The sequence below is a fragment of the Xenophilus azovorans DSM 13620 genome (assembly GCF_000745855.1).
Lineage (GTDB): Bacteria > Pseudomonadota > Gammaproteobacteria > Burkholderiales > Burkholderiaceae_C > Xenophilus > Xenophilus azovorans.
Genome location: NZ_KN050769.1, coordinates 1,264 through 56,377, shown reverse-complemented (window position 1 = coordinate 56,377; position 55,114 = coordinate 1,264). Strand labels below are relative to the sequence as shown.

Genomic DNA, 55,114 nt, shown 5'->3' with positions numbered 1-55,114 from the left:
GTACGACGAGGCCATCATCGGCGAGGCGCGCGAGCACGGGCCGGTGATGCTCTCGTGGCCGCACGTGCAGGAAGGCGGCAATGCCGAGGCGGCCGGCCCGATCCTCAACGTCGTGATCCACGAGTTCGCGCACAAGATCGACATGCGCGACGGCCTGGTGGACGGCTGCCCGCCCCTGCCGGCCGGCTTCGCCGGCACGCGCACGGCGCGTGAGGCGCGCGCCGCCTGGATGGCGGCGATGGCGCCGGCCTACGACGCCTTCCGCGAACAGGCCGTCGTGGCCGAGCGCTTCGGCGGCGAGCCGCCCTGGCTGGACGGCTACGCCGCCTCGTCGATGGCCGAGTTCTTCGCCGTCGCGTGCGAGGCCTACTTCGTGGACCGCGCGCGCTTCGGCCGCGAGATGGGCACGCTGGCGCCGCTGTTCGACGCCTTCTTCAGGCCCGGCCGCTGAAGCGCCCGGGCCGGGCGCGCCGCGCCTCAGCCCTTGCGCAGCAGCGTGCGCAGCGCGCTCTGCAGGCGGCGCGCGCTGGCGGCGTCGTGCGCGCTGGCCAGCACCCTGCCGGCGTCCTGGGCCCAGGTCTCGGCCGGGCCCGGCTCGTTGCGGCGGGTCAGCAACTTCAGTTGCAGCGCCCGGCGCGCCTCCAGTTGCTCGGCAGGCGTCGGCACGTCGGCCGCCATCTCCAGCCGCAGCAGCGCCTCACCCGCATCGCCGCCGCCGGGCGCTGAGGCCAGGGCCTGTGCCCACTGGTTGCGCACGGACGAGGACACGCCCCGCCCCAGGTCCTGCGCGCTGGGCAGGGCCTCGGCGCTGCGCTGCTCCCAGGCGCCGACCAGTTGCGTCAGCACCTCGCCGTGCGCCTGGGCCGCCAGCTTGCGCAGTGCGACCTGTGCATGCTCCATGGCCTCGCGCTGGGCGCGGAAGGCGGCATCGCCCAGGCGCGGGCCGCGCGGCTCGCGCACGGGGCGGTCGCCGAAACGGCCGCCGGCACGGTCACCCGGCCCGGATGCGCCGAATCGCCCGCCGCGGTCGCCGCCGCGTCCCGGCGCTGCGCCGCGTGCGTCGCGGCGGTCGCCGGGCCGGCCTGCGGCGCGGCCCGCCGGCAAGGCCGGCTGACGGGCGCCCGGGCGGTCGTCGCCACGCACGGCCACGACCGGCTTGGGCGCGGCCTTGGGCGCAGGGGCAGGCGCGGCGGCCTCGCTGGAAGCATCTGCCTCGCCGCCGTCGGCGGAAGCCGGCGGCGACGCCTCTTCGCCCTGCTGCGTGGCCGCATCGGCAACCGGCGGCGTGTTCTCGTCCGCGGCTGCAGGCGGCGCGGCTTCCTGGGCCGGCGCCGGCGCAGCCGGCAGTTCGCCGCGCAGCGCGGCCTCCAGTTGCGCCACCGCAGCGCGGATCTTCTGCGCATCGCCGGCGGCGTTGGCGGCCTCCACGGCCTTGGAGGCTTCCAGCACGGCGCGGTCGTGTTCGCTCATGGCCGCGGCGGCGCGCTCGCGTTCGGCGCTCTTGCGCTGGAAGGCCTCGTCGATGGGCTTGCGGAAGGCATCCCACAGCTTCTGTTCCTGCCGGCGCTCCAGCGGCACCGCCTGCGCCTCGGCCTGCCAACGCTGCTGCAGCGTCTTGACGGCGTCGATGCGCAACTGCGGCGAAGCACCCAGTTCGGTGGCTTCGGCGATGAGCTGCTGGCGGCGCTCGACGCTGGCCTTCTGCGCCGCCTCCAGCGGCGCGCGGGCGGCGGCCATCGCCTCGTTCCATTTCGGCTGCAGTTCGGCGAACACCTTCTCGCTGACGTGGCCGGCATCGCGCCAGCGGTCGGCGAACTGGTGCAGGCCGCGGTTGAGCGCCTTGAGGTCGTCGCCGGAGTGGGCGGCGGCCCAGTCGGCCAGTTCCTGGATCAGTTTCTCGCGCTGGCCGCGGTGCTCGGCCGCGTCGGCGCGCACCTTCTCCAGCCAGGCCTCGACCACCTTGTGGGCCTGGTTGCAAGCCTCGTCGAAGCGCTTCCACAGCGCGTGGTTGGGCGCGCCGCCCTGGTCGACCTGCTTCCACTGCTCGCGCAGGGCACGCAACTGCTCCTGCATCTTGCGCCCACCCAGGGCCTGGCCTTCGGGTCGGTTGAGCAGGCTTTCAGCCTTGGCGACCAGGTCTTCGCGCACCTTGTCGGCGCTCCAGCGCTGCCAGCCCTCCAGTTCGCCCGCGGCCACCAGCGCGGCATGCACGCGGGCTTCGAGCGCATTGCCGACCAGCTTGCCGTGGTCCTTGAGCACCGCGCGCAGCGCCGCGGCGGCGCCCTGGCTGGTCTTGCCCTGGCCCTCGGCGGTGGCCTGCTCCAGCTTCGCCAGCGCGGCCTGCACGGCCTCCTCGGCCGCGGCACGGGCGGCCGGATCGACCTTGGGCGCGGCCGGCGCCTTGGCCGGCGCGGCCGCGGTGCCTTCGGGCGGCAGGCCGCGGGCGGCGCGCAGTTCGTCGGCCCAGACGGGCACGGGCGGCAGCGGCGCCTCGGCGTCCGCCGCGGCGGCGATGGTCTGCGCCAGCGCGGCATGGAAGGCGTCGGACACCACCTGCAGCTGCGCGCGCGAACTGTCCAGCTGCGAGGCGTAGCGCGCGTCCAGGCTGCCCCAGTTGGCGTCCTGCGCCATCTCGTCGGCCTGGGCGGTCCAGGCGGCGACATCGGCGCGCAGGGCCTCCTCGGCCGCCTGCGCGTCGTGCCAGGGCTTGGTGGACAGCACCTCGAAGCGCTGCGCCAGCAGCAGCGCCGCCTCGCGGTGCACCTGGGCGCGGTGCTGCAGGTCCTCGATGCCCTTGACGCGCTCGGCCAGGCGCGTGCGCAGGCCGGCCAGCGGCTCGCGCGACAGCGGCGCGCCGGCCTTGGCCGCATCGCGCTGCCAGGCCATCGCGTCGGCGATGTTCAGGCGCGGCTGGGCCAGCAGCGCCTCGGCCTTGGCCGACCACTCGGCGGCGATCGCCTCCTGGCCCTTGGCGCGCTTGATCTCGTCCAGCCGCTCGCGCAGGGCGCGCGCGGCGCCCTTGTCGCGGCCGCTCAATTCCTTGAACGCCTCCTGCATCAGCTCCGGCGCCGGGTCGGTCGCCAGCCAGTCGCGGATGCGCTGGGCCCGCTCGCCGGAAGTGGGCGCGGTGAACGCGCCGCCGGTGAGCTGGTCGAGGGTGGAAAGGTCGTGTTTGCTGGCGTGGGTCACTGCGCGCGGAAGGGAAAAGGTCGTTGGACAGACGCCGAAGGGCCCAAAGGCCCCTCAAGCGCAGGCGCCGGCAAAGCCGGCGCGAGCCGCACATTGTCGCCCAGGAGCATGGCATCGGAAACCCGAAGCGCCCTGCCCCTTGCCCGCGCCGGGGCGCCGGGCTACTTCATATCGAGTTTGAGCTCGGCGCCGGGCTTCCAGTCCTTGCCGCCCGCCTTGGTCTGCACCGCGCCGAGGAACAGGCGCTCCGAGGGGAGCTTGTGCTCGACCAGGTAGTCGCGCACGGCCGCGCCACGTGCCACGGCCAGCTCGCGCACCGCCTGCTCGTCCACCTCGATGCTGGCCAGCAGCAGCTTTTCCATCTCCTCGGTCGGCAGCTTCCTGGCCATGCCGATCATGTTGCGCGGCTTGGTGATGTCGGCGCGCTTGTAGACGGCTTCCAGCAGCTCGGGGTACTCGGCATCGGTCACCGGGCCGATCTTCGCGGGGTCTTCCTTGTTGCGCAGCGCGGCGCGGCGCTTCTCGCCCATCGTCATCTGGCGCAGGCGCTGGCGCTTGGCCGCCTCGCGCTCCTTCTCGAAGTCGGACTGGCCGACCACCGTCAGGCGCAGCGCCGGCCGGTCGGTCAGCGCCTTGGCCACCTTGTCCAGCGCCTGCCTGGCCGCGTCGTCCAGTTCGGCGCTGCCGGGCGCGAAGGCGATCGTGCTGGCATCGCCCCCGCCGCCGCCCAGGCCGCCGGTCAGCAGGCTGAAGGGCGCCGTCACGGCCTTGGTGATCAGGTTGAGTACCGCCTTCCAGATCAGCGGGCCGACGCGGAACTGCGGGTCGTTGATCGAGCCGGACAGCGGCAGGTCCACGTCGATCACGCCGTTGCGATCGGCCAGCAGCGCCACCGCCAGCCGCACCGGCAGGCTGGCCGGCGCGCCCTCGACGGCATCGCCGAACTCCAGCTGGTTGAGCACCAGGTTGTTGGTGGCGGTCAGGCGGCCGTCGGGCGCGACCTTGTAGTTCACGTCCAGGCTGAGCTTGCCGCGCTCGATGCCGTGGCCGGCATAGCGCACCGAGTACGGCGACAGCGGCGGCAGGTCCAGGTCGCGCATCTTGGCCGTGATGTCCAGCTCCAGCGGCTTGGCCAGCGGGTTGAGCTTGCCCATGATCTCCAGTTCGGCCGTCTGCTGCGCCTTGCCGCGCAGCTCCAGGTCGGCCAGCTGGGTCTGCCCGTCCTTGGGCTGCGACGCGAAGGCGCTGAGCTTGCCGGTGAGCTGGCTCAGGTCGGCCGAATAGTTGGGCTTGATGAACAGGTCGGTGAAGTCCACCGTGCCGTTGACGACGCTCACCGGGCCGAAGTGGATGACCGGCGCCATCGGATCGGGCGCCGTCGGCGCGGCTGCGGCCTGCGGCGCGGCCGCCGCGGCCGGCTCGCTGCCCACGGCCTCCTCCGCGGAGACGGTGCGTCCGCCGGCATCCGCGGGCGCCGGCTCGTTGGTGGTGACGGTCGCCCCGCCGGCGGCGCGGCGCGCAGTCGGGTCGGGCCTGGCGGCATCGGCGGCCGCACTCTCTTCGGCGCCCTTCTTCGTCAGGCTCTGCAGGTTCAGGCGGCCGCTCTCCTCCACGATGATGCGGGCGAAGACGTCGGTAAGCGTGGTCTCGCGCACGTCCACCTTGAGCGGCACGCCCGGCTCCATCGCCACCTGCAGGCCGCGCAGGTCGAGCGCCTTCCAGCTCAGCAGGCGCCGGTTGCCGTCGCCGAAGCTGCCCTTGCGCGTGAGCGCGGCGCTGTCGGCGCGGAAGTCGTCGATCGCCGTGTCGCCCGCCACCCTGAGGCGGATGCCGTCCTTGGCCTGGGCGAAGCGCAGCGTGCCCCGGTAGTTGGCGTACGAGCGGCGGATGTCCACGTTCAGCGCATCGCCGAAGTAGGCCTTGAAGGCGTGCGCCGGGATCGACGCCGCTTCCAGCCGGCCCTCGACCGCGATCGGCTCCAGCACCAGCTTGCCCTTGAAGTCGAAGCGCCCCGGCTCGATGCGGCGGGTAGCGCCGATGCGCCCGGACAGTTCCACCGGCGACGCGGTGGCGGTGCCCGGCGCGATCTGCCCTGCCTTCAGCCGCAGGGCGCTGATCTCCACCGCCACCGGCGCCTCGGCATCGGCCTTGTCGGCATAGGTGACGTCGCCGCCGTCCACCGCCAGCGTCGCGATGCTGAGCTTCCAGGGCGAGGCCTGCGCAGCCTCCTGGGCGGCGGGCGTCTTCGGCGCCGCCACCTGGGCCGGCGCGCCGCTGCCCGGCGCCTTCATCCAGCGCTCGAACATCCAGCGCTTCTGTTCGTCGCGCTCGACGCGGATCTTGGGCTTGGCCGCCGTGAGGCTGCCGATGGCGACGGTGCGTCCGGCCAGGTCCACCTGCGCATCGGCCACCTCGAAGCGCCCCACGCTGGCCAGCGCCGTCTTGCCCTGCGTCATCGCCAGCCCGTCGAGCGCGAGGCGCCGCGCGTTCACCTTCAGGTTCGGGGCGGCCCAGTCCACGTCGATCTGGCCGCTGAGCTTGCCGTCCACCGACGGCTCCAGCGCCTGCGCCAGGTAGGGTGCGGCCACCGTCAGCGGCAGGGACTCCAGCTCGGTCTTCACCTGCGCCGCCTTGTCCGTGCCCTCGCCCTGGAACCTGAACGGCGCCTCCCCCACATTCAGCGAGCCGTGCCAGCGCGCCGGCTTGTCCATCGGCCAGACGATGCCCTCGGCCTCGACCTGCAACTGCGTCAGGTCGACGGCGGCCGCCGGCGCCGTCGTCTCGTCGCGCCAGCCGATGCGCCCGTCCTGCAGCGTGACCTTGTCCACCTGCACCTTCCACGCCGGCGCGGCATCGGCGGCCGGCGCCTTGTCGGCGGGCGGTGCCGGTTCGGCAGGCACCGTGGCGACCTTGCGCTCCTCGCCCGTGCGGGCGTCGGTCGCCAGGAGGTTGAGCTGCCCCTGCGCGTCGCGCGCCACCGTGAGCTGCGGGCCGGCGAAGGCCACGCTGTCCAGGTGCACGACGCCCTCCAGCGGCCGCACGTCGGCCAGGCCCAGCTTGAACGAGGCGAGGTCCAGCAGATCGCGGCCGGCGCGGTCGGCCAGCTTGATCCCCTGCGCCTCGATGCCGCCGCTGATGCGCAGCGACGAGGCCTCGGTCCGCTCGAAATCGAACTTCAGGTCGGCGCCCAGCTTGCCCGCCAGCAGCTTCACCGGCAGGCCGCCCGGCACGTAGCCCAGGTAGGGCGCCAGGTCCAGATCGGTGAAGTGCAGTTGCGCGTCCGTCTTGCGGTTGTCGGCGAAAGGGGTCGAGTGGGCCGACGAATCGAAGCGGCTGCCGTTGAGCGCGAAGGCCAGCCTCGGCTCGACCTTCACCTCGCGCTTGGACGGCAGGCTGCTGACGAAGGGCACCATCAGCTCGAAGTCGCGCAACTCGTGCTTGCGCTGCACCGGCTGGTCGTCGAAGTCCACCGATCCGCCGGTGATGGCGATGTTGTAGACCGCGAAGCGCGCCGGCTCGCCCGGCGGCTTCGGCGGGCCGGCCGTCAGCCGCGCCAGCACGTCGTCGAAGTCGTACTTGCCGTCCGCCAGGCGCGCCGCCCGGATCGTCGGCCCCTCGACGCTGACCGCGTCGATCACCGGCGCCAGGCGCAGCAGCGACTGCAGCTCCGCGTCGGCATAGAGGCGCCGCACCTCGACCTGGGCCGGCCCCTCGCCCGCGCCGGCGATGCGCAGGTCCTCGATGGCGACCTCCAGCGACCAGGGCTTGAAGTCCACCTTGCCGATCGTGACCTGCCGGCCGAGCTGCTCGCTGGCGATCTTCTGGATCTGGCTCTTGGCGATCGGCGGGACGGCCAGCCACAGCAGCAGCCACAGCAACAGGAGGCCGGCCAACGCGACGACTCCACGCCGCACCCATTTGTTCTGCTTCAGTGACGCTGCATTCATGGCGCCCCGAGTGTGCATCAAGCCTCGCAGGCGCCCGGCGCAAAAAGAGAAAGCCCGGTGACCGATTGCTCGATCACCGGGCTTGACGGCCGGCCCAAGGCCTATGCCATCTTGCGCTCGGGCGGAAGTTGATCGTTCCACCCGCGCGGTGGCAAGGGATTGCCACCAAGAGGCCGCGGCACCGGGTCGCTGGACGGGAGGAAAGGCTCCCGCAGACCGCGATGCCTTGGCAGGCGCCTGACTCTTCAGGCGGCCTCAGATTAGGCGCGAGCGCGAGCGACCGCAAGTCCTTTTCTCAATCGGGCGGCGCGCCGCGATTGGCGGCCTTTCAACAACCCATTTAGCATATTGAATCAAATCCTCATAATTGACCGTGTATTTAGCCACTTTTAAAATCCCGCCTGCTCCTCCGTCGAGGACGCCCTGACGCCGCCGGATTTCTCGCCGGCGAGACCGGAGGACCACACACTTTTACCGCGCATCGTGTGGCACCGGAAGCTGCCAATCCACGCGATTCGATGTCGCACGACGCGCCGGCCCCACGCCCGCACGACGATCGCTCGAAGCCTCGCACAGAAAGGAAGAGCGAATGAACAACGTATTGCGCAGCGGTGCGCAATCACTGCAGACCTTCGTGAGCGACATCGCCGAAGGTTTCTTCGAGGTGGTGCACAACGGCTTTGCCCTGATCGGCCTGGCCATCGTGTTCGTGATGGTCGCGCTCATGGCCCGGCCCGACCTGCAACTGGCCGGCGAACAGCGCCTGATGGCCTGGCTGGAATCGCGCAAGCCGGCGCCAGAAGCGACCGACCTGCAGCCCAACGCGATCGAGCGCACCACCGCGGCCCACCCCGACGAACTGCCCCGCCAGCAGGCGGCCGTGGCCTACTGGCTCAGCCGCAAGTACCGGGTGGCCGTCGAGCCGCTGAGCGTGCTGGTGGCCGAGGCCTACGAGATCGGTCGCAAGACCAAGCTCGACCCGAACCTCATCCTGGCCATCATGGCCGTCGAGTCCAGTTTCAACCCGTTCGCGCAAAGCCACGTCGGCGCCCAGGGCCTGATGCAGGTGATGACGCGCGTGCACGGCGACAAGTACGAGAGCGCAGGCGGCGTGCTCACGGCCTTCGACCCGATCACCAACATGCGGGTGGGCGTCAAGGTGCTGCAGGAATGCATCGCGCGCGCCGGCTCGGTCGAGGCCGGGCTGCGCTACTACGTGGGCGCCGCCAACCTGCCGGACGACGGCGGCTACGCCGCCAAGGTGCTGGCCGAGCACAGTCGACTGGCCCAGGTGGCAGCGGGCCGCGCCGTTCCCACGCTGCCGCCGGCACCCCGCGCGCAGCCGGTGCCGGTGGTGGCGCCTGTCGTCAAGCCCGAGGCGGACGACCAGAAAGTGGCCCTGCTGGCCGGCTCCTGAGCGGCACCGCTCAGTTACACTTCCACGCGTGCGCGACTGGCGATAGGCGAGGCGCAGCCGCCCTCCGGGTGGCCGCCCGCTGACGTGGATGACCACTGGGAAGCGCACCGCCCGCCATGCGGGCGATCAGCCGTTCGCCTGGGCAGTCCTTGCCCGGTTCGTGCAAGGACCCTCCTCACCGAAGGACTGCCATGTATCAACGCAACATCCTGGTCGAACAGACCGATCCTGAGCTGTGGGCCGCCATCCAGGCCGAGAACAAGCGCCAGGAAGAGCACATCGAGCTGATTGCCAGCGAAAACTACGCCTCGCCCGCCGTCATGGCCGCGCAGGGTTCGCAGCTCACCAACAAGTACGCCGAGGGCTATCCCGGCAAGCGCTACTACGGCGGCTGCGAGTTCGTCGACGTGGCCGAGCAACTGGCCATCGACCGCGTCAAGCAACTCTTCGGCGCCGAGGCGGCGAACGTGCAGGCCCATTGCGGCGCCTCGGCCAACGAGGCCGTCATGCTCGCCTTCCTCAAGCCCGGCGACACCATCATGGGCATGAGCCTGGCCGAAGGCGGCCACCTGACCCACGGCATGCCGCTGAACATGAGCGGCAAGTGGTTCAACGTGGTGAGCTACGGCCTGGACGCCAACGAAGTGCTCGACTACGAAGAGATGGAGCGCAAGGCCCACGAGCACCGTCCCAAGCTCATCATCGCGGGCGCCTCGGCCTACTCGCTGCACATCGACTTCGAGCGCTTCGCCAAGGTGGCGCGCGACGTCGGCGCCATCTTCATGGTCGACATGGCGCACTACGCCGGCTTGATCGCCGCAGGCGTGTACCCCAACCCCGTGCCGCATGCCGACGTGGTCACCTCCACCACCCACAAGAGCCTGCGCGGCCCGCGCGGCGGCATCATCCTCATGAAGTCGCAGCACGAGAAGGCGATCAACAGCGCCATCTTCCCCGGCCTGCAGGGCGGCCCGCTGATGCACGTGATCGCCGCCAAGGCGGTGGCCTTCAAGGAGGCGCTGACGCCCGAGTTCAAGACCTACCAGCAGCAGGTGGCGAAGAACGCGCAGATCGTCGCCGAGACGCTGACGGCCCGCGGCCTGCGCATCGTCAGCGGCGGCACGCAGAGCCACGTGATGCTGGTCGACCTGCGCGCCAAGGGCATCACCGGCAAGGAAGCCGAGGCGGTGCTGGGCAGCGCGCACATGACCATCAACAAGAACGCGATCCCCAAGGACCCGGAAAAGCCGATGGTCACCAGCGGCGTGCGTGTCGGCACCCCGGCGATGACCACGCGCGGCTTCAAGGACGAAGAGGCGCGAGCCACCGCCCACCTGATCGCCGACGTGCTGGACAACCCGCGCGACGCGGCCAACATCGAGGCGGTGCGCGCCAAGGTCCACGCCCTGACCAGCCGCTTCCCGGTCTACCGCTGACCGACGCCCGAGGCCGTCCGTGAAGTGCCCCTTCTGCGGCCACCCGGAGTCGCAGGTCGTCGAGACCCGCGTCTCCGAGGACGGGGACTTCGTGCGCCGGCGCCGCCAGTGCGGCAGCTGCGACAAGCGATTCACCACCTACGAGCGCCCGGACGTCGCGTTCCCGGTGGTGGTCAAGCGCGACGGCAGCCGGGAGGAATTCGACACCCGGAAGGTGCGCGCCTCGATGCGGCTGGCGCTGCGCAAGCGGCCGGTGGGCGTCGCCCGGATCGACGAGGCCCTACTGCGGATCGAGCAGAAGCTGCTGTCCAGCGGCCTGCGCGAGATCGATTCGCACAAGGTGGGCGAATTGGTGATGCAGGAACTCAAGGGCCTGGATGCCGTCGCCTACGTGCGCTTCGCCTCCGTCTACAAGAGCTTCGAGGACGTGGACGCCTTCCGCAAGCTGTTGAGAGACATTTGATCGCTTCAGCATTCAAAAATGTCAATCCCAACGGCACAATTGTCGAATATCGGTTAACTCGCACAGAGTCAAACCATTCGTCGGCCAGATGAAGCCGCCGATCGAATAACACTTTATTGCTCTTTTTTCAGTTCATAGCATGCCGCCTGGCATGAATGAACATCTGCGCCGCTCTCCGGCGAATCCCCCCGGCTCACCTTCCCGCTCCCACGGCTTCACGCTCGTCGAAGCCATGGTGGTGATCGCCATCCTGGCCGTCCTCGCAGCCATCGCGGCGCCGAGCTTCCAACGGGTCGTCCAGCGCTACCAGGTGCGCCACGCCATGGGCGACTTCACGGCAGCGCTGTATCTCGCCCGCTCCGAGGCCATCAAGCGCGGCGGCCGCGTGACGATGGCGAAGGCGGCCGCCGCCGGATGCACCGCAGCCGGCGCCAAGGAATGGCACTGCGGCTGGAACGTCTTCGTCGACGCCAACGAAAACGGCGCCCTCGATGACGGCGAAGAGCTTCTGCAGGCGTCCGGCCTGCCCCGAGGCGCCTTCGTCTGCGTGAACACCGGCGTCAGCCTCAAGTTCAGCGGCTGGGGCGACCTCGTCGGCCCGACCAGCACCACTGTCCGCATGCGCCCCTTCGACGACTCGGACGACGTCCTCGGCCTGGGTCTGGCGACGGCCATGTCTGCGGCCGGGCGCCTCAAGACCGACACGGCGGGTCCGGGAGAGGTCAAGGAATGCACGTGAACACCATCCGCCACACCCGCGCCCGCCGCCAGCAAGGCCTGACCCTCCTCGAATCCTTGGTCGCCATCGTCGTCCTCGCTCTGGGCGTGCTCGGCATGCTCGGCGTACAGATGCGCACGCTGGCCGAAACGCAGACCGGCGTGCGCCGCGCGCAGGCCGTGCGCCTGATCGAAGACCTGTCCGAGCGCATCAAGTCCAACCCGCGGGGCCTGGATCAGTTGGACGACTACGTCGCGGACTGGGACGCCAGCGTCGCCGCCGCGACCGACTGCTCGAGCGCCGCATGCACGCCTGCCCAACTCGCGGCCTGGGACCTCAAGGCCTGGCGCGACAGCGTGGCCGAGACGCTGCCGCTCGGCCAGGCGGCCACCTTCGCCTCCTCCGACACCGACGAGGACGGCGCCCGCCGCCTGCTGGGCGTGATGGTCGGCTGGCGCATCAACGAGCGCGAGACGGAGGCCGGCAGCACTGACTACACGAAGCACTTCTCCGTCGACACCGCCACGCAGGCCTGCCCCGAGGGCCTGATCTGCCATCTCGTCTACATCCAGCCATGAGCCGCCCATCCTCCCGACGCCAGGCCGGCGTCTCGCTCGTCGAACTGCTGGTGGGCATCGCCATCGGCCTGCTGGTGGTCCTCGCCGCCGTGGGCACGCTGATCGTCTCGCGCGGCGCCACGCGCACCACCGCCGATGTCAGCGCGCTGCAGCAGCAGGCCTCGTACGCCCTGCGGATCATTGGCCTGCAGCTGCGTCAGGCCGGCTCGCTGGAACTCAATCCGACCGCCGACAAGACGGCCATGACCTTCACCGACTTCACCGGCACCGTCGTCAGCGGATCCGACGGAGCGGGCACCGGGCCGGACGTCCTTGCCGTCGGCAGCCAGCCCTCGCTGACGCTGGAGGCGGGCCAGCGCGACTGCATCGGCGACACCAGCACCACCGCCGTCAGCAGCAGGTTCACGCTCAACGACAAAGGCGAACTGACCTGCAAGGGGACCTCCAGCCCGATTGCGCAGCCCGTCATCGCCAACGTGGCCGACTTCCAGGTCGCCTACCGCGTCAACACCGGCACCACCGACGCCCCCGAAATCCGCACCTACACCGCGACCGACATGAACGCGGTCCCGGCCCGCTGGGCGCGGGTGTCGGCCATCGAGATCTGCCTCGACCTGATCGGCGAAGAAGCCGTGCCCGACACGGGCGCCACCTACGCCGACTGCCAGGGAGCGACCCCGGCACGCGGCACGCGCACCCACCTGGTGTTCCGCAACGTCTTCGCCGTGCGCCGCCAACCCTTCTTCGAGGTCGCGCTGTGAACATGGCCCGTCTGCCCTCCCCCTCCTCCCGCCAGCGCGGCGTCTCTCTGTTCGTCGTGCTCGTGATGGTGCTGCTGACCACCCTGCTGGTGCTGTGGGGCTCGCGCACGGCACTGTTCAACGAAATGATCACCGGCAACGACAGCGACTACCAGCGCGCGCTGGAAGCGGCACAGGCCATGGTGCGCGACGCCGAGTTCGACATCATGGGCACGAGCCCCGACGGCACGCCGTGCGCATCCGTCCACGACGGCTGCCGTCCGTCCAGCGACATGCGTGCCAACCTGAACGTGGCCGCCGGAGAGATTTATTTCCCGCCACCGAACGATGCAGGCGAGCTCGAATTCCTTCAGAGCGCCTTCCCCGGCACGGTTCCCAACTGCGTGGCGGGCATCTGCGTCCAGCCCGTCGGCGGCGACAGCCCCACCGCCAGCGCCTTCTGGCTGGACGGGGACGACTTCGACGCGATGAAGGCGGTGGCCGCCACCTACGGCCTGTACACGGGCGCCAAGTCCGGCGACGCCGGCGGCGAATACAACCCGCTGCTCGCCACCGGCGACGCCGACAGCATCAAGGCCTGGTACTGGATCGAACCCATCCGCTACCAGAAAGACCCACTGTCCATCACCTCCGGCGAACTCGCGCCCACAGGTGGCGAGGTCGATGCCAACCCCGTCGGCGTCGTCTACCGCATCACCGCCGTGGCCGATGGCCTCAAGCGCGGAACGCGCGCCGTGATCCAGACCGTCTTCGTACGAAAGGAACTCGCGGGCTGACTGCAAGCGCTCATGCACGTCCCAGGGAGAAAAGAATGAAGAAACAACGACGCATCCATCCTGCATCCACGCTGCGCCGGCGCCCCGCCGCGCTCGCCGCAGCCGCCGCATTGGGCCTGCCCGCCGCGGCGCTGGCCGCGCCGCTGGCACTGAGCACGGCGCCGGCGGGGACGGCCTACAAACCTCCGGCGCCCAACGTCATCGTCGCCGTGGACGATTCGGGGAGCATGGGCTCAACGGGCATGGCTGCGTTGACGAACGCGCTCACAACCACTTTCTCCGGCGACAACGTCCCCGATGGGTCGATCCGGCTTTCCTGGCTGTCGATGAACACCTGCCGGCAGATCGCAACCAGCGCAACCGTCCCTGCGGGATGCGGTGCCTTCAATGGCATGCTGCCGCTACAGGCCACGCACCGGGCCAACTTCCTCAACTGGGTCAGCAACACGTTGCCAGGGTCTCCACCCGGCACAAACCTCACGCCATCCCACTGGATGCTCCAGCAAGCCGGCGAATACCTCAGGACAACAGGACCATTCAGTCCCTGGCGCAGCCTCCCGGGCTCGTCGGAAAACACGACCGAGCTGTCCTGCCGCAAGGCCTACACCATTTTCATGACCGACGGCGGCTGGAACGCGCTTCAGGATGGCGTCCTCGACGACGGCAGCCACATCTCCGTGGATGGAGGCAATGCGGACGGCACGAGCAGAACGCTTCCGGATGGCGTGTTATACGACACGTCAGCAGCCAACAACCAGACCAGGATCTATCGCGACCCCTGGGGATCGTCCATCGTCAGCACCCTGTCGGACCTGGCGTTCCACTACTGGGCGACGGACCTCCAGCCCGGCCTGGCCAACGAAGTTCCTGCCCGCATGGATGCACCCGATGCAGAGAGCGTCGGCAGCGTCGTGCTGCAACCCTACTGGAATCCGAAGAACGATCCGGCGACATGGCAGCACATGACAACCTACACCATCGGATTCAATCTGGCGACTCCTCCCTGGAACAACACGACGGCAAATTTCGGCCCCTACCGGCCGCAATGGTCAGGAAACATGTATGGAGGCGCCGACTACGTCGCGTTGGCCGAAGGAAGCATCGACTGGGTAAGTCCCTTCTGCAATTGGAATTCGGCCAGTTTGGCCTCGGGAGAATTTGCGGCGCCCGGCAACGACCCTTGCGATTACTTCACCCCCGACCCGGTCTACAACGGCGCCCTCTGGAACAGAAGGGAGAACGCGCGGCGCTCCGAGGTTTGGCACATGGCCCTCAATGGGCGCGGCAAGTTCGTACCCGCACAAAGTTCGCAGGATCTCGTCAATGCATTCCGGGACATCGTGAGCCAGATCGTTCGCGACCAGTCCGCGCCCGTGACCTCCCTCGCCGTCAGCTCACGCAGCACGCGCGTGGGCGGCGCTGCCTTCGCGGCGGGTTACGACGCCAGCAACTGGACCGGGGGCGTCACCGCTTATGCCGTCTCCGCAGGCACCGGCCAGGTCGGCAGTACCGGCGCCTGGGGCACCGTGCCGGCCAGCGGCTCACAACCCGCCAAGCCGAAGTCGACGGCAACGATCATGGACGAGGCCTCCTTCTCGCCCGCCGACCGCGTGGTGCTTTCAGCCAGCACCACGACTGCGACCGGAGGCACGACCGCAACCACCCAGGGCATCTCCTGGACATGGAGCCAGTTGAGCGCGGCGCGGAAGGCCGAACTCAACCTTGCCACACCCGGCGCCACGCCCGACACGCTGGGCGAGCAGCGCGTGGCCTACATCCGCGGCGACCACAGCCAGGAACAGAACCAGACGCCTGCCGGGCCCTTCCGCACGCGCGCCTCGCGGCACGGCGACATCGTCAACTCCGACGTGTGGTTCACGGCCGGCAAGCCCGATGCGGGCTACACGACCGACGAATACGCCACCTTCGCCGCCAACAACGCCAGCCGCCGGCCGATGATCTACGTCGGCGCCAACGACGGCATGCTGCACGGCTTCGATGCCCGGCTGGACACCACCAACGGCGGCAAGGAACTGATCGCCTACATCCCGGAGGGGCTGAACGCCGCCCTGCCGGCCCTGACGCGGCCGGACTACGCGCACCGCTACTACGTCGACGGCTCGCCCTTCACCGCCGACGCCTACATCGGCGGCGCATGGAAGACTTACCTGGCGGGCTTTCCCGGCCTGGGCGGCCGCGGCTACTTCGTGCTGGACGTGACCGATCCGGGGAACTTCTCGGCCGCCAACGCGGCCAGCCTGGTGGTGCTCGACAAGACGGCCGCCGCCACGCTGGACGAGGACGTGGGCCACATCACCGGCAAGCCGGTGACGAACCAGGTGACGCCCTCGCGCGCCACGCAGATCACGCGCATGAACAACGGGCGCTGGGCGCTGGTGATGGGCAACGGCTACAACAGCGCGAGCGAGAAGGCGGTGCTGCTGATCCAGTACCTGGACGGCGGCAAGGAACTGCTCAAGCTCACCGCCGACAGCACGGCCGGCGGCGGCAACGGCCTGGCGCCGCCGCAGCTCGTCGACCTCAACGGCGACCGCATTCCGGACGTGGCCTACGCAGGCGACCTCAAGGGCCGGTTGTGGAAGTTCGACCTGAGCCATGCCAGCGCGGCGAACTGGTCCGTGGCCTTCAGCGGCAACCCGTTGTTCGCCGCGAAGGATGCCAGCGGCGCGGCGCAGCCGATCACCACGGCGCCCGCCTGGCTGCTCCACCCCAATGGAGGCCTGATGCTGACCTTTGGCACGGGCCGCGAGCTGACCAGCGGCGACCGCACCAACACGCAGAGGCAGACGCTGTATGGCGTGTGGGACAGCACCAAGTACACCTTCGGCAGCACCACCAACGAGGCGACGAACTCGACCACCATTTCGTTCGCGGAAGGGAACAACGCCGTCGCCGGCCGCTCGGTGCTGGTGCAGCAAACCATCAGCGACGGCTCCACAGCCACCACGGCGGGCAACGAAACCAAGCTGTGGACCGTGTCCTCCAATCCGGTGCCCTACAGCGGCACGGATGCGAAGAAGGGGTGGTACCTCGACCTGCCCGCATCGGCAGAGCGGTCGCTCGACACGGCCAACTGGCTGTCCGGCCGCCTGTTCACCTTCCCGACGAAGGTCCCGGCCACGGGGAACCAGAACCCCGACGAAGAGACCTGCACCCCGCCCGTGAGCAATGGGAAGAACTTCCTGACCACGATCAACGTCCTGAACGGCGCTGCGCCCAGCTATGCGGTGTATGCGTATGCCAGCCCTCCGTCCGAGGGCAACCCGTCGCGGGCGGAGGATCCCAGCGGAGGGGCATCGACGGCGATCAAGAAGGGCGGCGAGGATGGCGGGAGCAAGTGCATCGCCGGCCCCGGTGTCCGCTGCGACGACCTCAAGGCCGGCGCCTTCACCAGCCTGCGGGCCACCTGGAGGCAGGCGCGATGAACCCGCACCGCCTCCGCGCCGGGGCCCGCGGCTTCACCCTGATCGAAGTGATGATCGTGGTCGCGGTGGTCGCCATCCTGGCTGCCATCGCCCTGCCGAGCTACCAGGAATACGTGCGCCGCGGCCACCGGGCCGAGGCGCGCGCCGGGCTGATGCAGGCCGCGCAGTGGCTGGAGCGGGTGGCCACCGCCACCGGCCTGTACCTGACGGACGCCACGAAATTTCCCGGCGAACTGAAGAATGTGAACGGCCAGCGCTACACCATCAGCTACGCCGTCGGTGACGACGGCGCGAGCTACAAGCTGACCGCCACGCCCACCGGCGCCCAGGCTGGCGACAAGTGCGGCAGCTACACGCTGACGCAGGCCGGCGCACGTGAAGTGGAGGGTGCCACCGCCAGCCAACAGGAGTGCTGGAGCCGTTGACGCCGGCACCATGCCCTACCGCATGATCGAACGCGCGTCGCACCTGGTCCGGCTGGTCCTGCCTGATTCCACTCGTCGTTCTGCTTGCGCCTTATGGCGCCCATCAGTCGCGCAATCTCACCGGCTGGCGTTGACCCAGTTTTCCACTCCAAGGGCAGGTATGCGCGCGAATTCCGACACGTTGTTGGTCACCAGTACCAAGCCTTCGCTGCGTGCATGGCCGGCGATGTGCAGATCATTCACACCGATAGGCCGGCCCTGTTTCTCCAGGGCTGCGCGAATGGCGCCGTAGTGCTGGGCAGCCTTGGGTCCGTAGGGCAGCACATCGAGACGGCTGCAGAAGTCCTCGATGGCGGACAGGTTCTCGCTGACACGGCTGCTTTTCTCCGCGCCATGCAGAAGCTCGGCCAGGGTAATGGACGAGATCGCCATGCGGCCCGCATTGGCATTGAAGACGGGCAGAACCTCGATGGGGCGCCGCTTCAGGACGTAGATGACGATGTTGGTGTCCAGCAGGTAGCGCAGCATCAGAGCGCGTCCCGCTCTGACTGGTGCTGGCTGGCGCGGTCGGCCATGAAGTCGTCGCTGACGGCAGGACCTTCCAGGAAAAAGCTGTCCCAGGACTGACCGAGCGGCGCGATGATGCGTTCATTGCCTCTGGCGCGCACTGCCACCTTGCGAACGCCTTCGGGCAAGCGCACATCCACAGGGAGCCGCACGGCCTGGGTGCGGTTGTTGATGAAAACAGTGCCAATGGACATGCGACGCTCCCTGGGAAAATGTATATCGCAATGGTATATGGCACGACGCGCGGCGTCAAATTCGCAGAAGTTCGGTGCGGCCCACGGGTCGGCCGGCCCGAGCGAGCGGCTGCGTGGAGCCGCATGCGAGGGCGTTCCGCGCCGGCGCTATGCTGCGCCGCATGATCGAACGCGCGCTGCACCTGGCCCGGCTGGCCCTGCCCGACACCCCGCCGAACCCCGCCGTCGGCTGCGTCCTCGTCGGCACGGACGGCGGCGTGATCGGCGAGGGGCGGACCCAGGCCGTGGGCGGGCCGCACGCGGAGATCATGGCCCTGCGCGACGCCCAGGCGCGCGGCCATTCGACCGCCGGGGCCACCGCGTACGTCACCCTGGAACCCTGCGCCCATCACGGCCGCACCGGCCCCTGCTGCGAGGCGCTGGCCGCCGCCGGCATCGCCAGGGTGGTCGCCTCGCTGGAAGATCCGAACCCCCAGGTCGCCGGACAGGGCTTCGCCCGGCTGCGCGCGGCGGGGATCGAGGTGACCGTCGGCCCCGGCGCCGCCGAGGCGCGGGAGATCACCATCGGCTTCCTCAGCCGCATGGCGCGCGGCCTGCCCTGGGTGCGCATGAAGGCGGCCGCCTCGCTGGACGGCCGCACGGCCCTGCCCGACGGCACCAGCCAGTGGATCACCGGCGAGGCGGCGCGCGCCGACGGCCATGCCTGGCGCGCCCGCGCCGGCGCGCTGCTCACCGGCGTGGGCACGGTGCTGGAGGACGATCCGCGCCTGGACGTGCGCCACCCGGGCGCCACCCGCCAGCCGCCCCTGGTGGTGGTGGACAGCCGGCTGCAGACGCCGCCCGGCGCCCGCATCTTCGAGGCGCAGCGTCCGGTCTGGATCTATGCGGCCGCCGATGACGCCGCCCGCGCCGCACCGCTGCAGGCGCGCGGCGCCACGGTCAGCGTGCTGCCCAATGCCCGCGGCAAGGTCGACCTGGCCGCGCTGATGGCGGACCTGGCGCGCCGCGAGGTCAACGAACTGCACGTCGAGGCCGGCCACAAGCTCAACGGCTCGCTGCTGCGCGAGGGGCTGGTGGACGAGCTGCTGCTGTACCTGGCCCCCAAGCTGCTCGGCGAGGGGATGGGCGTGGCGGAACGGCCCTTCGCCGGCGCCGCGCTGGCGGGGCTGGACGCCGCGCCGGCGTTCGAATTCCACGGCGTGGAACGGATCGGGCCCGACCTGCGCCTGGTGGCACGCATCCCGGGCCGCGACGCGTTCTGATACGGAAGCGCGTTCGACAATATCAACCGTTCACGCTGAGCTTTGTCGAAGCGCGGCGCGGGGCTTCGACAAGCTCAGCCTGAACGGTTCTTGTCGATTGACGCAAATGCTTGTGAGCCCCAGAGCCGGCGGTCCGCCGTTGCCTCGTGAAACCGTCTCCGGGTTCTCCCGGACGCTTCTCTGCGAAAATCGCCGGCTTATGTTCACCGGCATCATCACCGGCGTGGGGCGCATCGCCGCCGTCCACGACCTCGGCTCCTCCTCCGCCCACGGCAAGCGCCTGGCCATTTCCGCACCGGCGGGCTACCTGGACGATGTCGGCCTGGGCGACAGCCTCGCCCTCAACGGCGCCTGCATGACGGTCACCGGCCTCGACACCGCCGCCGGCGAGTTCACCATCGACATCTCCGCCGAATCGCTCGACAAGACGGCCGGGCTCGACCGGGCCGGCACCGCGCTCAACCTGGAGAAGGCCCTGCGCCCGCAGGACCGCCTGGGCGGCCACATCGTCTCGGGCCATGTGGACGGCATCGGCAGCGTCAGCCGCTTCGAGCCGCACGGCGAGAGCTGGGAGCTGCGCATCCTCGCCCCCGCCGCGCTGGCCCGCTTCCTCGCCTACAAGGGCTCGATCACGGTCAACGGCGTGAGCCTCACCGTCAACACCGTGGCCGACCAGGCGGACGGCTGCGAGATCAGCATCAACCTCATCCCCCACACCGTCGAGCACACTGCGCTGGGCCAGCTCGAGGCCGGCAGCCGCGTCAACCTCGAGGTGGACACCGTCGCCCGCTACGTGGAGCGCATGCTCCTGGCGGGCGTCGTGCCCGGCCGGGCGGCCTGAATCGCACACACACCGACCACATGAACGCATCCGTCACCGCCCTGGGCGCCGCAAGGTCCCTCGAACCGGCGCCCATCTCCAGCGTCGAAGAGATCGTCGAGGAGCTGCGCGCCGGCCGCATGGTCATCCTCGTGGACGAGGAAGACCGCGAGAACGAGGGCGACATCGTCATCGCCGCCGACCACATCACGCCGCAGGCGATCAACTTCATGGCCCGCCATGCGCGCGGCCTGATCTGCCTGACGCTCTCGCGCGAGATGTGCGAGCGCCTGAACCTGCCGCCGATGGTGGCGCGCAACGGCGCCAAGCATTCGACCGCCTTCACCGTCTCGATCGAGGCGGCCGAGGGTGTGACCACCGGCATCTCGGCCGCCGACCGCGCACGCACGGTGCAGGCCGCCGTGGCGCCTGACGCCCAGGCCAGCGACCTGGTGCAGCCCGGCCATATCTTCCCGCTGCAGGCGGTGGACGGCGGCGTGCTGGTGCGCGCCGGCCACACCGAGGCCGGCTGCGACCTGGCCGCCATGGCCGGCTGCTCGCCGTCTGCCGTGATCTGCGAGGTGATGAACGAGGATGGCACCATGGCCCGGCTGCCCGACCTGCAGCGCTTCGCCGCCGAGCACGGGCTGAAGATCGGCACCATCGCCGCCCTGATCGAGCACCGCAGCCACACCGAGACGCTGGTGCAGCGCGTGGGCAGGCGCGAGATCCGCACCGCGCACGGCGAGTTCACCCTGCACGCGTTCAAGGACGCGCCCAGCGGCGGCGTGCACCTGGCGCTGGTGCGCGGCACCTGGGGTGCCGACGAGGTGGTGCCCGTGCGCGTGCACGAGCCGCTGTCGGTGCTGGACGCGCTGGAGCTGGAGCGCCCCATGCACTCCTGGAGCCTGGACGCTGCCCTGGCCCACATCGCCGCCGAGGGCCGCGGCGTGGCCGTGCTGCTCAATTGCGGCGAGAGCGCCGCCGAGCTGCTGGCGCAGTTCGAGGGCACCGCCCGTCCCGCCCAGGCGCCCGAGCGCGGCCGCATGGACCTGCGCAGCTACGGCGTGGGCGCCCAGATCCTGCGCGAATGCGGCGCGCACCGGATGAAACTCATGGGCACGCCGCGGCGCATGCCCAGCATGGCGGCGGGCTTCGGCCTGGAGATCGCCGGCTACATCGAGAAGAAGGACTAGAAGAGCATGCTTCACGCCAACAAGGGCGCGGCCGGGCCGCTGGACGGGCGCGGCCTGCGCATCGGCATCGTGCAGGCCCGCTTCAACGAGGACATCACCAACGCGCTGGCCGAGGCCTGCCTGGCCGAGCTGCACCGGCTCGGCGTGGCCGACGACGCCATCGACCACCGCACCGTGCCCGGCGCGCTGGAAGTGCCGGTCGCCCTGCAGGCCCTGGCCGCGCGCGGCGGCTACGACGCGCTGATCGCGCTGGGCTGCATCATCCGCGGCGAGACCTACCACTTCGAGCTGGTGGCCAACGAGTCCGGCGCCGGCGTCAGCCGCGTGGCGCTCGACCACCGCCTGCCCGTTGCCAACGCCATCCTCACCACCGAGAACGTGGAACAGGCCGTGGCCCGGCAGACCGACAAGGGCCGCGACGCGGCGCAGGTGGCTGTGGAGATGGCGGCGCTGCTCGCCTCGGTGCGGAGCGCGGCCCGATGAGCGCCGCCCGGCCGCTCCGAAGGCGCTCGCGTCCGCAGTCCGAAGGACGGAGGGCTGTCGAATGACCGACGCCGCCTCCTCCCACGCGCCGCGCAAGGCAGCGAGCAAGTCCGGCCGCACCCGCGCGCGCGAGTTCGCGCTGCAGGCGCTCTACCAGCACCTGGTCGGGCGCAATCCGGCCACCGACATCGACGTCTTCACGCGCGACCTGTCGGGCTTCCACAAGGCCGATTCGGCGCACTACGACGCGCTGCTGCACGGCTCGATCGCGGAAGGCGCCGAGCTGGATGCGCTGATCGTCCCGCTGCTGGACCGCAAGCTGGAGGAGATCTCCCCCATCGAGCACGCGGTGATGTGGATCGGCACCTACGAGTTCCGCCACTGCCCGGACGTGCCGTGGCGCGTGGTCATCAACGAGTGCATCGAGCTGGCCAAGAGCTTCGGCGGCACCGACGGCCACAAGTACGTCAACGCCGTGCTCAACGGACTGGCGCCCACGCTGCGGGCGGTGGAAGTGGAGGCCGACCGCGCCACCGGAAAGGCCAGGCCCTGATGCGCATCGCCACGCGCGCCGAGCGCATCGAGCCCTTCTACGTGATGGAGGTGGCCAAGGCCGCCTCCGCCCTCGCCCGCGAGGTGGCCGACAGCGAGCGGCCGATGATCTTCCTGAACATCGGCGAGCCCGACTTCACCGCGCCGCCGCTGGTGCAGGAGGCCGCCATGCGCGCGGTGCGCGCCGGCGCCACCCAGTACACCCAGGCCACGGGCCTGCCGCAACTGCGCGAGCGCATCAGCGGCTGGTATGCCGAGCGCTTCGGCCTCGACGTGCCGGCGCGGCGCATCGTCGTGACGGCCGGCGCTTCTGCAGCATTGCAGCTCGCCTGCCTGGCGCTGATCGAGGCCGGCGACGAGGTGCTGATGCCGGACCCGAGCTACCCTTGCAACCGCCACTTCGTCAGCGCGGCCGAGGGGCGCGCGGTGATGATCCCCGCCACCGCCGAGGAACGCTTCCAGCTCAGCGCGGCGAAGGTGGAGGCCGCGTGGACCGAGCGCACCCGCGGTGTGCTGCTGGCCTCGCCCTCCAACCCGACCGGCACCTCCATCGCGCCCGACGAGCTGCGGCGCATCCATTCGGCGGTGCAGCAGCGCGGCGGGCTCACGCTGATCGACGAGATCTACCTCGGCCTTTCCTACGACGACGCCTTCGGCCAGAGCGCGCTGGCGATCGACGACCAGGTCATCAGCATCAACAGCTTCAGCAAGTACTTCAACATGACCGGCTGGCGCCTGGGCTGGCTGGTGGTGCCCGAGGCGCTGGTGCCGGTGGTCGAGCGCCTGGCGCAGAACCTCTTCATCTGCGCCAGCGCCGTGTCGCAGTACGCCGCCCTGGCCTGCTTCGAACCGGAGAGCATCGCCGAGTACGAGCGCCGCCGCGGCGAGTTCCGCGCCCGCCGCGACTGGTTCATCCCGCAGTTGCAGGCGCTGGGCCTGCCGGTGCCGGTGGTGCCCGACGGCGCCTTCTACGCCTGGGCCGACTGCACCGGATTCGCCCGCCGGCTGGACGTGACGGCCGCCGACACGAGCTGGGACTTCGCCTTCGAGCTGATGCGCCGCGCCCACATCGCCGTCACGCCGGGCCGCGACTTCGGCACGGCCGACACGGCGCGCTTCGTGCGCTTCTCCACCGCCAGCTCGATGGCGCACCTGGAAGAGGCAGTGCAGCGCCTCGAGGCACTGGGATGAGCTTCCGGCTCCCCATCCGCGTCTACTGGGAGGACACCGATGCCGGCGGCATCGTGTTCTATGCCAACTACCTGAAATTCATGGAACGGGCGCGCACCGAATGGCTGCGCAGCCTGGGCGTGGAGCAGCGCGCGCTGCGCGAGCGCACCGGCGGCATGTTCGTGGTGAGCGAGACGCAGCTCAAGTACCACCGCCCGGCCCGGCTCGACGACGAACTGCTGGTCAGCGCCGAGCTGCGCCAGATCGGCCCCGCTTCCGCCGTCATCGCACAGCAGGTGTGCATGAAGGCCGACCCCGCCGCAGTGCTGTGCGAGGGCAGCATCCGCATCGGCTGGGTGGACGGCGAGCGCATGCGCCCGGCGCGCATGCCCGCCGAACTGACGGGAACCCTCGAACCCCATTTGCGCTCCCTACCTGCGGCGGCCCCGCGCAGCCCGATCCGGGCGGCGGCCGCCGCGGGTGCCTAGAGACCAGACCCAATGAACCAAGACTTCTCGATCATCACCCTCATCCTCCACGCCAGCTTCGTGGTGCAGCTGGTCATGCTGCTGCTGGTCGTGGTGTCGGTGGCCAGCTGGGCCGCGATCATCCGCAAGTACTTCGCCCTGCGCCGCATGCGCGCGCTCAACGACGAGTTCGAGCGCGACTTCTGGTCGGGCACCAGCCTGAACGAGCTGTTCGCCTCGGCCGCACAGAACGCCAAGTTCGCCGGCCCGATGGAGCGCATCTTCGCCTCCGGCATGCGCGAGTACCAGAAGCTGCGCGAGCGCCACATCCACGACGCCGACACGCTGCTCGAAGGCGCCCGCCGCGCCATGCGGGCCAGCTTCCAGCGCGAGCTGGACGCGGCCGAGTCGAACCTGTCCTTCCTGGCCACCGTCGGCTCCGTCAGCCCCTACGTGGGCCTGTTCGGCACGGTGTGGGGGATCATGCACGCCTTCACCGGCCTGGCCAGCATGACGCAGGTGACGCTGGCCACGGTGGCCCCCGGCATCGCCGAGGCGCTGGTGGCCACCGCCATCGGCCTGTTCGCCGCCATCCCGGCGGTGGTGGGCTACAACCGCTTCGCGCGCGAGATCGACAAGGTCGCCATCGCGCTGGAGACCTTCATCGAGGAGTTCTCCAACATCCTGCAGCGCAACCTCTCGGCCGGCAACCCGCAGCAGACGCGCGCCGCCAACATCGCCGCCTCCGGCCACTGAATCCAGCCAGGACACGCCCATGCCCGCCGTCGCCTCCCGCGGCCGAGGACGCCGCACCATCAACGAGATCAACATGGTCCCGTTCATCGACGTGATGCTGGTGCTGCTGATCATCTTCATGGTCACCGCGCCGCTCATCACGCCCAGCGTGATCAACCTGCCCAGCGTGGACCGCGCCAACAAGCAGCCCGACAAGCCGCTGGAGATCACCGTCGACAAGGACGAGGTCGTCCACTTCAAGAAGGACTCTGCCAGCTCCGCCGGCCTGGAGATCCCGATGAGCCAGATCGGCAAGGCCGTGAAGGACGCGCAGGGCGGCGACGACCAGCGCCCGGTGGTCATCAGCGCCGACAAGAACGTGAAGTACGAGACCGTGGTCAAGACCATGAACGAGCTCAAGCGCGCCGGCATCGAGCGCGTGGGCCTGTCCGTGCAGACCACCCCTGGCCGCTGACGACGGAGGCGACCGGTTTGCAATCGATGCGCATGTCGCTGCCCCACGAGGGCCCGGAGTTCACCCCGCCGCCGCAGCGCGGCACGGGGCGCGCGCTGCTGCTGGCGCTGATCGCCCACGCGCTGCTGATCGCTGCGCTGACCTGGGGCGTGCGCTGGAAGCGCGACGGCGACGACGACGCCATCGAGGCCGAGATCTGGTCGTCCACCACGCAGCAGGCGGCGCAGCGCACGGCCGTGGCGCCGTCTCCGCCGCCCGCCCCGGCGCCGCGGCCCGCACCGCCGCCGCCCCCTCCTCCGCCCCCGCCGCCCGAGGCCGTGAAGCCGCCGCCCGCCCCGCCGCCGCCGAAGGAGCCGGACATCGCCCTGGAGCGCGAGCGCAAGCTGCGCGAGGAACAGGCCCAGCGCGAACGCGAGCGCCAGCAGCAGCAGGAAAAGCGCCGCCAGGAAGCCGAGCGCAAGGCCGCCCAGGAGAAGAAGGAGGCCGAGGAGCGCAAGCGCGAGGAAGAAGCCGAGCGCCAGAAGGAAAAGGAACAGCAGCGCCTGGCCGAGCAAAAGAAGCGCGAGCAGGCCGAGAAGGCGGCCGCGGCCAAGGCCGCGGCGGACAAGAAGGCCGCTGCCGAACGCGCTGCCGCCGCCGAGAAGGCGCGCCAGGACAACATCCGGCGCATGCTCGGGCAGGCCAACGGCGCGGCCAGCGGGCAGGCCGAGGCCAACAGCGGGCCGCGCTCGGGCCAGGGCGCGGGCAGCGGCGGCGTGTCGGCCGGCTACCTGGGCCGCGTGGCGGCGCTGATCAAGCGCAACACGGTGTTCGATCCCAACTCGATCAGCGGCAACCCCGAGGCACTGATCGAGATCCAGACGGCGCCGGACGGCACCATCGTCGGCACGCCCCGGCTGGTCAAGTCCAGCGGCAACAAGGCCTGGGACGAGGCCGCGCTGCGCGCCGTGCAGCGCACCGAGGTGATGCCGCGCGACACCGACGGCCGCGTGCCCTCGCCCTTCCCGCAGATCGTGATGCGGCCGAAGAACTGAAAGGAAGCATGCCATGCAGTTGAAGCCCCTCGGCCGCTCCGGCCTGCAGGTCTCCCCCCTCGCCTTCGGCGGCAACGTGTTCGGCTGGACGGTGGACGAAGCCGCCTCCTTCCGCCTGCTCGATGCCTGGCTGGACGCCGGCTTCAACTTCATCGACACCGCCGACGTGTACTCGACCTGGGTGCCGGGCCACGTGGGCGGCGAGTCGGAGACGATCATCGGCAAGTGGCTGCGCGCCAGCGGCAAGCGCGACCGCGTGGTGCTGGCCACCAAGGTGGGCAAGCCGATGGGCGAAGGCAGGAAGGGCCTGAGCCCGCGCTACATCCGCGAGGCGGTGGAGGCCTCGCTCAAGCGCCTGCAGACCGACCGCATCGACCTGTACCAGTCGCACGACGACGACGCCGACACGCCGCTGGAAGAGACGCTGGGCGCCTTCGCCGACCTGATCCGCGCCGGCAAGGTGCGCGCCATCGGCGCATCGAACCACACGGCGCCGCGCCTGGCCGAGGCGCTGGACGTGGCCGAGCGCCTGGGCCTGCCGCGCTACGAGTCGCTGCAGCCGCTGTACAACCTGTACGACCGCGCGGTGTACGAGGAGGCGCTGGAGCCGCTGTGCGTGCAGCGCAACGTGGGCGTCATCAACTTCTATGCGCTGGCGGCGGGCTTCCTCACGGGCAAGTACCGCAGCGAGGCCGATGCCGCCAAGAGCGCGCGCGGCAAGAGCACGACGGCCAAGTACCTGAACCCGCGCGGCCTGCGCATCCTGGCGGCGCTGGACGAGGCCGCCGCGGCCCACGACGGCGCAACGCCGGCGCAGGTCGCGCTGGCCTGGCAGATCGCGCGTCCGTCGATCACCGCGCCCATCGCCAGCGTCACCTCGCTGGCGCAACTGGACGAACTGCGCCAAGCCGCCGAACTGCGGCTCGATGCCGCGACCCTCGCGCGGCTGGACGCGGCCAGCGCCGAGGCGGCGCCTACGGCGCCTCCCGCAGCAGCATGAGCGCGAACAGCTCGCTGCGGAAGTGGATGCCCAGCCGGCCGAAGGCACGGTTGCGGTAAGTCTTCACCGTCGGCAGCGCCAGCCCCAGGTCGGCGGCGATGCCTTCCTGCGTCATGCCGCGCAGCAGGCGCAGGCAGACCTCGGCCTCGCGCACCGTCAGCGCGGGGCAGCGCGCCAGCAGGCGCCCGTGCAGGTCCGCCGCATCGGCCTCGGGCGATGCGCCGCGCTGCGTCATCGCCACGTGCTTGCGCGCCAGCGCCATGAGCAGCCGGCCCGCGCTGCCGAAGTCGGCCAGGTGCGCGTCGCCCAGCGGCCGCTGGTGCTGGTGGCGGTAGAAGTTGACGGCGAACAGCGAGCCGTCGCCGGCCGGCTCGTCCTCCACCACCGAGACGCGCTCGACCACGCCGTGCGCCTCGTACACCTTGGCGCGGTGCTCGGGCGGCACCTCGCGCGCGGTGATGTGGCACACGCGCAAGCTGGGCAGGCGCTCGTCGCGCAACGTGCGGTCGGCACGGATCGGGCCCGACAGGTAGGCGTGCCAGCAGTCGCGGGTGGTGTCGGGCAGGTGCCGGCTGCCGCTGACGAAGATCGCCGGCCGCGGGCCGGTGCGGTAGACGGAGAAGGAGCCCACCGGCAGGGCCTCGCCCAGTGCATCGAGCAGGCGCGTGCCGAAGTCCGTCTCGCCCAGGGCCGGCACCACCTGCGGCATGCGCTCGGCCAGCAGCGCCGGAGCGCCGGCGGGGTCGGGAGTCCAGGTACGCATGGGAGGGAAAGAAAGCGGGGACTGGGGAAAGTCCGTCATCTTCCAGGATGACCGCCCTCGCGCGCCAGCGGACTTACGCTAGCCGCATGAACCACGACACCGATCCGCTGCGCATGCCCGCCCTCGCCCGCTTTGCCGACGTGGCCGTCGACGTCGGCGAGCCGCTGGTGCTGGGCCAGGGCGCGCAGGGCCTGCGCCGGGTGGTGCCCATCCTCGGCGGCAGCGCCGAAGGCGAAGGCTGGCGCGCGCGGGTGCTGCCGGGCGGCGCGGACTTCCAGCGCATCGCCAGCGACACCGCCTCCGAGCTGGACGCACGCTACGGCCTGGAGACCGAGGCCGGCGAGCTGATCTACGTGCGCAACCACGCCATCCGCACCGCGCCGCCCGAGGCCATGCAGCGCCTGCTGCGCGGCGAGCCGGTGGACCCGGCGCAGATCTACTTCCGCTGCAGCCCGCGCTTCGAGACGACGTCGAAGGCGCTGCACTGGATCACCGAGCGGCTGTTCATCGGCGTCGGCGTGCGCCACCCGGCCCAGGTGGTGATGCGCTTCTTCGCCGTGCAGTAGCCCCCGTTCCCTCGTTCCTCCAGGAGACATCCCATGACGACCGCCCCTGCCGCGGGCGCGCAGCGCCGCGCCCTCGTCCTCGCCGCCACGGCCTGCGCCACCTTCGCGCTGGCCAGCCCGGCCGCCGCGCAGAACGCGACTTCCTACCCCAGCCGCCCGGTGCGCATCATCGTGGGCTTCGCGGCCGGCACGGGGCCCGACATCGTGGCCCGGCTGCTGGCGCAGAAGCTCTCGGAGGGCTGGAACAACCAGGCCGTGGTCGTCGACAACAAGGCCGGCGCAAGCGGGCTGATCGCCGCCTCCGAAGCCGCCCGCGCGCAGCCCGACGGCTACACGCTGCTGCTGGCCGAGACCGGCATGCTCAGCATCGCGCCCAGCACCTACAGCAAGCTGGCCTACGACCCGGCTCGGGATTTCGTCCCGGTGTCGCAGGTCGTGACCTCGGACTTCGTGCTGGTGTCCAGCCCGCAGAAAGTGCCGGCCCGCACCTTCAAGGCCTTCGTGGACTGGACGCGCGAACGCAAGAGCCTGTTCATGGGCACCTTCGGCGCCGGCACGCTGGGGCATTTCGGCGCGTACCGGCTGGGCGACACGGTCGGCCTGCAGCCCGAGGCGGTGCACTACCGCTCCACCGGCGACGCGCTCGCCGGCATCATCGGCGGCGACGTGGCCGGTGCCTTCGCCAGCGTCGGCCTGTCGGCACCCAACGTCAAGGCCGGCAAGCTCACCGGGCTTGCCAGCACCGGCGAGCAGCGTTCTCCGATGCTGCCGGACGTGCCGACCTTCAAGGAACTGGGCTACCCGAACCTGCAGTTCAGCGCCTGGTTTGGCATCGTCGCTCCGGCCAAGACGCCACCGGAGATCGTGGCGAAGCTCAACTCCAGCATCGTGCGGGCCATGCAGTCGCCCGACGGCCAGAAGAAGATGGAGGACGCCGGCTTCCGCGCCACCGGCACCAGCACGCAGGCCTTCGCCAGCATCATCGCCAGCGACACGGCCACCTGGGGCAAAGTGGTCAAGGCGACCGGCTTCAAGGCGGACTGAGCGATGCGTGGCGCCCTCGTCGCGGCCGCCGCCGCAGCCACGCTGATGGCCGGCTGCGCTCAACCTGGAGACGCCGGCCCCGGCAGCGGGACGGCAGCAGCCCCCGTCGGCTGTGCGCAGTTGGCGGGCATTGCCGTGGCGGACACCCGCCTCACGCAGGCCGAGGCTGTGCCCGCCGGCAGCATCGCGCTCACCGGCATCCAGCCTGGCGCACCGGGCAGCACCGCCCGCGTGCCGGCGCACTGCCACGTGCAAGGCAGGATCGCCGAGCGCACGGGCATCGACGGCAAGCCCTACGCCATCGGCTTCGACCTGCGGCTGCCCGCCGAATGGAACGGCCGCTTCTTCTTCCAGGGCGGCGGCGGCACCGACGGCGTGCTGCGCGACGCGATCGGCGTGCTCACCGGCGGCGGCAACACCGGCAACGCGCTGCTGCAGGGCTACGCCGTGGTCTTCACCGACACCGGCCACCTCAACGAACCCGGCCCCAACGGCCCCTACCAGTTCGGGCTGGACCCGCAGGCACGCGCCGACAACGGCTACAACGCGATGGCGCAAACGGCCCGCGCCGCCAAGCAGCTCATCGCGGCGCACTACGGCCAGGCGCCCCGGCGCTCGTACTTCGTGGGCTGCTCCAACGGCGGGCGGCAGGCGATGATGATGACGCAGCGCTACCCCGACATGTTCGACGGCGTGATCGCCTCCGCACCGGCCTACCGCGTGCCGCTGGCCTCGGTGCAGGCGGTCTATGACACGCAGCTCTACGCCCGCGCCGCGGCCGAGCAGGCGCCGCCCGCCGCCGGGCGGCCGGTGCTGGCGAAGGCCTTCTCGCCGGCGGACATGCGACTGCTCACCCGCACGGTGCTGGCGCGCTGCGACGCGCTGGACGGCCTGAAGGACGGTATCGTCGACAACTGGCCCGCCTGCCGCTTCGATCCCGCCGAGTTGCGCTGCCGGGGCGCGAAGACCGCCGCCTGCCTGGGCCCCGCGCAGGTGGAGGCGCTGCAGAAGTCCTTCGCCGGCGCGAAGGACGCGCAGGGCCGGGTGATCTACTCGGACTGGACCTTCGACGCTGGGCTGCACTCGCGCGAATGGACGCGCTGGAAGTTCGGCGATGCGCAGCAGGGCGAGGCCAACGCGCGCAACCTCACGCTGATGACCGGCGCGCTGGCGATGTTCTTCACGACGCCGCCGACGGTCACCACCGACTTCTGGGCCTACGCCATGGGCTTCGACCCGGCGCGCGACGCGGCGAAGGTCCACGCCGCCGGCGGTCCCTTCCGCGAATCGGCGATGCAGATGGTGGCTGCCGAGTCGCCGGACGTCGACGCCTACGTGCGGCGTGGGGGCAAGCTGCTGTTCTTCCACGGCGTGAGCGATCCGGTGTTCTCGGTGAAGGACACGGTGCGCTACCTGGACCGGCTGCGCGCACGCTACGGCGAGCGCACCGACGGCATCGCCCGGCTGTTCACGGTGCCGAACATGGCGCACTGCAGCGGCGGCCCGGCCACCGACCAGTACGACGGGCTCTCCGCCCTGGTGAAGTGGGTCGAGCAGGGCGAGGCGCCCACGCGCATCGTGGCGCGCGCGCGGCCCGAGAACCCCGAGGTGGCGTGGCCCGGCCGCACCCGCCCGCTGTGCGCCTGGCCGGCCCAGCCGCGCCACGACGGTCGGGGCAGCATCGACGACGCGGCGAGCTTCCACTGCCGTTGAGGCCGCTGCCGGACGGGCGCGAAAACGTTACAGTCAAGAACCAGTTCAGCGCGGCACGGCCGCGCCGCGCCGCCCGTTCCCACCGCCTTTCAGGAGACCCTCATGCAACTGCCTGCCCGCTACGACCACGTCGGCAGCTTCCTGCGCCCGAAGTACCTGCTCGATGCCCGCGAACAGAAGGCCCGGGGCGAGATCGGCGCCGAGCAACTGCGCGAGGTGGAGGACCGGGCCATCACCGAGACCGTGAAGTTCCAGGAGGACGTGGGCCTCAAGAGCATCACCGACGGCGAGTTCCGCCGCACCTACTTCCACATCGACTTCCTGGAACAGCTCGGCGGCGTGAAGACGGACATCCCCGTCACCATCCGCAAGCCCGACGGCACGGAAGAGCTGGCACCGCCTGTCATGCGCGTCATCGACAAGGTGCGCCACGCGAAGAACATCCAGCTCGCGGACTTCGAATACCTCAAGAGCCAGGTCTCGGCCGGCCACACGCCCAAGGTGACGATCCCCTCGCCCACCATGCTGCACTTCCGCGGCGGGCGCGCCGGCATCAGCAAGGAGGCGTACCCCGAGCTGGAACCCGACTTCTACGACGACGTGGCCAAGGCCTATGGCGACGAGCTGCGCTCGCTCGCCGCCGCCGGCTGCACCTACGTGCAGATGGACGACACCAACCTCGCCTACCTGTGCGACGAGAAGATGCGCGAGGCCGCGCGCCAGCGCGGCGACGACCCCAACGAGCTGCCGCACCGCTACGCGAAGTTCATCAACAAGGTCGTGGCGCAGAAGCCGCCGGGGATGCTGCTGGCGATGCACCTGTGCCGCGGCAACTTCAAGAGCACGCACGCCGCCGCCGGCAACTACGAGCCGGTGGCCGAGGCGCTGCTCAAGGAGATGGACCTGGACGCCTACTTCATGGAGTACGACGACGCGCGCTCCGGCGACTTCAAGCCGCTGCGCTTCCTGCCCAAGGGCAAGACCGTCGTGCTGGGCCTGGTGACCACCAAGTTCGGCGACATGGAGGACAAGGGCGCGCTCAAGCGCCGCATCGACGAAGCCGCCAAGTACGCGCCGCTGGAGCAACTGGCGCTGTCGCCGCAGTGCGGCTTCTCCAGCACCGTGCACGGCAACAACATCGCGGTGGAGGCGCAGCGCGCGAAGCTGCGCCTGGTGATCGAGACGGCGCGCGAGGTTTGGGGGGACTGAAGCCCCTCAGCGCCGCCGGGCGTGGTTGGCCAGCAGCAGCAGCACGCCGGCCAGCACCACGCCCACCGCCGCCCACTCGAAGGGCGTGACCACCTCGCCGGCCAGCCCCACGCCCAGCAGCATGGCGATGACGGGATTCACGAAGGTGTAGCTGGCCGCCAGCCCGGACGGCGCCCGCGCCAGCAGCACCATGTAGGCGTTGAAGGCGACCAGCGAGCCGAACACCACCAGGTAGAGCCACGCCGCGGCCGCGTCGGCGCGCGGCGGCCAGGCCATGCGCTCGCCGCTGGCGGCGGCCAGCAGCATCAGCACCACGCCGCCGCACAGCATCTCGCTGGCGAAGCCCATCGCGCCGGGCGCCAGCGGCAGGCTGCGCTGGCTGAGCACGCTGCCCAGCGACCAGCAGGCGCAGGCGATGCAGATGGCCGCCAGCCCCGCCGGCGAGGCCTGGAAGCCGCGGCCCTGCGTCAGCAGCAGCACGCCGCCCAGGCCGACCGCGATGCCCGCCCCTTCCAGCCACCAGGGCCGCACGCCCCACAATGAATTGAGCAGCGCGATCATCAGCGGTACCACTGCGATGAAGGCCACCACCAGGCCGGAGCCGACCGACTGCTCGGCATGCCCCACGCCGCCCATGCCGCCGCCCAGCATCAGGCCGCCGACCGCCAGCGCATGCAGCCACTGCCGCCGGCTCGGCCAGGGTGCGCCGCGCCAGCGCATCCACGCGGCCAGCAGCGCGCCGGCGACGAGGAAGCGCGAGCCCATCTGCAGGAAGGGCGGGAAGCTCACCAGCGCCACCTTGATGGCGAGGTAGGTCGAGCCCCACACCAGCCAGGTGGCGGCCAGGCACAGCCACAGCAGCGGCGGCAGGCCGAAGGCCGGGGAACCCGGCGGGCGCAGGGGTGCGGCGGAGGAAGACATGCCCTGCATGGTATGAAAGCGATGGCCGTTCATCCATGCATGATTCAAGGCATCGGCGCTAGGATCGCCTTCATTTCCACGGACATGGAAGGAGCCGGCCTTGAATCCCGAACTCGACGCCTACGACACCCGCATCCTGGCCGAGCTGCAGGCCGACGCCCGCCTCTCGATGGCCGAGCTGGGCCGCCGCGTGCACCTGAGCCAGCCCGCCGTGACCGAGCGCGTGCGCAAGCTCGAATCGGCCGGCGTCATCACCGGCTACCGCGCGTCGGTGGACCTGGCGAAGCTGGGCTACGGCATCCGCGCCATCGTGCGCGTCGGCCGCGCCGAGTACGCCCGCGTCGTCAAGCTGGTACGCGAGACGCCCGAGTGCATCAACGCCTACAACGTGACCGGCGAGGACAGCTGGGTCATCGAGATCGCCGTCATCGACGTGGCGCACCTGGACGCGGTGGTCACCAAGTTCTGCCTGCTCACCGAGACGGCGACCTCGATCATCCTGAACCCGGCGCGCGAGCACCAGCCGATGCTGCCGGCGAGCAAGAGCGACGTGAAACCGCCGGTGAAGAAGGTGGTCAACGCGTAGCGGCGAGCCGGCCGAAGGCTTCGACGACCTCCGGCGGCGCCTGCACCATCTCGATCAGCACGCCCTCGCCCGAGATGGGAAATTCCTCGCTGCCCTTGGGGTGCAGGAAGCAGATGTCGAAGCCCGCCGCGCCCTTGCGGATGCCGCCGGGCGCGAAGCGCACGCCCTGTGCCGTCAGCCATTCCACAGCCTTCGGCAGGTCGTCGATCCACAGGCCGACGTGGTTGAGCGGCGTGGCGTGCACCGCCGGCTTCTTCTCCGGGTCCATCGGCTGCATCAGGTCCACCTCGACCTTGAAGGGGCCTTCGCCGATGGCGCAGATGTCCTCGTCCACGTTCTCGCGTTCGCTCTTGAAGGTGCCGGTGCGCTCCAGGCCCAGCATGTCCACCCACAGGGTGGCCAGGCGCTGCTTGTCGGGCCCGCCGATGGCGATCTGCTGGATGCCCAGCACCTTGAACGGCCGGGTCGTCGTCGTGTTCATGCGCAGCCTCCTTCGGATGCAACGGTGTCGCGGCCTTGCAGGCCCAGCTTGGCGAGCAGTTGCCGGTCGGCCTCCACGTCGGGGTTGCCGGTGACCAGCAGCTTGTCGCCGTAGAAGATGGAGTTGGCGCCGGCCAGGAAGCACAGCGCCTGCACCGCCTCGCCGAGCTGCTGGCGGCCGGCCGACAGGCGCACGCGCGCCTTCGGCATCAGGATGCGGGCCACGGCGATCACGCGCACGAAGTCCAGCGGGTCGATCGGCTCGCTGTCGGCCAGCGGCGTGCCGGGCACGCGCACCAGGCTGTTGATGGGCACCGACTCCGGGTACGGCTCCAGGTTGGCGAGCTGCGCCAGCAGGCCGGCGCGGTGCACCGGCGCCTCGCCCATGCCGACGATGCCGCCACAGCACACGCTGATGCCGGCCGCGCGCACGTGGGCCAGGGTGTCGAGCCGGTCCTGGTACGTGCGGGTGTCGACGATGTCGCCGTAGTACTCGGGCGCGGTGTCGAGGTTGTGGTTGTAGTAGTCCAGGCCGGCGTCGCGCAGTGCCTGCGCCTGGTGCGCCTCCAGCATGCCCAGCGTGGCGCAGGACTGCAGGCCCAGGCCCTTGACGGCCTGCACCAGCTCGGCCACCTTCTCGATGTCGCGGTCCTTCGGCGCGCGCCAGGCGGCGCCCATGCAGAAGCGGGTGGCGCCGGCGTCCTTGGCGGCCTGCGCGGCGCGCGTCACCTCCTCCACGCTCATCAGCTTCTGTGCCTTCACCCCCGTGTCGAACTCGGCCGACTGCGGGCAGTAGCCGCAGTTCTCGGGGCAGCCGCCGGTCTTCACAGAGAGAAGTGTCGCCAGCTCGATGTCGCCCTCGGGCCAGTGTTCGCGGTGCGCGGCCTGGGCACGGAACAGCAGCTCGTTGAAGGGCAACTCCAGCAGCGCCTGCACCGCCTCCACGGGCCAGCGCGGCGCAGCGGGCCGCGGCTGCGCCTTCGCCGGCCGGCGCAGCGCGACGGGCCGCTCGGGCGCTTCCACTGCGTCGATGCCGCCCGCCGTCATGCGAACTCCATGATCACCTGGTCCACGGCCAGCGATTCGCCCTTGGCGGCGGCGATCTTGCCGACCACGCCGTCCTGCGCGGCGAACAGCACGTTCTCCATCTTCATCGCCTCGATGACGGCCAGCTTCTCGCCGGCCTGCACCTGCTGGCCTTCCTGGACGGCCACGTCCACCAGCAGGCCCGGCATCGGCGAGAGCAGGAACTTGCTCATGTCCGGCGGCGCCTTGTAGGGCATCAGCGCCAGCAGGCGCGCGCCCAGCGGCGAGAGCACCATCGCCTCGATCTGCGTGCCGTTGTGCTGCACGCGCAGGGCCAGCGGGTTCTTGCCGGCGCCGCGCTCCACCTGGGCGGTGAAGGGCTGGCCGTTGACCCGGCCTTCCACGCGGATGCTGCCCAGGGGCGACAGGCTGTCGATGCGGTAGCTGTTCGCGCCCACCTGCACGGCGCTGGAGCCGGTCTTGCCCTGGAAATCGGTGACCGACACCGGCGTGTGCACGTGCTGCCCGTCGGCCGCCAGCGTGACGACCACGAACTGCTCGCCCACCTTCACGCCATGCCCTTCGAGCTGGCCGCTGATGCCCGAGGCGCGGGCGCGGTAGCGGCGGTGCACGTAGGCCGCCAGCGCGACCAGGAAATCCGGGTCGGCATGCGGCACGTCCTCGGCGCGGAAGCCGTGCGCGTAGTGCTCGGCGATGAAGCCGGTGTTGAACTCTCCCGAGACGAACTTCGGATGCGCCAGCAGCGCCGCCTGGAAGGGGATGTTGCTGTGGATGCCGCGGATCACGAAGCCGTTGAGCGCCTCGCGCATCAGTGCGATCGCGTGGTTGCGGTCGCGGCCGTGCACGATCAGCTTGGCGATCATCGAGTCGTAGTACATCGGGATCTCGCCGCCCTCGTACACGCCGGTGTCCACCCGCACGCCGTAGGCGTCGGCCGGCGTCGGCTCGGCGGCGGCCAGTTGCTCGGCCGGCGGCTGGAAGCGCACCAGCCGGCCCGTGCTGGGCAGGAAGTTGCGGAACGGGTCCTCGGCGTTGATGCGGCACTCGATCGCCCAGCCGTTGCGCTGCACGTCCTTCTGCGCCAGCGGCAGCTTCTCGCCGGCCGCCACGCGGATCATCAGCTCCACCAGGTCCAGCCCGGTGATGCACTCGGTCACCGGGTGCTCCACCTGCAGGCGGGTGTTCATCTCCAGGAAGTAGAAGCTCTGGTCCTTGCCGACCACGAACTCCACCGTGCCCGCGCTCTGGTACTTCACCGCCTTCGCGAGCGCCACCGCCTGCTCGCCCATCGCCTTGCGCGTGGCCTCGCTGATGAAGGGCGACGGCGCCTCCTCGATCACCTTCTGGTGGCGGCGCTGGATCGAGCACTCGCGCTCGTTCAGGTAGATCACGTTGCCGTGCGCGTCGCCCAGCACCTGGATCTCGATATGGCGCGGCTCCTCGACGAACTTCTCGATGAACACGCGGTCGTCGCCGAAGGAGTTGCGCGCCTCGTTGCGGCAGGAGGTGAAGCCTTCCAGCGCCTCCTTGTCGTTGAAGGCCACGCGCAGGCCCTTGCCGCCGCCGCCGGCGCTGGCCTTGATCATCACCGGGTAGCCGATGCCCTTGGCGATCTCCACCGCCTGCTCGGCCGTGTCGATGGCGTCGTTGTAGCCGGGGATGGTGTTGACCTTGGCCTCGCCCGCCAGCTTCTTCGAGGCGATCTTGTCGCCCATCGCGGCGATGGAGTAGTGCTTGGGGCCGATGAAGACGATGCCCTCTTCCTCGACGCGCTTGGCGAAGCCCTCGTTCTCGGAGAGGAAGCCGTAGCCGGGGTGCACCGCCTCGGCGCCCGTCTTCTTGCACGCCTCGATGATGCGGTCGGCCAGCAGGTAGCTCTCGCGCGAGGGCGCGGCGCCGATGTGCACGGCCTCGTCGGCCAGCTCGACGTGGCGGGCGTCCTTGTCGGCGTCCGAGTACACGGCCACGGTCCGGATGCCGAGCTTGCGTGCCGTCTTGATGACGCGGCACGCGATTTCGCCCCGGTTGGCGATCAGGATCTTCTTGAACACTTTTCTTGCTCCGTTCTTGTTCGACGAGCGCACGCGCCTATGCGAGCCCCAGTTGCTCGCGCATCGCCTTGTTCTTCGCTTCGGCGCGCTGGTAGGCCGGGCGCCCGTTCAACCGGTCCACGTAGTCCTTGAACACGGGCGTGGGCTCGATCTGCTTGAAGTCCATCATGAAGCGCAACGTGCCGCCGAACACCTGGTCCGCCATGGAGAAGGTGTCGCCCAGCACGAAGGACCTGCCGGCGATGGCGCTTTCGGCCGCGGCGAGCATGGAGGCGAAGTTGCCCCAGCCGGCGGCGACCTCCTTGACCGTCCACCCGCTCTGCTTCGCCATCACGGCCGGCTCGATCACGCTCGGCGCGAAGAAGGCCCAGCGCAGGTAGGTGGCGCGCAGCGGGTCGTCCAGCGCGGGGGCCAGCTTGCCCGGCTGGTAGCGGTCGGCCAGGTACAGCGCGATGGCCGCGGCCTCGGTGACGACGACGTCGCCGTCGACCAGCGTGGGCAGCTTGCCCATCGGGTTCTTCGACACGAGTTCCGGGCCCTTCTGCTCGCCCTTCATGATGTCGATCACCTTCAGGTCGTAGTCGACCCCGGCTTCTTCCAGGGCCCAGAGCGTGCCGGCCGCTCGGGAGTACGGGTGGTAGTAGAGGCTGATGGACATGGCGTGCTCCTTCTGCGGGCGTTCGCTCAGAGAGGGATGTTCCCGTGCTTGCGCCACGGGTTCTCCAGTTTCTTCTCGCGCAGCATCACCAGGCTGCGGCAGATGCGCTTGCGCGTCTCGCTCGGCAGGATCACGTCGTCGATGTAGCCGCGCGCGCCGGCGACGAAGGGATTGGCGAAGCGGGCCTTGTATTCGGCCTCGCGGGCGGCCAGCTTGTCGGGGTCGTTCTTGTCCTCGCGGAAGATGATCTCCACCGCGCCCTTGGCGCCCATCACCGCGATCTCGGCGCGCGGCCAGGCCAGGTTGACGTCGCCGCGCAGGTGCTTGGAGGCCATCACGTCGTAGGCGCCGCCATACGCCTTGCGCGTGATGACCGTCACCTTGGGCACGGTGCACTCGGCGTAGGCGTAGAGCAGCTTGGCCCCGTGCTTGATGATGCCGCCGTACTCCTGGCTGGTGCCGGGCATGAAGCCGGGCACGTCGACGAAGGTGATGACGGGGATGTTGAAGGCGTCGCAGAAGCGCACGAAGCGCGCCGCCTTGATGCTCGACTTGATGTCCAGGCAGCCGGCCAGCACCAGCGGCTGGTTGGCGACGATGCCCACGCTCTGCCCCTCCATGCGGGCGAAGCCGATGACGATGTTCTTCGCATAGTCGGGCTGCAGTTCGAAGAAGTCGCCGTCGTCCACGACCTTGAGGATCAGCTCCTTCATGTCGTAGGGCTTGTTCGGGTTGTCGGGCACCAGCGTGTCCAGCGACAGTTCGGCGCGCTCGGCCGGGTCGCCGCGGCCGTCGTTGCCCAGGCGCACCGGCGGCTTCTCGCGGTTGGACAGCGGCAGGTAGTTGAACAGGCGCCGCAGCATCATCAGCGCCTCGACGTCGTTGTCGAAGGCCAGGTCGGCCACGCCGCTCTTGGTGGTGTGGGTGGAGGCGCCGCCCAGCTCCTCGGCCGTCACGTCCTCGTGCGTCACGGTCTTCACCACCTCGGGGCCGGTGACGAACATGTAGCTGGAGTCCTTCACCATGAAGATGAAGTCGGTCATGGCCGGGGAGTACACCGCGCCGCCGGCGCAGGGGCCCATGATCAGGCTGATCTGCGGGATCACCCCCGAGGCCATTACGTTGCGCTGGAACACCTCGGCATAGCCGCCCAGCGAGGCCACGCCCTCCTGGATGCGCGCGCCGCCGGAGTCGTTCAGGCCGATGACCGGCGCGCCGACCTTCATGGCCTGGTCCATCACCTTGCAGATCTTCTCGGCGTGCGCCTCGCTGAGCGCGCCGCCGAAGACGGTGAAGTCCTGGCTGAAGACGAACACCAGCCGGCCGTTGATCATGCCGTAGCCGGTCACCACGCCGTCGCCCGGGATCTTCTGCCCCGCCATGCCGAAGTCGGTGCAGCGGTGCTCGACGAACATGTCCCATTCCTCGAAGGTGCCGTCGTCCAGCAGCAGTTCGATGCGCTCGCGCGCGGTGAGCTTGCCCTTCTTGTGTTGCGCGTCGATGCGCTTCTGGCCGCCGCCCAGGTGGGCCTGCGCGCGGCGGCGTTCGAGTTCTTCGAGGATTTCCTTCATGGTGTCCTGCCGGTTTCGTTGATGTTGCTTGTGGCTTGCCGGGAATCGGAGGGCTGCGGCGCGGCCTGGCCGGCGAGCTGGAGCAGTTGCCGCGCCGCCGCCGAAGCCGGCAGCCGGCCGGCAGCCACTTCCGCGGTGATGGCGGGCAGCCGCCCGCGCACGCCCGGGTGCTGGCGGAACTGCTGCTTCAGCCCGGCCTCGATGCGTTCCCACATCCAGGCCAGCGCCTGCTTCTCGCGCCGCGCGGCCAGCCGGCCGTTGGCCGCCTGGAGCGCGCGGAACTCGCTCACGGCGGCCCAGAAGCGGTCCACGCCGGCGCCGGTGAGCGCGCTGAGCTGGATCACCTTCGGCTGCCAGAAGCGCAGTTCGGCACCGCTGTGCGCGTCGTGCATCGCCCGCGCGTGCTCCGGGTTGCCGTGGTGGCCGAACAGGCGCAGCGCCGAGGTGATCTGCGCCTGCGCGCGGGTGGCGGCGTCCTTGTCCAGGTCGGCCTTGTTGATGGCCACCAGGTCGGCGATCTCCATCACGCCCTTCTTGATGGCCTGCAGGTCGTCGCCCGCGTTGGGCAATTGCAGCAGCACGAACATGTCGGTCATGCCGGCCACGGCCGTCTCGCTCTGGCCGACGCCCACCGTCTCGACGATCACGACGTCGTAGCCGGCGGCCTCGCACACCAGCATGGCCTCGCGCGTCTTCTCGGCCACGCCGCCCAGCGTGCCCGACGAGGGGCTGGGGCGGATGTAGGCGCTTTCATGCACGGAGAGCCGTTCCATGCGCGTCTTGTCGCCGAGGATCGAGCCGCCGGAGACGGTGGAGGACGGATCGATGGTGAGCACGGCCACGCGATGGCCCTGGTCGATCAGGTACAGCCCCAGCGCCTCGATGAAGGTGGACTTGCCCACACCCGGCACGCCGGAGATGCCCAGGCGGAAGGACTTGCCCGTGTGCGGCAGCAGCGCCGTGAGCAGTTCGTCCGCCTGCGCGCGGTGGTCGGCGCGGGTGGATTCGAGCAGGGTGATGGCCTTGGCGATGGCACGGCGCTGGGCCATGGGCGAGGCAGTGCGGAGGATGCCGTCAGTGTGGACGGCGGCGAGCGAGGTCATCGGCTCCGCGCCTCCGGCGAATGCGCCCCCAACCGTTCGGGCTGAGCCTGTCGAAGCCGGGATGCGACCGCTGTTGCTGCATCCCGCCCTTCGACAAGCTCAGGACGAACGGGTCGGGCGGAAGCGTCCGAGTGAAAATACAGGCACTGCTCAGGTCGAACGGATTGGAGGGGGGTGGCCGTGCCCTCCCACCGTTCGGGCTGAGCTTGTCGAAGCCGGAGCGCAGCCGCTGTTGCTGCATCCCGCCCTTCGACAGGCTCGGGGCGAGCGGGTTGGGGAGCGGCGTCCGCGCGGGAACGCGCCAACTGCTGAATCGCCGCCCAGTCTCCGCGAATCAGCGCCTCCTTCTTGGCCCGCGACCATCCCTTGATCCGCTGCTCGAATGCGATCGCGCCTTCGCGCGTCTCGAACTCGCCCTGCCAGAGCAGCTCGACCGGCTTGCGCGTCGCGGTGTAGCCGATCGCACCGTCGGCGTGTTGCCGCAGGCGAAGCGCCATGTCGTCGGTCTGCCCCACGTAGTAGGACGCATCCGAGCAGCGCAACAGATAGACGAAGAAGGGTTTCAAGCGACGGGACGGGAAAGGGCTTCGACAAGCTCAGCCCGAACGGTGGAGGGAATGCGCCGCATGGACGAACGACAACCTGCGATCAGGCGGCCACCGCCGCCTTGATCTGCTCCAGCACGTCCTTCGCGCTCGCCGGGATGGGCGTGCCCGGCCCGTAGATGCCCTTGACGCCGGCCTCGTAGAGGAAGTCGTAGTCCTGCCGCGGGATCACGCCGCCGACGAAGACGATGATGTCGTCGGCGCCCTGCTTCTTCAGCTCCTCGATGATGGCGGGCACCAGCGTCTTGTGGCCGGCGGCCAGGGTGCTCACGCCCACCGCGTGCACGTCGTTCTCGATCGCCTGGCGGGCGCACTCTTCCGGCGTCTGGAACAGCGGCCCCATGTCCACGTCGAAGCCCAGGTCGGCGAAGGCCGTGGCCACCACCTTGGCGCCGCGGTCGTGGCCGTCCTGGCCCAGCTTGGAGATCATCACGCGCGGCCGGCGGCCCTGCGCCTCGGCGAAGTCGCCGATCTCCTTCTTGAGTTGTTCCCAGCCCTCGGCCGAGTCGTAGGCGGCTGCGTACACACCGGTCACCTTCTGCGTGTCGGCGCGGTGGCGGCCGAAGGCCTTCTCCAGCGCGTCGGAGATCTCGCCCACCGTGGCCCGCAGGCGCACGGCCCGGATGCTCAGGTCGAGCAGGTTGCCCTGGCCGCTCTCGGCGGCCTGCGTCAGCGCGTCGAGCGCGGCCTGCACCTGGGCGGCATCGCGGCCCTCGCGCACCTTCTTCAGGCGCGCGATCTGCGACTCGCGCACCTTCATGTTGTCGATGGCGAGGATCTCGACCGGGTCCTCGTCCTTGAGCTTGTACTTGTTGACGCCGACGATCACGTCCTTGCCCGAGTCGATGCGCGCCTGCTTCTCGGCGGCCGCCGCCTCGATCTTGAGCTTGGCCCAGCCGCTGTCCACGGCCTTGGTCATGCCGCCCATCGCCTCGACCTCCTCGATGATGGCCCAGGCGGCGTCGGCCATGTCCTGGGTGAGCTTCTCCATCATGTAGCTGCCGGCCCAGGGGTCGATCACGTTGGTGATGTGCGTCTCTTCCTGGATGATGAGCTGCGTGTTGCGCGCGATGCGGGCCGAGAACTCGGTGGGCAGCGCGATGGCCTCGTCCAGCGCGTTGGTGTGCAGCGACTGCGTGCCGCCGAAGACGGCCGCCATCGCCTCGATGGTGGTGCGCACCACGTTGTTGTACGGGTCCTGCTCGGTCAGGCTCCAGCCCGAGGTCTGGCAGTGCGTGCGCAGCATCAGGCTCTTGGGGTTCTTCGCGCCGAAGCCCTTCATGATCCGGCACCACAGCAGGCGCGCGGCGCGCATCTTGGCGACTTCCAGATAGAAGTTCATGCCGATGGCCCAGAAGAAGGACAGGCGGCCGGCGAAGTCGTCGACGTCCATGCCCTTGGCGGTGGCCGTCTTGACGTACTCCTTGCCGTCGGCCAGGGTGAAGGCCAGCTCCAGCGCCTGGTTGGCGCCCGCCTCCTGCATGTGGTAGCCGCTGATCGAGATCGAGTTGAACTTCGGCATGTTCTTCGCCGTGTACTCGATGATGTCGCCGATGATCCGCATGCTCGGCTCGGGCGGGAAGATGTAGGTGTTGCGGACCATGAACTCCTTGAGGATGTCGTTCTGGATGGTTCCGCTCAGCTTGTCCTGGCTCACGCCCTGCTCTTCCGCCGCGATCACGTAGCCGGCCAGCACCGGCAGCACCGCGCCGTTCATCGTCATCGACACGCTGACCTTGTCCAGCGGGATGCCGTCGAACAGGATCTTCATGTCCTCCACCGAGTCGATCGCCACGCCGGCCTTGCCCACGTCGCCGGTCACGCGCGGGTGGTCGCTGTCGTAGCCGCGGTGCGTCGCCAGGTCGAAGGCAACGGAAACCCCCTGCCCGCCGGCGGCCAGCGCCCGGCGGTAGAAGGCGTTCGATTCCTCGGCGGTGGAGAAGCCCGCGTACTGGCGGATCGTCCACGGCCGCACCGCGTACATGGTGGCCTGCGGGCCGCGGATGTAGGGCTCGAAGCCGGGCAGCGTGTCGGTGTACTTCAGCCCCTTCAGGTCGGCCGCCGTGTACAGCGGCTTGACGGCGATGCCGTCCGGCGTCACCCAGTTCAGGGCGGCCGGGTCGCCGCCCGGCGCGGACTTGGCTGCCGCCTTGGCCCAGTCGTCGAGCGTGGCCGTCTTGAAGGAGGGTTCGGGAATGCTGCTCATCCCGCCAGTCTAACCGCTGTAATTATTAATTCAAACACCCGGTTCTGCGGTACAGTCCGCCCCATGTCCGCCGTGACCCTGACCCCGCGCGCCCTGTACGAGGAGGTGGCCGAGCAGTTGCGCCAGCGCATCTTCAGCCGCGAGCTGGAGCCCGGCAGCTGGATCGACGAGCTGAAGATCGCCGAGGAGTTCGGCATCAGCCGCACGCCCCTGCGCGAGGCGCTGAAGGTGCTGGCCGCCGAGGGCCTGGTGACGATGAAGGTGCGCCGCGGCGCCTATGTGACCGAAGTGTCCGAGCGCGACCTGGCGGACGTGTACCACCTGCTGGCGCTGCTGGAGAGCGACGCCGCCGGCGTGGCTGCCGAGCGCGCCACGCCCGAGCAGATCGCCGAGCTGAAGGCGCTGCACGCCGAGCTGGAGGCCGCCGCCCGGCCCGGCCGGGTGGACCGCGAGCACTTCTTCGCGGTCAACGAGCGCTTCCACATGCGCCTGCTGGCCATCGCCGACAACCGCTGGCGCGACCAGTTGGTGGCCGACCTGCGCAAGGTGATGAAGCTCAACCGCCACAACTCGCTGCTCAAGGCCGGGCGCATCGCCGAGTCCCTGGCCGAGCACCGGGCGCTGATGGCGGCCATCGAGGCGCGCGACCCGCAGGCCGCCGTGGCGCGGATGCAGGCGCACTTCAGGAGCGGGCTCGAAGCGGCGGCCTGAGCCCGCTGCGCCGCCGCTTGCGATACTCGAGGGCTGGATTCCGCCGCCCCTCCCCCGGGGCGCCCTCAAGACACCGTGAAAAGCATGCCCTCTTCTCTCGCCGACATCGAAGCCCAGATACGGCGCCTCAGCGACGAGCGCGAAGCCATGGAGCAGCAGCGCGAACGCCTGCGCGCCGAGGAGCTGAAGGTCCTGGCCGATGCCTATGCCCGCAAGCTGCGGGCAGCCGGCTTCACGATCAGGGAAGGCCTGGCCGCGCTGCGCCCCTACGCCGCCGTGCGCCTGGCCCGAGAACAGCCCGACGCGCCGCCTGTGGAAGCGCCAGCATCGGCGCCGTCCGCACCGCAAGGCACCGCCGCACCGCAGGACCTGCGCTCGCGCGCCGCCCAGGTGCTGGGACCGGACGCGTCGCGCTGGCTGCGGCGGCCCCACCCGCTGCTGGGCGGGCAGACGCCGCAGCAGGTCGCCGCCACGCCCCAGGGGCTGGAGAAGGTCAACGCGCTGCTGGCGGCGTACGCCCGCGGCGCCTAGGCGGCAGAACGCTCAGGCCGGGTCCGCCACCGGCGCGGCGGCATGCGCCAGCGCCATCACCTCGTGCGGCGGCCGCTCGCGCAGGCGCCGGTCGCTCCACACCTGCCGCCAGCGGCGCGCGCCCGGCAGGCCGTTGCGCAGGCCCAGCATGTGGCGCGCGATGTTCGGCCAGGGCGTGCCGTGCGCGGCGGCCTCGCGCACCATGTAGTCGCACATCCGCGCCTCCACGTCCTCGCGCGTCAGCGCCTGCGGGGCGTCGCCGAAGAAGTGTTCGTCCCACCCGGCCAGCCACCACGGGTTGTGGTACGCCTCGCGCCCGACCATCGCGCCGTCGAGCAGGCGCAGGTGTTCGTGCACCTGCGCGTCGGCGCGGATGCCGCCGTTGATCGAGAAGCGCAGCGCCGGAAAGTCGTGCTTGAGCCGGTGCACCAGCTCGTGGCGCAGCGGCGGGATCTCGCGGTTCTCCTTCGGCGAGAGGCCCTTGAGCCAGGCGTTGCGCGCATGCACGATGAAGGTCTTGCAGCCGGCTTCGCTCACCGTGCCGACGAAGTCGCGCACGAACTCGTAGCGCTCCACCTTGTCGATGCCGATGCGGTGCTTGACTGTGACCGGCACGCCGACCGCGTCGACCATCGCCTTCACGCAGTCCGCCACCAGTTGCGGCTCGGCCATCAGGCAGGCACCGAAGGCGCCGCGCTGCACGCGCTCGCTGGGGCAGCCGCAGTTGAGGTTGATCTCGTCGTAGCCCCACTGCTCGCCCAGCCTGGCGCACTTCGCCAGGTCGTCCGGCTCGCTGCCGCCCAGCTGCAGCGCCACCGGGTGCTCGGACGGATCGAAGCGCAGGTGCCTCGGCACGTCGCCGTGCAGCAGCGCGCCGGTGGTCACCATCTCGGTGTAGAGCAGCGCCCGCCGGCTGAGCAGGCGATGCAGGTAGCGGCAGTGGCGGTCGGTCCAGTCGAGCATGGGAGCGACCGACAGCCGATGATCGGGAAAGGCAGGGAGAGTTTCAGCGGAAGACATCGCAGGCGCGGGCATCGTGCGGACGCCCGGGGTCGGATTGTCCCCGAGCGCCGCGCCGCTCAGATCGGATCGCGCGAACCGCCGAGCTGGCCGTACGAGGTGCGCAGGCCCTGGTAGTCGGTCGGCCCGCTGGTCTCGGGCGGGTGGCCGGAGGCGCTGAGCCAGCCGACGATGGTCGGCAGGCGGCGGTCGAAGTGGCCCTGCAGCGCGGTCCAGTCCGGCACCTCGGGCAGCAGTTCCACCACTTCGAGCGCCTCGACCGCGATGGTGCGCAGGCTGGTGACCATGGCCAGGCCGCGGCCGTCCAGCTGCTGCAGGCTGGCTTCGCGTCCCTGGGAGAGGATTTCCTGCAGGATGCGCCGGTGGACGAGGAAGTCCGCCAGGCTCTGCTTGGCGCAGGCGTCGGCCAGTTCGCGGAACACCCAGTGCATGTTGGCGGCGAACAGCGCCGCCACGTGCTGCGCCTGCCGCTGAGTGCGGCGGGCCGCCTCGTTCTGCAGCTGCGCACCCCACAGCAGGGCCATCAGCACGCCCACTGCCTGGATCCAGGCAGCCCATTCCAGGGGGCTCTGCGGCGCCGCCAGCCAGACCACCAGGCCCAGGCCCACCACGCAGGCGACAGCGACATAGACGACGCGCTTCATGGGTGGCCTCCGGCAGCGGGCACCGGGCCTGCGGGCAGGCGGCAGGGGACGGGGTGGCTCATCGGCGGGCTCTCAGCGCGGCGGGTGGGCGGCAGAAGCCGAAGCAGCGGCCGGCTGCCCCGTGCGCGGGCCATCGCGGCCGAACAGGCGCCGCATCGCCGCCACGCCGGCGACCAGCGCATCGGAATAGCTGCGCTGCGGTTCCGCGGCCGCTTCCAGCACCGCGTAGGGCAGCACGTCGTCCACCGCGCAGTCCACCGCTTCGAGCAGCACCCAGTGGAATTCGCCCGCCTCCAGTTCCTGGACGGTGAGTGCGACATTGCGCAACGTGGACATGGGACGACTCGGGACGCTTCCTGCGAACAGCAATGGGACACCGTCATGGTAGGTCAAAGGACTTCATCGTCCGCGGTCACAATTTCACGTTTCGCTACATTTGTGACTTGATTTTGCGCCGAAACGTGGCCGGTGCATGCCCTCGCGGGGACTTTTGCCCTGGCGCAGGCCCTGAAAGCACGCCGATTCAGGCCGCCGCGATGGCGCGCCGCAGCACGTCGCGGGCCATCGCCTGCGCCAGTTCCTGCTCGCCGAGGAAAACGGTGGCCGCCTCCTCCTGCGCCAGCAGGCGCGCCTCGGCCTCGTTGTGGCTGCGGATGACGATCTCGACGGCCGGGTTGAGCGTGCGCGCCGTGGCGATCATCTGGCGCACGTTGAGGGCGTCGGGCGTGGCCACCACCAGCACGCGCGCCCGCGCGATGTGGGCCTGGATCAGCACCGCGGGCTCCGCCGCGTCGCCCCAGACGGCGGCCAGCCCGTCCTCGCGCATGCGCTCCACCAGTTCGCGGTTCTGGTCGGCCACGACGAAGGGCACGTCGCGCGAGCGCAGTTCCGCCGCGATGCGCCGGCCCACCCGCCCGTAGCCCACCAGCACCACCTGGCGCGAGAGGAAGCGCGCCTCGGTCTCCTGCGGCAACTCGGCCAGCGGGTCGTCGCGCGCCTCCAGCCGCCGCGCCAGCGCGGAATGCACGCGCAGCCAGCGCAGCACCGGCCCGATCGCGCCGAAGCACAGCGGGTTGGCGGCGATGGAGATCAGCGCGCCGGCCAGCACCAGGCTCTGCGCCTGCACCGGCAGCAGTTCGTGGCGGGCGCCGAGCGCGACCAGGATGAAGGAGAACTCGCCGATCTGCGCCAGGCTGGCGCTCACCGTGAGCGCGGTGGCCAGCGGGTAGCGGAAGGCGAGCACCAGCGCGCAGGCGGCAAAGGACTTGCCGAACACGATGACCAGCACCACCGCCAGCACCTGCAGCGGCTGCTCGACCAGCACGCTCGGGTCGAACAGCATGCCCACCGACACGAAGAACAGCACCGCGAAGGCGTCGCGCAGCGGCAGCGATTCCTGCGCCGCCCGGTGGCTGAACTCCGATTCGCGCATCACCATGCCGGCGAAGAAGGCCCCCAGCGCGAAGGACACGCCGAACAGCGAGGCCGAGGCGAAGGCGATGCTCACCGCCGCCGCCACCACGCACAGGGTGAACAGCTCGCGCGAGCCGGTGCGCGTGACCTGCCACAAGAGCCAGGGGAAGACGCGCCGCCCCACCACCAGCATCAGCGCGACGAAGCCGCCCACCTGCAGCAGCGTGACGCCCAGCGTGCGCCAGACGGAGGCGGCGGCCTCGGCCTCCGCGCCGTCGCCGGCATCGGCCCGGCCGCCCAGCGCGCCGGCCAGCGGCGGCAGCAGCACCAGCACCAGCACCATCGCCAGGTCTTCCACCACCAGCCAGCCCACGGCGATGCGGCCGGTGTGGCTTTCGAGCAGGCCGAGGTTCTCCAGCGCCCGCAGCAGCACCACCGTGCTGGCCACCGACAGCGCCAGGCCGAACACCAGTGCCGCGCCGATCGGCCAGCCCCACGAGAGCGACATGGCCGCGCCCATCAGCGTGGCGGCGACGATCTGCACCAGCGCCCCCGGCAGCGCGATGCGCCGCACGGCGAGCAGGTCGTCCAGCGAGAAGTGCAGGCCGACGCCGAACATCAGCAGCATCACGCCGATCTCGGCCAGTTGCGCGGCGATGGCCGCGTCGGCGACGAAGCCCGGGGTGAAGGGCCCGATGATGACCCCGGCCAGCAGGTAGCCCACCAGCGCCGGGATGCGCAGCCGCGCCGCGGCGAAGCCGAGGATCAGCGCCAGGCCGAGGGCGGCGGCGATGGTGTTGATCAGGGAGACGCCGTGATGCATGGAGCCATTTTGCAGGCGTGTCGCGCCATGGCGCAGAAAAAAACGAAGGCCCGCGCGGGGCGGGCCTTCAGGCGGGGCGCGGCGTGCGGCTCAATGCATGTGCAGGCCGCCGTTGACGGAGAAGTCGGCGCCGGTGGAGTAGCTGCCCTCGTCGGACGCCAGCCACGAGATGATCGAGGCGATCTCGCTGGGCTCGCCCAGCCGCTTGACCGGGATGGTGGCGACGATCTTGTCCAGCACCTCCTGGCGGATCGCCTTGACCATGTCGGTGCCGATGTAGCCCGGGCTCACGGTGTTGACCGTCACGCCCTTGTTGGCCAGCTCCTGCGCCAGCGCCATGGTGAAGCCGTGCATGCCGGCCTTGGCCGCCGAGTAGTTGGTCTGGCCGGCCTGGCCCTTGGCGCCGTTGACCGAGCTGATGTTGACGATGCGGCCCCAGCCCTTCTCGACCATGTCGCCCACCACCTGCTTGGTGACGTTGAACATGCTGTTGAGGTTGGTCTCGATGACGGCATTCCAGTCGTCGGGCGTCATCTTCACGAACATGCGGTCGCGGGTGATGCCGGCGTTGTTGACCAGCACGTCGATGCTGCCGTGCTCGGCCTTGGCCTTGGAGAAGGCCTCGACGGTAGAGTCCCAGTTGCCGACGTTGCCGACCGAGGCATGGAAAGTGAAGCCCTGTTCCTTCTGCTCGGCCAGCCATTTGGCGTAGTCACGGGTGGGGCCGCAGCCCGCGATCACCGTGAACCCGTCCTTGTGGAGGCGCTGGCAGATGGCAGTCCCGATGCCCCCCATGCCGCCGGTGACGTATGCGACTTTCTTGCTCATGTCCATTTCCTTCAAAACTGCCGGCCCGTGCGGCCGGTCTCGACCACTGTAGCGATGTTTGCTGAAGCCTCCGGCTCAGGAAAACACCAACAGCACCCCGGGGCTTGCAGCCGCCGGCGCCGCGATGGTGCACCGGCGCCGCGCGGCCATGCGTCACCGATTGTTCATCGGGTCGACACGGGGCGGGTTCCCCCTCGGACGAACTGTCATATCGGACTTTTAGACTCGTCCGGATGTCTGCCATCGAGCTGATCGACGTCGCCAAGTCCTGGGGTGACAGCACCGCACTGCACGCCGTCAACCTGCGCATCGAACCCGGCAGCTTCTGCGTCCTGCTCGGCCCCTCGGGCTGCGGCAAGTCGACCACGCTGCGCATCATCGCCGGGCTGGACAACGCCAGCGCCGGCCAGGTGCGCATCGGCGGCCGCGAGGTGGGCGCGCTGCCGCCGGCGCAGCGCGGCATCGCGATGGTGTTCCAGAACTACGCGCTCTTCCCGCACCTCTCGGTGGCGGACAACATCACCTTCGGCCTGGCGGTGCGCAAGGTGCCGCCCGCCGAGCGCGCCCGCCGCCTGGCGCACGCCGCCGAGCTGCTCGGCCTGGACGCACTCCTGGCGCGCCGGCCCGGCCAGCTCTCGGGCGGCCAGCAGCAGCGGGTGGCGCTGGGCCGTGCGCTGGTGGCGCAGGCGCAGGTCTGTCTCATGGATGAACCACTGTCCAACCTGGACGCGCAGCTGCGCCAGGACATGCGCCGCGAACTGCGCGAGCTGCAGCGCCAGCTCGGCCTGACGGTGGTGTACGTCACGCACGACCAGGCCGAGGCGATGAGCATGGCCGACCAGGTGGTGCTGCTGAACAAGGGCCGCGTCGAGCAGGCCGGCTCGCCGCGCGAGCTGTACGCGCGCCCGGCCACCACCTTCGCCGCGCGCTTCGTCGGCACGCCGCCGATGAACCTGGTGGCGCTGGCGCGCGGGCGCATCGCCGGCAGCGACGTCGACACCGGCCTGGCCGGCGCCACGCTGGGCGTGCGGCCGGAAGCCATCGCGCTCGCCGCGGCCGAGGGCATTCCCGCCACCGTGCAGAGCACCGAGTACCTGGGCGCCGACCTGGTGCTGCGCTGCGCGGTCGGCAGCCAGTCGCTGCTGGTGCGCACCGACGGCCGCCGCACCGCGCAGGCCGGCGACGCCGTGCACCTCGACTGGTCCTACGACGACGCGCACGCCTTCGACGCCGAGGGCCGCCGCATTCCATCCCCCTGAAACCGGAGAAGACTCCCCATGCGACAACGCACCTTCCTCAAGACCCTGGCGATCCCCTTCGTCGCCGGCACCACCCTGCTCGGCGCCCTGGCGCCGGCCCTGGCCCAGGCGCCGACCGAGGTCCAGTTCTACTACCCGGTGGCCGTGGGCGGCCCCATCGCCAAGATCATCGACGGCTTCGCCGAGGGCTTCATGAAGGAGCACCCCGGCATCAAGGTCACGCCGATCTACGCCGGCACCTACCAGGAGACCATCGTCAAGGCGCTGACGGCGCACAAGTCGGGCACGCCGCCGGTCACCTCGGTGCTGCTGTCGACCGACATGTTCACGCTGATCGACGAGGACGCGATCGTGCCCTTCGACAACTTCGCGAAGACGGCCGAGGACAAGGCGTGGATGGGCAGCTTCTATCCCGCCTTCATGATGAACAGCCGCACCGGCGGCAAGACCTGGGGCATCCCCTTCCAGCGCTCCACCGTGGTGATGTACTGGAACAAGGAGCTGTTCAAGGAGGCCGGCCTCGACCCGAACAAGCCGCCCGCCAACTGGGCCGAGCTGAAGGACATGGCGGCGAAGCTGACGAAGAAGGACGCCGGCGGCAAGACGACGCAGTACGGCGTGCAGATCCCGTCGAGCGGCTTCCCCTACTGGCTGTTCCAGACGCTCACCACGCCCAACGACGCCATCCTGGCCAACGAGACCGGCACCAAGGTGAAGTTCGACGACCCGAAGGTGGTCGAGGCGCTGCAGTTCTGGGTCGACCTGGGCAAGGCCGGCGTGCACCCCACCGGCGTGGTCGAGTGGGGCACCACGCCCAAGGACTTCTTCGAGAAGAAGGCCGCCATCATCTACACCACCACCGGCAACCTGACCAACATCAAGGCCAACGCGAAGTTCGACTTCGGCGTCGGCATGATCCCGGGCAACAAGCGCAAGGGCTCGCCCACCGGCGGCGGCAACTTCTACATCTTCAAGAAGAGCACGCCGGCGCAGCAGGAGGCGGCGTACAAGTTCGTCAAGTGGATCACCCAGCCCGAGCGCGCCGCGCAGTGGAGCATCGACACCGGCTACGTCGCCGTCTCGGCCGCCGCCTACGACACGCCGGCGCTGAAGAAGTACGGCGCCGAGTTCCCGCCCGCGCTGGTGGCGCGCGACCAGTTGCCGGTCTCGGTGGCCGAGTTCTCCACGCACGACAACCAGCGCGTGACCAAGGCACTGAACGACGGCCTGCAGGCCGCGCTGACCGGCGCCAAGACGCCCAAACAGGCGATGCAGGACGCGCAAAAAGAAGCCGACCGCATCCTGCGCGGCTATAAATAAGTGACCACCCCCAGTCTTCGCGGACTTCGTTCCGCTCCGCCAACCCCCTGCAAGGGGGCACACCCTACGGCCTGGCAAAGCCAGTTCCGTGGGTGTTCCCGCATGGCCTGCTCCGCGGCCTTCTGACCAGGATGCGCAACGCCTCATCGATCCGCGCCGTCCACGCCTGGCTGATGGTGCTGCCGGCGATGGCGGTGCTGGTGGGCTTCACCCACTGGCCGGCCGTCGCCACGCTGGTCGACAGCTTCTTCTCCACACCCAAGGGCGGACGCGAGGCGGTGTGGGTGGGCGTCGAGAACTACCAGGTGATGGCCGAGGACCCGGTGTTCTGGAAGGCGGTGCGCAACAACCTGCTGTTCGCCGCCGCCACCATCCCCTGCTCCATCGGCCTGGCGCTGGCGATGGCGCTGTGGGTGAACGAGCGCATCGCCGGCCGCGCCTTCCTGCGCATGGCCTACTTCACGCCCACCGTGCTGCCGATGATCGCGGTGGCGAACATCTGGCTGTTCTTCTACACGCCGCAGTACGGCCTGCTGGAACAGCTCACCGGCGCGCTCGGCCTGCCCTCGCACAACTGGCTGGGCAGCCCCTCCACCGCGCTGGGCGCCGTCACCGTGGTGGCGATCTGGAAGGAAGCCGGCTTCTTCATGATCTTCTACCTGGCCGCGCTGCAGACGCTCAACCCCAGCCTGCGCGAGGCGGCGGCCATCGAGGGCGCCTCGCGCTGGTACTTCTTCCGGCGCGTGCAGTGGCCGCTTTTGATGCCCACCACGCTGTTCGTGCTGGTCAACGCCTTCATCAATGCCTTCCGCATGGTCGACCACCTGTTCGTGCTCACCCGCGGCGGGCCCGACAACGCCACCATCCTGCTGCTCTACCACCTGTATGAGGTGGGCTTCAGCTTCTGGGACACCGCCTACGCCGCCGCGCTCACCGTGGTGCTGATCGTGGTGCTGGTGGGCATCGCGCTCTTCCAGTTCTTCGCGCTGGACCGCCGGGTGCACTACCGATGAGCGCAGCGCCGGGCCGCCCCAAGCAAGCGAACGCCCCCTCGGGGGACAGCGAGGACACGCAGTGCCGAGCGTGGGGGCCGACATGAGCCCCCGCCCGGCCGTTCCGAAGGAGGCTCGCACCGCAGTGCGAAGCACGGAGGTTATCCAATGAGCGCCGCCGTCCCTTCGGAACGGCTCGCGTGGAACGAGCCCACCCGGCTGGACACGCTGGCCGCCTGGCTGCTGGCGCTGCTGTGGATCCTGCCGCTGCTGTACGCCGTGTGGACGGCCTTCCATCCGGCCGAATACTCCACCCGCTTCGCCCTCTTCGCGCCGCTCACGCTCGAGAACTTCGGCCGCGCCTGGGAGGCCGCGCCCTTCGCGCGCTACTTCCTCAACACCACGCTGCTGGTGCTGATGATCCTGGCGGCGCAACTGGTGCTGTCCACCCTGGCCGCCTATGCCTTCGCGCGCGCCAGCTTCCGCGGTCGCGACCTGCTGTTCTCGCTGGTGCTGATGCAGCTCGTCGTGATGCCCGACATGCTGATCGTCGAGAACTACCGCACCATGGTGCGCCTGGGCCTGGTGGACACGCTGCTCGCCATCGGCCTGCCCTACTTCGGCTCGGCGCTGGCGATCTTCCTTTTGCGTCAGACCTTCATGGGCATCCCGAAGGAACTGGACGAGGCCGCGCGGGTGGAAGGCGCCGGGCCGCTGCAGACGCTGTGGCGGGTGTACGTGCCGCTGGCGCGGCCGGTCTACACCGCCTTCGGGCTGGTGTCAGTGAGCTACCACTGGAACAACTTCCTCTGGCCGCTGGTGGTCACCAACAGCCCGCAGGCGCGCACGCTCACCGTCGGGCTGCAGGTGTTCTCGTCGGTGGACCAGGGCGTGGACTGGTCGGTCATCACCGCCGCCACGCTGATGACGGCGGCGCCGTTGCTCGTCGCCTTTCTGCTGTTCCAGCGGCAGTTCGTGCAGAGCTTCATGCGCGCGGGGATCAAGTAAGACCTGTCACCTACAGACGGGTCGGCCGCGGCGCTTCTGCCGTTACGGCGTTACGTAACGCCCCCACGTAACACGGCGGCCGCGCGCGCCTGCGGCGCCTGCACCGGCGCTGCGCCTGTTTCAGAAAATCCTTTGCCGGCAGCAACTTAGCCGCCGCGATGCGCCTGTGCCCGGCGTATCCGCGAACAGGCATGCATGTTGCCCCGTGAGTGGCGTTGCTTTTCTTGTCCAACGAGGCCGCCATGACCGAACCTTCTTCCTCGACCGTCGCCACCGCAGCATCCGCGGTGCAGGCGACGCCGCTCGCCCCCGTGCAGATTGCGCAAGCCACGACCGCCGCGACGCCCCTGGCGCCCGCCGCCGCGCACGGCAGCGTGGGCACCCTTTCCAACGCCACGCCGGGCGTGGCGATCGTACGCGACGGCGTGCGCATGCCGGTCGAAGGCACGCAGCAGCTGATGTCGGGCGACCGGGTCCTGGTGCCCGAGGGCGGCCAGGCGGCCGTGAGCTTCCCTGGCTCGGCTTCCAACAAGGCGCCGCTGAACGGCACGCTGACGGGCGGCACGGACGCCACCATCTCGACCACCACGCTGCCCGGCGGGCTGGAGCAGGTCGACGTCGACCTGGCCACGGGCGACCTCGTCGTGACGCCGGAAGGCGGCGACGCGGAAGCGGCCGCGCTGGCCGTCAAGAAGAAGCTGGCGGCCGGCGGCGGCTTCGGCCTCGGCGACTTCGCGCTGGGCGCCCTGGGCGGTGCCGTGCTGGCCTCCGCGCTCGACAGCGGCGGCGACGACGGCGGGACCATGCCCATGTTCATTCCCGTTCCGAACGATGAAGGGGATGGTGACGCGGATGCTGATGCCGATGCCGATGCCGATGCCGATGCCGACGCTGATGCCGATGCCGATGCCGATGCCGATGCCGATGCCGA

Annotated in this window: 51 protein-coding genes, 1 pseudogene and 1 riboswitch (1 of these 53 cut by a window edge); of the genes and pseudogenes, 33 read left to right on the top strand and 19 right to left on the bottom strand. The window is 70.1% G+C overall.

Annotated features, from left to right (window positions below):
• On the top strand, window positions 1-451 hold the 3' portion of the coding sequence (locus tag Q392_RS30880; RefSeq protein WP_038218521.1) for a M90 family metallopeptidase. Its footprint begins 344 nt before the window's first position; only the last 451 of its 795 coding nucleotides appear in the window; the start codon falls outside the window, past its left edge; the stop codon is at window positions 449-451.
• Between the two features lie 26 nt (window positions 452-477).
• Here the strand turns inward: Q392_RS30880 and Q392_RS30875 are convergent, their stop codons facing one another.
• Together Q392_RS30875 and Q392_RS30870 are read right to left on the bottom strand one after the other, a co-directional pair.
• Window positions 478-3,189: a DUF349 domain-containing protein gene (locus tag Q392_RS30875; RefSeq protein ID WP_038218519.1), complete on the bottom strand. Its 2,712-nt coding sequence runs from the start codon at window positions 3,187-3,189 to the stop codon at window positions 478-480.
• Window positions 3,190-3,350: 161 nt separating this feature from the next.
• Window positions 3,351-7,136, bottom strand: a complete 3,786-nt coding sequence (locus tag Q392_RS30870; RefSeq protein ID WP_038218517.1) for a DUF748 domain-containing protein — start codon at window positions 7,134-7,136, stop codon at window positions 3,351-3,353.
• Window positions 7,137-7,725: 589 nt separating this feature from the next.
• On the opposite strand from Q392_RS30870, the gene Q392_RS30865 reads away from it, so the two are divergent.
• From Q392_RS30865 to Q392_RS30825, 9 genes are all read left to right on the top strand, one after another.
• A complete protein-coding gene (locus Q392_RS30865; protein ID WP_038218516.1) occupies window positions 7,726-8,553 on the top strand; it encodes a lytic transglycosylase domain-containing protein in 828 nt (275 codons plus the stop codon).
• 22 nt (window positions 8,554-8,575) lie between these two features.
• Window positions 8,576-8,704: riboswitch (ZMP/ZTP riboswitch) on the top strand.
• A 40-nt stretch (window positions 8,705-8,744) separates the two neighbouring features.
• The gene (gene glyA / locus Q392_RS30860; RefSeq protein ID WP_038218515.1) at window positions 8,745-9,989 is read left to right on the top strand and encodes a serine hydroxymethyltransferase; all 1,245 of its coding nucleotides are present in this window, start codon (window positions 8,745-8,747) and stop codon (window positions 9,987-9,989) included.
• A gap of 19 nt (window positions 9,990-10,008) precedes the next feature.
• Window positions 10,009-10,452, top strand: coding sequence for a transcriptional regulator NrdR (gene nrdR, locus Q392_RS30855; protein WP_038218514.1), 444 nt, complete (start codon window positions 10,009-10,011; stop codon window positions 10,450-10,452).
• A gap of 151 nt (window positions 10,453-10,603) precedes the next feature.
• The gene (locus tag Q392_RS31605) at window positions 10,604-11,191 is read left to right on the top strand and encodes a GspH/FimT family pseudopilin (RefSeq protein WP_169748374.1); all 588 of its coding nucleotides are present in this window, start codon (window positions 10,604-10,606) and stop codon (window positions 11,189-11,191) included.
• Window positions 11,188-11,748: a type IV pilus modification protein PilV gene (gene pilV / locus Q392_RS30845; RefSeq protein ID WP_051954131.1), complete on the top strand. Its 561-nt coding sequence runs from the start codon at window positions 11,188-11,190 to the stop codon at window positions 11,746-11,748. Before Q392_RS31605 ends, pilV begins: the two co-directional genes overlap by 4 nt.
• On the top strand, window positions 11,745-12,509 hold the full coding sequence (locus tag Q392_RS30840; RefSeq protein ID WP_051954130.1) for a PilW family protein: 765 nt from the start codon (window positions 11,745-11,747) through the stop codon (window positions 12,507-12,509). The genes pilV and Q392_RS30840 overlap by 4 nt, the downstream gene beginning before the upstream one ends.
• A gap of 2 nt (window positions 12,510-12,511) precedes the next feature.
• On the top strand, window positions 12,512-13,285 hold the full coding sequence (locus tag Q392_RS30835; protein ID WP_038218513.1) for a pilus assembly PilX family protein: 774 nt from the start codon (window positions 12,512-12,514) through the stop codon (window positions 13,283-13,285).
• 35 nt (window positions 13,286-13,320) lie between these two features.
• Window positions 13,321-16,731, top strand: coding sequence for a pilus assembly protein (locus Q392_RS32530; protein WP_084217507.1), 3,411 nt, complete (start codon window positions 13,321-13,323; stop codon window positions 16,729-16,731).
• Window positions 16,728-17,156, top strand: coding sequence for a type IV pilin protein (locus Q392_RS30825; RefSeq protein WP_038218510.1), 429 nt, complete (start codon window positions 16,728-16,730; stop codon window positions 17,154-17,156). The genes Q392_RS32530 and Q392_RS30825 overlap by 4 nt, the downstream gene beginning before the upstream one ends.
• A gap of 117 nt (window positions 17,157-17,273) precedes the next feature.
• On the opposite strand, the gene vapC is transcribed toward Q392_RS30825, so the two are convergent.
• Together vapC and vapB are read right to left on the bottom strand one after the other, a co-directional pair.
• Window positions 17,274-17,684: a type II toxin-antitoxin system tRNA(fMet)-specific endonuclease VapC gene (gene vapC, locus Q392_RS30820; RefSeq protein ID WP_038218508.1), complete on the bottom strand. Its 411-nt coding sequence runs from the start codon at window positions 17,682-17,684 to the stop codon at window positions 17,274-17,276.
• Window positions 17,684-17,917, bottom strand: coding sequence for a type II toxin-antitoxin system VapB family antitoxin (gene vapB, locus Q392_RS30815; protein WP_038218507.1), 234 nt, complete (start codon window positions 17,915-17,917; stop codon window positions 17,684-17,686). Before vapB ends, vapC begins: the two co-directional genes overlap by 1 nt.
• Window positions 17,918-18,078: 161 nt before the next feature.
• Between vapB and ribD the strand changes: the two genes are divergently transcribed.
• The 11 genes from ribD to Q392_RS30760 all read left to right on the top strand — a co-directional run bounded on the left by ribD (window position 18,079) and on the right by Q392_RS30760 (window position 27,111).
• A complete protein-coding gene (ribD, locus tag Q392_RS30810; protein WP_245610869.1) occupies window positions 18,079-19,179 on the top strand; it encodes a bifunctional diaminohydroxyphosphoribosylaminopyrimidine deaminase/5-amino-6-(5-phosphoribosylamino)uracil reductase RibD in 1,101 nt (366 codons plus the stop codon).
• Between the two features lie 199 nt (window positions 19,180-19,378).
• Window positions 19,379-20,020, top strand: a complete 642-nt coding sequence (locus Q392_RS30805) for a riboflavin synthase (protein WP_038218503.1) — start codon at window positions 19,379-19,381, stop codon at window positions 20,018-20,020.
• Window positions 20,021-20,040: 20 nt separating this feature from the next.
• Window positions 20,041-21,195 carry a bifunctional 3,4-dihydroxy-2-butanone-4-phosphate synthase/GTP cyclohydrolase II gene (gene ribBA, locus Q392_RS30800; protein ID WP_038218496.1) on the top strand — a complete coding sequence of 385 codons (1,155 nt, stop codon included), beginning with the start codon at window positions 20,041-20,043 and terminating at the stop codon, window positions 21,193-21,195.
• Between the two features lie 6 nt (window positions 21,196-21,201).
• Window positions 21,202-21,678: a 6,7-dimethyl-8-ribityllumazine synthase gene (gene ribH / locus Q392_RS30795; protein WP_038218494.1), complete on the top strand. Its 477-nt coding sequence runs from the start codon at window positions 21,202-21,204 to the stop codon at window positions 21,676-21,678.
• A gap of 61 nt (window positions 21,679-21,739) precedes the next feature.
• Window positions 21,740-22,231, top strand: coding sequence for a transcription antitermination factor NusB (nusB, locus tag Q392_RS30790; RefSeq protein ID WP_051954127.1), 492 nt, complete (start codon window positions 21,740-21,742; stop codon window positions 22,229-22,231).
• The gene (locus tag Q392_RS30785; RefSeq protein WP_038218492.1) at window positions 22,231-23,421 is read left to right on the top strand and encodes a pyridoxal phosphate-dependent aminotransferase; all 1,191 of its coding nucleotides are present in this window, start codon (window positions 22,231-22,233) and stop codon (window positions 23,419-23,421) included. Before nusB ends, Q392_RS30785 begins: the two co-directional genes overlap by 1 nt.
• Window positions 23,418-23,888 (top strand): tol-pal system-associated acyl-CoA thioesterase, encoded by a 471-nt coding sequence (gene ybgC, locus Q392_RS30780; protein WP_051954126.1) that lies wholly within the window; start codon window positions 23,418-23,420, stop codon window positions 23,886-23,888. Before Q392_RS30785 ends, ybgC begins: the two co-directional genes overlap by 4 nt.
• A 12-nt stretch (window positions 23,889-23,900) precedes the next feature.
• Complete coding sequence (gene tolQ, locus Q392_RS30775; RefSeq protein WP_038218488.1) at window positions 23,901-24,623, top strand: protein TolQ; 723 nt, start codon at window positions 23,901-23,903, stop codon at window positions 24,621-24,623.
• Between the two features lie 19 nt (window positions 24,624-24,642).
• The gene (locus Q392_RS30770) at window positions 24,643-25,077 is read left to right on the top strand and encodes an ExbD/TolR family protein (RefSeq protein ID WP_038218486.1); all 435 of its coding nucleotides are present in this window, start codon (window positions 24,643-24,645) and stop codon (window positions 25,075-25,077) included.
• Between the two features lie 32 nt (window positions 25,078-25,109).
• The gene (tolA, locus tag Q392_RS30765) at window positions 25,110-26,111 is read left to right on the top strand and encodes a cell envelope integrity protein TolA (RefSeq protein WP_038218587.1); all 1,002 of its coding nucleotides are present in this window, start codon (window positions 25,110-25,112) and stop codon (window positions 26,109-26,111) included.
• 13 nt (window positions 26,112-26,124) lie between these two features.
• On the top strand, window positions 26,125-27,111 hold the full coding sequence (locus tag Q392_RS30760; protein ID WP_038218485.1) for an aldo/keto reductase: 987 nt from the start codon (window positions 26,125-26,127) through the stop codon (window positions 27,109-27,111).
• Here Q392_RS30760 and Q392_RS30755 read toward each other — a convergent pair.
• Entirely contained in the window at window positions 27,086-27,874 is a 789-nt protein-coding gene (locus Q392_RS30755) for a helix-turn-helix transcriptional regulator (protein ID WP_245610868.1), read from the bottom strand. The two genes, Q392_RS30760 and Q392_RS30755, sit on opposite strands and share 26 nt — an antisense overlap.
• Before the next feature lie 86 nt (window positions 27,875-27,960).
• On the opposite strand from Q392_RS30755, the gene Q392_RS30750 reads away from it, so the two are divergent.
• The 4 genes from Q392_RS30750 (at window position 27,961) to Q392_RS30735 (ending at window position 32,406) form a co-directional block, all read left to right on the top strand.
• On the top strand, window positions 27,961-28,440 hold the full coding sequence (locus tag Q392_RS30750; RefSeq protein ID WP_038218483.1) for a DUF3237 domain-containing protein: 480 nt from the start codon (window positions 27,961-27,963) through the stop codon (window positions 28,438-28,440).
• A gap of 33 nt (window positions 28,441-28,473) precedes the next feature.
• A complete protein-coding gene (locus tag Q392_RS30745) occupies window positions 28,474-29,484 on the top strand; it encodes a Bug family tripartite tricarboxylate transporter substrate binding protein (RefSeq protein WP_038218481.1) in 1,011 nt (336 codons plus the stop codon).
• A gap of 3 nt (window positions 29,485-29,487) precedes the next feature.
• Window positions 29,488-31,197: a tannase/feruloyl esterase family alpha/beta hydrolase gene (locus Q392_RS30740; protein WP_084217506.1), complete on the top strand. Its 1,710-nt coding sequence runs from the start codon at window positions 29,488-29,490 to the stop codon at window positions 31,195-31,197.
• A gap of 102 nt (window positions 31,198-31,299) precedes the next feature.
• Window positions 31,300-32,406 carry a 5-methyltetrahydropteroyltriglutamate--homocysteine S-methyltransferase gene (locus Q392_RS30735; protein ID WP_038218479.1) on the top strand — a complete coding sequence of 369 codons (1,107 nt, stop codon included), beginning with the start codon at window positions 31,300-31,302 and terminating at the stop codon, window positions 32,404-32,406.
• Window positions 32,407-32,412: 6 nt separating this feature from the next.
• Here the strand turns inward: Q392_RS30735 and yedA are convergent, their stop codons facing one another.
• A complete protein-coding gene (gene yedA, locus Q392_RS30730; RefSeq protein ID WP_038218581.1) occupies window positions 32,413-33,327 on the bottom strand; it encodes a drug/metabolite exporter YedA in 915 nt (304 codons plus the stop codon).
• A 100-nt stretch (window positions 33,328-33,427) separates the two neighbouring features.
• On the opposite strand from yedA, the gene Q392_RS30725 reads away from it, so the two are divergent.
• On the top strand, window positions 33,428-33,913 hold the full coding sequence (locus tag Q392_RS30725) for an Lrp/AsnC family transcriptional regulator (protein WP_038218477.1): 486 nt from the start codon (window positions 33,428-33,430) through the stop codon (window positions 33,911-33,913).
• On the opposite strand, the gene Q392_RS30720 is transcribed toward Q392_RS30725, so the two are convergent.
• The 8 genes from Q392_RS30720 to scpA all read right to left on the bottom strand — a co-directional run bounded on the left by Q392_RS30720 (window position 33,903) and on the right by scpA (window position 43,634).
• On the bottom strand, window positions 33,903-34,394 hold the full coding sequence (locus Q392_RS30720; RefSeq protein WP_038218470.1) for a VOC family protein: 492 nt from the start codon (window positions 34,392-34,394) through the stop codon (window positions 33,903-33,905). The two genes, Q392_RS30725 and Q392_RS30720, sit on opposite strands and share 11 nt — an antisense overlap.
• The gene (bioB, locus tag Q392_RS30715; RefSeq protein ID WP_038218468.1) at window positions 34,391-35,440 is read right to left on the bottom strand and encodes a biotin synthase BioB; all 1,050 of its coding nucleotides are present in this window, start codon (window positions 35,438-35,440) and stop codon (window positions 34,391-34,393) included. Before bioB ends, Q392_RS30720 begins: the two co-directional genes overlap by 4 nt.
• Complete coding sequence (locus Q392_RS30710; RefSeq protein WP_038218466.1) at window positions 35,437-37,491, bottom strand: acetyl-CoA carboxylase biotin carboxylase subunit; 2,055 nt, start codon at window positions 37,489-37,491, stop codon at window positions 35,437-35,439. Before Q392_RS30710 ends, bioB begins: the two co-directional genes overlap by 4 nt.
• 37 nt (window positions 37,492-37,528) lie before the next feature.
• On the bottom strand, window positions 37,529-38,149 hold the full coding sequence (locus tag Q392_RS30705) for a glutathione S-transferase family protein (protein WP_038218454.1): 621 nt from the start codon (window positions 38,147-38,149) through the stop codon (window positions 37,529-37,531).
• A 26-nt stretch (window positions 38,150-38,175) separates the two neighbouring features.
• Window positions 38,176-39,720 (bottom strand): acyl-CoA carboxylase subunit beta, encoded by a 1,545-nt coding sequence (locus Q392_RS30700; protein WP_038218452.1) that lies wholly within the window; start codon window positions 39,718-39,720, stop codon window positions 38,176-38,178.
• Window positions 39,717-40,823 carry a methylmalonyl Co-A mutase-associated GTPase MeaB gene (gene meaB, locus Q392_RS30695; protein ID WP_051954124.1) on the bottom strand — a complete coding sequence of 369 codons (1,107 nt, stop codon included), beginning with the start codon at window positions 40,821-40,823 and terminating at the stop codon, window positions 39,717-39,719. Before meaB ends, Q392_RS30700 begins: the two co-directional genes overlap by 4 nt.
• A complete protein-coding gene (locus Q392_RS32525) occupies window positions 40,820-41,389 on the bottom strand; it encodes a GIY-YIG nuclease family protein (protein ID WP_084217505.1) in 570 nt (189 codons plus the stop codon). The genes meaB and Q392_RS32525 overlap by 4 nt, the downstream gene beginning before the upstream one ends.
• Window positions 41,390-41,471: 82 nt before the next feature.
• Entirely contained in the window at window positions 41,472-43,634 is a 2,163-nt protein-coding gene (scpA, locus tag Q392_RS30690) for a methylmalonyl-CoA mutase (RefSeq protein WP_038218451.1), read from the bottom strand.
• Window positions 43,635-43,697: 63 nt separating this feature from the next.
• On the opposite strand from scpA, the gene Q392_RS30685 reads away from it, so the two are divergent.
• Together Q392_RS30685 and Q392_RS30680 are read left to right on the top strand one after the other, a co-directional pair.
• Window positions 43,698-44,345 (top strand): GntR family transcriptional regulator, encoded by a 648-nt coding sequence (locus Q392_RS30685; RefSeq protein WP_038218449.1) that lies wholly within the window; start codon window positions 43,698-43,700, stop codon window positions 44,343-44,345.
• 84 nt (window positions 44,346-44,429) lie between these two features.
• A complete protein-coding gene (locus Q392_RS30680; protein ID WP_038218448.1) occupies window positions 44,430-44,876 on the top strand; it encodes an antitoxin Xre/MbcA/ParS toxin-binding domain-containing protein in 447 nt (148 codons plus the stop codon).
• A gap of 12 nt (window positions 44,877-44,888) precedes the next feature.
• On the opposite strand, the gene dusA is transcribed toward Q392_RS30680, so the two are convergent.
• From dusA to phbB, 5 genes are all read right to left on the bottom strand, one after another.
• Window positions 44,889-45,911 carry a tRNA dihydrouridine(20/20a) synthase DusA gene (gene dusA, locus Q392_RS30675; RefSeq protein WP_038218446.1) on the bottom strand — a complete coding sequence of 341 codons (1,023 nt, stop codon included), beginning with the start codon at window positions 45,909-45,911 and terminating at the stop codon, window positions 44,889-44,891.
• Between the two features lie 44 nt (window positions 45,912-45,955).
• Window positions 45,956-46,540 carry a hypothetical protein gene (locus Q392_RS30670; protein WP_038218444.1) on the bottom strand — a complete coding sequence of 195 codons (585 nt, stop codon included), beginning with the start codon at window positions 46,538-46,540 and terminating at the stop codon, window positions 45,956-45,958.
• 72 nt (window positions 46,541-46,612) lie between these two features.
• Entirely contained in the window at window positions 46,613-46,876 is a 264-nt protein-coding gene (locus Q392_RS30665) for a hypothetical protein (protein ID WP_051954122.1), read from the bottom strand.
• 187 nt (window positions 46,877-47,063) lie between these two features.
• Window positions 47,064-48,776 carry a cation:proton antiporter domain-containing protein gene (locus Q392_RS30660; RefSeq protein ID WP_038218442.1) on the bottom strand — a complete coding sequence of 571 codons (1,713 nt, stop codon included), beginning with the start codon at window positions 48,774-48,776 and terminating at the stop codon, window positions 47,064-47,066.
• A gap of 90 nt (window positions 48,777-48,866) precedes the next feature.
• Window positions 48,867-49,604, bottom strand: coding sequence for an acetoacetyl-CoA reductase (gene phbB / locus Q392_RS30655; RefSeq protein ID WP_038218440.1), 738 nt, complete (start codon window positions 49,602-49,604; stop codon window positions 48,867-48,869).
• 233 nt (window positions 49,605-49,837) lie between these two features.
• Between phbB and Q392_RS30650 the strand changes: the two genes are divergently transcribed.
• The 5 genes and pseudogenes from Q392_RS30650 to Q392_RS30630 form a co-directional block, all read left to right on the top strand.
• Window positions 49,838-50,863, top strand: coding sequence for an ABC transporter ATP-binding protein (locus Q392_RS30650; RefSeq protein WP_038218438.1), 1,026 nt, complete (start codon window positions 49,838-49,840; stop codon window positions 50,861-50,863).
• A gap of 18 nt (window positions 50,864-50,881) precedes the next feature.
• Window positions 50,882-52,183, top strand: a complete 1,302-nt coding sequence (locus Q392_RS30645; protein WP_038218431.1) for an ABC transporter substrate-binding protein — start codon at window positions 50,882-50,884, stop codon at window positions 52,181-52,183.
• Window positions 52,184-52,314: 131 nt separating this feature from the next.
• Complete coding sequence (locus Q392_RS30640; RefSeq protein WP_038218576.1) at window positions 52,315-53,196, top strand: carbohydrate ABC transporter permease; 882 nt, start codon at window positions 52,315-52,317, stop codon at window positions 53,194-53,196.
• A gap of 147 nt (window positions 53,197-53,343) precedes the next feature.
• Window positions 53,344-54,183, top strand: a complete 840-nt coding sequence (locus Q392_RS30635; protein WP_038218430.1) for a carbohydrate ABC transporter permease — start codon at window positions 53,344-53,346, stop codon at window positions 54,181-54,183.
• Between the two features lie 242 nt (window positions 54,184-54,425).
• A pseudogene (locus Q392_RS30630) lies at window positions 54,426-55,114 on the top strand (hypothetical protein); the annotation flags it as partial.

What these genes read in the sequence shown, in the direction of transcription:
- Q392_RS30870 (WP_038218517.1), bottom strand. Translation starts at nt 7,136, where the DNA reads ATGAATGCAGCGTCACTGAAGCAGAACAAATGGGTGCGGCGTGGAGTC.
- Q392_RS30865 (WP_038218516.1), top strand. Translation starts at nt 7,726, where the DNA reads ATGAACAACGTATTGCGCAGCGGTGCGCAATCACTGCAGACCTTCGTG.
- glyA (WP_038218515.1), top strand. Translation starts at nt 8,745, where the DNA reads ATGTATCAACGCAACATCCTGGTCGAACAGACCGATCCTGAGCTGTGG.
- Q392_RS31605 (WP_169748374.1), top strand. Translation starts at nt 10,604, where the DNA reads ATGAATGAACATCTGCGCCGCTCTCCGGCGAATCCCCCCGGCTCACCT.
- Q392_RS30840 (WP_051954130.1), top strand. Translation starts at nt 11,745, where the DNA reads ATGAGCCGCCCATCCTCCCGACGCCAGGCCGGCGTCTCGCTCGTCGAA.
- Q392_RS30835 (WP_038218513.1), top strand. Translation starts at nt 12,512, where the DNA reads ATGGCCCGTCTGCCCTCCCCCTCCTCCCGCCAGCGCGGCGTCTCTCTG.
- Q392_RS32530 (WP_084217507.1), top strand. Translation starts at nt 13,321, where the DNA reads ATGAAGAAACAACGACGCATCCATCCTGCATCCACGCTGCGCCGGCGC.
- Q392_RS30825 (WP_038218510.1), top strand. Translation starts at nt 16,728, where the DNA reads ATGAACCCGCACCGCCTCCGCGCCGGGGCCCGCGGCTTCACCCTGATC.
- vapC (WP_038218508.1), bottom strand. Translation starts at nt 17,684, where the DNA reads ATGCTGCGCTACCTGCTGGACACCAACATCGTCATCTACGTCCTGAAG.
- vapB (WP_038218507.1), bottom strand. Translation starts at nt 17,917, where the DNA reads ATGTCCATTGGCACTGTTTTCATCAACAACCGCACCCAGGCCGTGCGG.
- ribD (WP_245610869.1), top strand. Translation starts at nt 18,079, where the DNA reads ATGATCGAACGCGCGCTGCACCTGGCCCGGCTGGCCCTGCCCGACACC.
- Q392_RS30805 (WP_038218503.1), top strand. Translation starts at nt 19,379, where the DNA reads ATGTTCACCGGCATCATCACCGGCGTGGGGCGCATCGCCGCCGTCCAC.
- ribBA (WP_038218496.1), top strand. Translation starts at nt 20,041, where the DNA reads ATGAACGCATCCGTCACCGCCCTGGGCGCCGCAAGGTCCCTCGAACCG.
- ribH (WP_038218494.1), top strand. Translation starts at nt 21,202, where the DNA reads ATGCTTCACGCCAACAAGGGCGCGGCCGGGCCGCTGGACGGGCGCGGC.
- nusB (WP_051954127.1), top strand. Translation starts at nt 21,740, where the DNA reads ATGACCGACGCCGCCTCCTCCCACGCGCCGCGCAAGGCAGCGAGCAAG.
- Q392_RS30785 (WP_038218492.1), top strand. Translation starts at nt 22,231, where the DNA reads ATGCGCATCGCCACGCGCGCCGAGCGCATCGAGCCCTTCTACGTGATG.
- ybgC (WP_051954126.1), top strand. Translation starts at nt 23,418, where the DNA reads ATGAGCTTCCGGCTCCCCATCCGCGTCTACTGGGAGGACACCGATGCC.
- tolQ (WP_038218488.1), top strand. Translation starts at nt 23,901, where the DNA reads ATGAACCAAGACTTCTCGATCATCACCCTCATCCTCCACGCCAGCTTC.
- Q392_RS30770 (WP_038218486.1), top strand. Translation starts at nt 24,643, where the DNA reads ATGCCCGCCGTCGCCTCCCGCGGCCGAGGACGCCGCACCATCAACGAG.
- tolA (WP_038218587.1), top strand. Translation starts at nt 25,110, where the DNA reads ATGTCGCTGCCCCACGAGGGCCCGGAGTTCACCCCGCCGCCGCAGCGC.
- Q392_RS30760 (WP_038218485.1), top strand. Translation starts at nt 26,125, where the DNA reads ATGCAGTTGAAGCCCCTCGGCCGCTCCGGCCTGCAGGTCTCCCCCCTC.
- Q392_RS30755 (WP_245610868.1), bottom strand. Translation starts at nt 27,874, where the DNA reads ATGCGTACCTGGACTCCCGACCCCGCCGGCGCTCCGGCGCTGCTGGCC.
- Q392_RS30750 (WP_038218483.1), top strand. Translation starts at nt 27,961, where the DNA reads ATGAACCACGACACCGATCCGCTGCGCATGCCCGCCCTCGCCCGCTTT.
- Q392_RS30745 (WP_038218481.1), top strand. Translation starts at nt 28,474, where the DNA reads ATGACGACCGCCCCTGCCGCGGGCGCGCAGCGCCGCGCCCTCGTCCTC.
- Q392_RS30740 (WP_084217506.1), top strand. Translation starts at nt 29,488, where the DNA reads ATGCGTGGCGCCCTCGTCGCGGCCGCCGCCGCAGCCACGCTGATGGCC.
- Q392_RS30735 (WP_038218479.1), top strand. Translation starts at nt 31,300, where the DNA reads ATGCAACTGCCTGCCCGCTACGACCACGTCGGCAGCTTCCTGCGCCCG.
- yedA (WP_038218581.1), bottom strand. Translation starts at nt 33,327, where the DNA reads ATGTCTTCCTCCGCCGCACCCCTGCGCCCGCCGGGTTCCCCGGCCTTC.
- Q392_RS30720 (WP_038218470.1), bottom strand. Translation starts at nt 34,394, where the DNA reads ATGAACACGACGACGACCCGGCCGTTCAAGGTGCTGGGCATCCAGCAG.
- bioB (WP_038218468.1), bottom strand. Translation starts at nt 35,440, where the DNA reads ATGACGGCGGGCGGCATCGACGCAGTGGAAGCGCCCGAGCGGCCCGTC.
- Q392_RS30705 (WP_038218454.1), bottom strand. Translation starts at nt 38,149, where the DNA reads ATGTCCATCAGCCTCTACTACCACCCGTACTCCCGAGCGGCCGGCACG.
- Q392_RS30700 (WP_038218452.1), bottom strand. Translation starts at nt 39,720, where the DNA reads ATGAAGGAAATCCTCGAAGAACTCGAACGCCGCCGCGCGCAGGCCCAC.
- meaB (WP_051954124.1), bottom strand. Translation starts at nt 40,823, where the DNA reads ATGACCTCGCTCGCCGCCGTCCACACTGACGGCATCCTCCGCACTGCC.
- scpA (WP_038218451.1), bottom strand. Translation starts at nt 43,634, where the DNA reads ATGAGCAGCATTCCCGAACCCTCCTTCAAGACGGCCACGCTCGACGAC.
- Q392_RS30685 (WP_038218449.1), top strand. Translation starts at nt 43,698, where the DNA reads ATGTCCGCCGTGACCCTGACCCCGCGCGCCCTGTACGAGGAGGTGGCC.
- Q392_RS30680 (WP_038218448.1), top strand. Translation starts at nt 44,430, where the DNA reads ATGCCCTCTTCTCTCGCCGACATCGAAGCCCAGATACGGCGCCTCAGC.
- dusA (WP_038218446.1), bottom strand. Translation starts at nt 45,911, where the DNA reads ATGCCCGCGCCTGCGATGTCTTCCGCTGAAACTCTCCCTGCCTTTCCC.
- Q392_RS30670 (WP_038218444.1), bottom strand. Translation starts at nt 46,540, where the DNA reads ATGAAGCGCGTCGTCTATGTCGCTGTCGCCTGCGTGGTGGGCCTGGGC.
- Q392_RS30665 (WP_051954122.1), bottom strand. Translation starts at nt 46,876, where the DNA reads ATGTCCACGTTGCGCAATGTCGCACTCACCGTCCAGGAACTGGAGGCG.
- Q392_RS30660 (WP_038218442.1), bottom strand. Translation starts at nt 48,776, where the DNA reads ATGCATCACGGCGTCTCCCTGATCAACACCATCGCCGCCGCCCTCGGC.
- phbB (WP_038218440.1), bottom strand. Translation starts at nt 49,604, where the DNA reads ATGAGCAAGAAAGTCGCATACGTCACCGGCGGCATGGGGGGCATCGGG.
- Q392_RS30650 (WP_038218438.1), top strand. Translation starts at nt 49,838, where the DNA reads ATGTCTGCCATCGAGCTGATCGACGTCGCCAAGTCCTGGGGTGACAGC.
- Q392_RS30645 (WP_038218431.1), top strand. Translation starts at nt 50,882, where the DNA reads ATGCGACAACGCACCTTCCTCAAGACCCTGGCGATCCCCTTCGTCGCC.
- Q392_RS30640 (WP_038218576.1), top strand. Translation starts at nt 52,315, where the DNA reads ATGCGCAACGCCTCATCGATCCGCGCCGTCCACGCCTGGCTGATGGTG.
- Q392_RS30635 (WP_038218430.1), top strand. Translation starts at nt 53,344, where the DNA reads ATGAGCGCCGCCGTCCCTTCGGAACGGCTCGCGTGGAACGAGCCCACC.